Genomic DNA, 56,761 nt, shown 5'->3' with positions numbered 1-56,761 from the left:
GGCATGATCATGCTCGGACTGGGCGGCTCTTCCTTCACGAAAGACTTTGCTGTTCGCTACCTCGTCTATGCCTTCGGCGTCGGCATGAAGCTCATGGCCTTGGTGATGATCGCCAAGATCGGATCGAACGTGCTGCTCGGCCTCGCTCAAGCTCCGACTGCCTCGTCAGATCAGTTCGTCACCACCTTGGCCATCGCCGGTATTTCCGTCGTGGTCTTCATTATCGCCATGTATGTCCCGAACATCATTCAAGGCGTTGTCCAGGGCGCATCGGTTTCCGGAGGAATGGAAGCGATCCGCCACGGCGGGCAGGCGGCCTCTTTCGCCGCGGGCGCTGGCTTCCTCGCTGCCGGCGCTGCCGGCGCGGGCTTTGCGGCCGCTCAAGCCGCACGAGCTGGCGGTTCATCCGTCGCTGGTGCCGCTCTACGGGGGATAGGTGCAGGCTTCGGTTCCGGCGCGCAAGCAGCCGGATCGGCCGCGAAGGAAAAGGCGATCGGTTCGCCCGGCGCCTATGCGGGGTCCATTCTCGGACTGGCCAACGCCAAGCTCGATCAACAGCGCGGCGGTCATAGCGGACCGAAACCTCCTCCCGAACGCAACGACAAACCGTAATCGAGACAAGGGAAGAATAAATGGCAGCGAACCGCGCCCCGGAAAACCCGTATCTTGCCGCCCGCCAGGAATGGAGCGAACGTTATGGCTCCTATGTGAAGGCCGCAGCCGCATGGCGCATTGTCGGTGTCCTCGGCCTGGTCATGGCCGTCATCGGCTTCAGCTACGCGATGTATCTGAGCACGCAAGTGAGGCTCGTGCCTTACATCGTCGAGGTCGACAAGCTCGGAGCCGCAGTCACGGCAGGCTTTCCCGAGCAGATCGAGTATGCCGATGTCCGCGTGGTGCGCGCCACACTCGGCAACTTCGTCACAAGCTTTCGCTCGATCACGCCGGATGCGGTGGTGCAGAAGCAATATATCGACCGCACCTACGCCCTTCTTCGCACCTCCGACCCGTCAACCGAGAAGGTCAACGCCTGGTTTCGAGGCAATTCTCCATTCGAGAAGGCGAAGTCCTCGACCGTTGCCATCGAGGTCAACAACATCGTCGCGCTCTCGAACCAGACCTATCAGATCGACTGGACGGAATACGAGCGGGACCGCAAGGGCAAGGAAACCGGCACACGCCGTTTCCGCGGGATCGCAACGGTGACGCTCACCGCGCCACAGGATGAGGCGACGATTCGCCTCAATCCGATCGGCCTCTACGTCCGGGATTTTGACTGGACGGGACAGCTTTAAGGGCAGGGATTCTTTCAATGAAAAAAACGGGATTGATCGCAGCCGCCGGCTGCATGGCCGGACTCTTGCTTGCGGCGGGCGCGCAGGCGCAAAGCATGACGACGAATGAGGTCAGGGGAACAAATCTTTCCAGAAAGTGGCGTGGCACGCCGGGACTGGTTACGACAGGTCCGGACGGCAAGGTGATCTTTCTGTTCGGCGAGACCCAGCCGTCCGTCGTCTGCTCGCCGCTGCAGGTCTGCGACATCGAACTTCAGGGTGGCGAGATCGTCCGCGACGTCCTCGTCGGCGACACCGTGCGCTGGAAGGTAGAGCCTGCGACGTCGGGAGCGACAGGCGGGCAGGCCATCCACCTGATCGTCAAACCCTCCGAACCTGGGCTCGTTACCTCGATGGTCGTGACGACATCGCGGCGCACCTATCATATCCAGCTCAAGTCCCACCCCAGCCAGTACATGGCGCGCGTTGGGTTCGAATATCCGGAAGACGTGTCGACCAAGCTCGCCGACATCAACGCCCGTCTCGAAACCGGTGGCATTCCGGGCGCCGCGCCGGACAAGCTGAATTTTTCCTATTCGATCAGCGGCAGTGCTTCTTGGAAACCGAAACGGGTCTATTCGGACGGGGTGAAGACCTACATCCAGTTCCCGAAATCGATCTCCGGCGAGGACGCGCCGGTGCTCTTCGTCGTCTCCGGCGGTCAAAATCGCATCGTCAATTATCGGATGAAGAACGACGTGATGACCGTCGACTATGCGATCGACAAGGCGATCCTCGTTTCCGGCGTCGGTTGGCGGCAACAGAAGATCAGGATCCGGAGGGGAGGCTGACCATGCGGAGGCTTCTCGCGTTTTTCATCGCGGTCGCGCTGCTCTCCGGCTGCCAAACGGCGGGCGACGCACTGACCACCAGTTCCACGCCTGTGGCCGTCACCGGACCGGCTGCAAGCGCCATCGCCGGCGACATGGCAAGTCGCCTGGCTGAACAGATCGGCCCGGCCGGTGCTACGAACACGATCAAAATGGAAAAGGATACGTCTGAATTCGCGACCGCCCTTGAGGCGGCCCTGAAAGGGTGGGGCTATACAGTCGCCACCGACGGCAAAACGGCCAAAGACGTCAAGCCGGTCGAACTTGATTATGCAATCGAGGGCTTCGACGGGCAGGTGCTGGTGCGGCTCTCGACGCCTTCCATCGCTCTTGGCCGCGCCTATACGCCGACAGAGGCCGGCGCCACGCCGGCCAGTCCGCTTTCGATCATGCAGCGCAATTGACGGAGACAAACATGGTCCAGTCGCTCCAGCTTGGCACGCCCAGCCAAGCCGACGATCAGAATGGCATGCGCCGGCTCAACCGCCTGCCGATCATCGTCGCCATCATCGTCATCGTGCTATTCATCGGCGTCGTCGTGATTGGTCTATCGCTGCGGGGGCTCTCCTTCAATCGTGGCGACATCGAGGGTGCTTCCAACACACCGGCGACGACTTTCGGGGACCAACTCAAGCGGGGTGTCACGGATGGCATTATCGGTGAACCAGAAAAGCAGGAGGTGTTTCAGCCGACACCCGTCGTGGTGGAAAAAAAGGAGACGCAGGAACCGGTCGTCGAGCGCCGACCTGAGGAGAGACAAGACCGTCGCCAAAGGCTCGAGTCAGAGGAAGAGTGGAAGGCTCGCCTGAAACGGGAGGAGGATGAACAATATATGCGCGAGGCCCAGCGCCAACGGATGGCACGTCTCCAGGCTCGCGCGACGGCGCTCGAATCGCCGTTGCAGGTAGACATCTCCGACGTCGAGAAGGCCGCAAACTCCACCAACGACACCGGCCGTCAGCCGACAAATATCGCAGCAAACAGCGCGTCAGACCTTTATGCCGCCGCCATGAAATCCGGCCTGATGGGACAGAACGTCGATCAGAACGGGCAGACGTCGAAGGAGGACTTTTTCAATCAGGACATCAAGGATCTCGGCTACCTGCCGAACCAGGTCGTGCCGCAGATGTCGCCGTATGAGCTGAAGCGTGGCTCAGTCATTCCCGCCACCTTGATCACCGGCCTCAACTCCGACCTGCCGGGGCGCATCAGCGCGCAGGTCAGCCAGAACGTCTATGACAGCGCCACCGGCTATCGGCTCCTGATCCCGCAGGGTGCCAAGCTCTTTGGCCGTTACGATTCCAAAGTCTCGTTCGGCCAGGAGCGTGTCCTCGTGGTCTGGACCGACCTGATCTTTCCTAATGGATCGACCCTGCAGATCGGCGGCATGGCCGGCACGGACGCCGAGGGATATGGCGGCTTCAAGGACAAGGTCGATCGGCATCTCTGGCGCACCTGGAGCTCGGCAGCACTCGTCGCGTTGATCGGAACTGGGATCGACATGTCGATGCCGGAGAGTTCGACGATTGCGACGCAGGACACGGCGTCCGATGCGGCTAGGCGGAATTTCGCGGAAAGCTTCGGGCGCGTCGCGGAGCAGACGATCTCGAAGAACCTCAATGTCCAGCCGACGATCCAAATCCGCCCGGGCTACAAATTCAACGTGCTCGTCGATCAGGATATTATTTTTCCGCAAGCTTATCGACGGTAGCAACTGTGATGAATTCTCTTATCACTGCACATGCTCCAAAAATACTCGCGACGATAGCGGCTTCCACAGTATATGGGCTTTTTCCGCCCTTAGGGGTTGCATTTAGCGACTGGCTCGGCGATTCTGGGGTCACTAACCCGCAAACGATAATGACTGTTACGGAAAGAAGCATGCAGGAAAACGAGCATTCGCCAACCTATCCCAACGCTTTCAGCGCGATGAAAAATGCGGCGACAGTGGCGTCCGCTTTGGATGAATTCCAATCGCACTATCCCATTGATTTCGTCACATTCCATCTTGCGAGGACAATCGTCGATAGCGTTGACGCGCCATTTGTACGAACCACCTATCCCGATAGCTGGGTTTCGCGCTATCTGCTTAACGACTACATAAACGTCGATCCAATCATTCGAGAGGGTTTTTCTCGACAGCTGCCTTTCGATTGGCGCGAGATTGATATTGCCGAGACCGCGCAGGAGTTCATGGTCGATGCCGAGCTGCACGGAATCGGGAGCAACGGGGTCTCTATCCCGATTGTTGACAAATCGCGTCGTTCGCTCCTTTCGATCAACTCCCAGAAGAGCGATGATGAGTGGGCGTTCATCGAGCGCCAATTTTTACCGGAGTGGCTTGAGCTCGGATTCCTTCTGCACCGCAAAGCAGTGTTCGAACTCCACGGAGAGAATGATCCCGTGCCTGCGCTAGGATCACGGGAAATCGAGTGCCTTCATTGGGCCTCGCGCGGTAAAGATAGCAAGGACATTGGCAAGATTCTGGGATTATCCGAGCATACGACGCGCGGCTACCTGAAATCGGCACGCTATAAGCTGGGTTGCCCCACATTGTCGGCCGCCATAGCCCATGCAGTACACCTGAACCTCATCACTCCTCATCTGGGTACCCCAACCTAGGGGTATCAGTCCGGGGGATTTATCTCCGCGCATTCCCGCTGCATGTTCGGACAGCCCGACGAACAGAGGGAGAGTGGGATTGAACGACGCGTTGAGGAATTTGATCGATACGATAGAGGCGTCGCAAGATGAGGTAGCGATCAAAACAGCGTTGCGTAACTACGGCAATGCATTCGGGCTTGAGCGATATGCTTATGTCGACGCGTCAGGCACCGAAATTCGCACCTTCAACAACTATCCAAAAGAATGGCAAGAAACATATTTAGCCAATCATTATTCACGCATCGATCCAGTCGTAACTGAAGCCAGGCGCCGACGCGAGGCCTTTGTCTGGACCGCAGATGATTGGCCGGCTCGAGGCATGTCCCAACTTCGAAAGTTCCGAGATCAGGCGTTCGATCACGGGATCCGTCGCGGCGTCACAATCGGGCTGAACGGCAGTTTCGGTTCACACATGATGCTGACGTTTGCAACATCGGAGGCACGAACAGATTTCCATGAATTGCAGCAAACACTTCCAGCTTTGCAGGCTTTGATGGTCATTCACTACCAATTGAGGTTCATCGCTGCGAAGATGCGCCTCGCCCCAAAGCAAACGCTGTCACCGCGTGAAGTGATGTGCCTTATGTGGGCGACGAAGGGAAAGACCGCACCCGAGACGGCGGTGCTCACCGGCATCAATGCTAGAACCGTGCAACACTATCTCGACAAGGCGCGTGAAAAGTTTGACGCCCAGTCCGTGCCGCAGCTCGTCGCAATTGCCAAGGATCGCGGCTTGGTCTGACGTTTATCCGTCACTCTCAAGTGGCACGTCCGGAACGTAGCCGAGCGCGTCCAGGATTTTCGAGAGTTCCTCTTGCTGGTTCTCGGACTTCTTCTGGCGCGCGATGTGTTCGTTTTGAAGGGCTTGAAGCACCGAACCGGAGATCGACGGGTCGTCACTGGCGAGAACCCACTCGTCATATACGGCTTGATCGGCTGCGAGGAGCCGACGGTGTTCGCGGATCGCCGAAACAGCCAGCGTCTCCAAATCCGATTTTCGCGCTGAACTGTAACGAAGTTGTCTTCCATTTTTGTCGTCTGCGCCGGATGAGCTGGCGTCCTTCATCCCCGTCTCCTCAAATTGCATACTGTGACGTCAAGACCCGAGGCCGCATACGCTCGCGATTAAATACCAGATCGTCACAGGATGGGAGGGAGTTCGTATTTTGAGCGGCTCAGCACTCGCGCGAAACTAACTTTCTGACGCTGCTGCATCATCTTGATTCGTCAACGGAATGTCTTTGTAGAGAATACTCCGTGGTGAAATACTCTACAAGCCGATGCTCTCTCGATCATGGAGATTCGAGAGGTATTTGCACGAAATCTGAAAGCCGCGCGGCTGGCCAAAGGCCTATCGCAAGAAGAGCTTGCTTTTCGAGCAGATATCGATCGCACTTACATCAGCTCCCTCGAGCGCAGCGTCTACAATGCGAGCATCGATGTGGTGGACCGCTTAGCAGCGATTTTGGAAGTAGAAGCATCTGATCTGCTGAAGCGGCCGCCGGAGAAGAAGTGACCCCTCCTTACTGGTCTGACGGGTCCCTGGTATCGAGAAGCTCCGTCAATCTTTACGGGCGATGTCAGCTGCATTATATATTCTCCACAAGGAGAATGATTATGACCGACACCTCACACGCCTACACGCCCGCCGAGGCCGCGGCTGTCAGCGAGATCGCTGTGAAGTCAGTGCACAATGCGATCGACAAGCGGATCATCGCGACGCATCTCATTGGCAGCCGGGGTCGAGCGCTCACCGATGAGGATCTGCTTCGGTTGAAGCTCTGGTACGGCGTCGGATCGATCTTGTCTGCCGAGCGCCGCAAGCGCTTATTCGATACGATCGACCAGAACCCGCATGCCGAAACTGTTAGGGCAGACGACTATCTCATTATCGACGTTGCGCGGGCACGAGAACAATTGGCCGCGCGGGCCGAGGCGCTTCGAGAGGCCGAACGAATGATTGAAAGCGTGAAAGGGGTCGTGGGCGGCGAGCCGGTGTTCAAGCGAACCCGTGTTCCCGTGCGAACGATTGCCGCGATGAAGACCCAGGGCGCAAGTACCGCGGAAATCGTCGAGGGTTATCCTGCGGTCACCGAGCGTATGGTGGACCTTGCCGAGATCTGGGCTGCGGCCCATCCCGGCAGGGGCCGGCCGCGGAAGCTTTCGGAACAGGGCCTGACGGTGAAATCCGTGAAGCGTCTGCGATTTCGAAACGACAGCGCTCCCAAACCCTCCGGCTCGACCTCGTGAAGTTCCTTATCGATGAATGCCTCCACACATCGCTTGTGGCCGTAGCGCAAGCGCATGGCCACGATTGTTTTCATGTGAACTGGCTGGGACTGAGCGGCGAAACCGACTGGGATCTGATGCCTCGGATCATCGAGGAGGATTTCACGTTCGTGACGAACAACGCCCGCGACTTCCGGAAGCTGTACGCGAAAGAGGAATTGCATGCGGGCCTGGTGATCATTGTCCCGCAGGTGCTTCCCGCGCAGCAACGAGAATTGTTTGCCCCTCATACTGCAGGATTTGGCGGGAGAGCAGGCTATGGTCAACGAAGTCATCGAAGTGACCCTCGATGGCGAGGACGCTGTTCTCACGCGCTATTCGCTTCCGGAGGCTTAGCGGCCTTCATTTGGCATCATTTGCCCCCAATCCTCGACAGGTCAATCCGCATCTCCGCTGATCCGACGCTTTCGGCATCTGTATCCGCAGGCGGCAGGTCGACGGTGGCCTTGTCCTGGTGTGCAGGCAACACGTTGTCGATCGTGACGCTTTTCCCAGGATCTTCCGCCTGAAAAACGCTCACCCCCTCGAACTCTCCGGTCTTCCAGGCATAGACCGCATCGTCGAAGATCTGCGGGAAGACATCGTCGTTCTTCGGATTGCCGTACCACTTGGCGACAATCCGCAAGACCTTGGCAAACATAGCCGTTCCCTTGCGGAGGTTTTCGCAAGGATCGACGAGATCGGGCTTCAGATCAGCCGCGTCCTTCACACCGACGCCAGCCGGAAACTGCGTCAGGCCGACACGCACCACCGCCTGGCCGACATACTGCCGGACGATCGCCATCGCCTCATCCTGCGTTGTCGCCTTCGGAACGAGGATCAATCGGCCACCTGATTTGACGGTGACGGCGAGCGGACCATTTGCGCCCGCCGCGGTCACGAACTGCTCGACGATTGCGGGCTTCAAAGAGGGGTCGGCGCATTGTTGGATGAGAGCGGCGTCGAGCATCAGGTCTCCATGGCATTCAGGTGTTGAAGGAGAAAACGACGGGTTTGTCGAACAGACGCGCCCAAGCGTTTGTGCTGGCGCGCTGGATAGCCACGATGGACGTCCCCTTGGTCCACCAACCGTTGCCGACGGCAATGACGACGTCCGGATCGTGGAGCATGGATTGGAGAAGGGGCCAGACGATCAGTTGCTCGTAGCAGATCAGGGGTGCGGCCCGCCTGTAGGCAATTGTCGCGACCGGGTTCGCGAAGAAATGCGCTCGCGCTCCGCCGCTCTGACCGAGGAGGGGCCGCCAAGGCTGCCACATCGAACCTGGCACCGGCATGCGCTCGCGATAAAGGAGGCGAGCCCCGTCGCTGGAGATGGCGATCAGAACATTGTCGTATCCGCCTGCATCTACGACAGCGGCGCCGGCGATAACGGTGGCGTCAGTTGCCTGCAAAGCTCGCACCCATAGCCGCTCGACGGTCGGCGTCCAGAAGCCAAGAGCGCTTTCGGGAAGAACAATCGAGCGGGCGCCGCCCGATGCCCGATCCGTGACCGTGGCAATCAGATCACGGTAACGCTGCAAGCTAGTGTCGCGCCCCAACGACGCTCCCATTTCGAGATCGACCCCCTGCCAACCTTGGGGTAGCGTCGATTCGTCCCAGGTTGCGGCGGACCCGATCCAAAAGCCTGCCAGGACGATCGCGACAGCTCGCCACATGCGGGTTACGAGGCCCATGAGGCCGGCTGTCACGGCAACCAGCCCCCACCATCCCCATCCTGGAAACAGCACGCCCGCGGCCGTGATCGGATGAGCCCAGCCGGTGATGCCGAATGGCGGAATGGCCATCAGAGCCGCTGCCAGGAAATAGTGACACGGACGAGCACCCGTCTCCTTCGTCCAGAGGACGGTGTACACGATGACGAAGCCGGTGGACGCACAGAGCCAGAGCAATAATCCAGGCCAGAGGTCAGACGAATAGAAGGTGGCTACGCCCTGCGGCAGACCGCGTGACGCAGCGAGAAAATAGCCGGCCGAGACAAACGCGGCCGTCAGCCTCGTTCGCGCAAGCGCCCAGAGAACCGGAAACGCGAGCGCGACCGGGAGAAGGAGGACATGTCCACTCCATCCCACCGTCCCGGCGACGATTGAAACGGCCATCAATGCGGTTGGCTGGAGGTGCTCACGGCGCATAGGTGAGCACCGGTTGCGCCAGACCGAGGATTCCGGAGGCGGGCAGGGGGCCGAAATAGCGGGAGTCATAGGAGCTCCTGAACGGTGAATGGAGAAAGACGCTTTCGTCGGGCACGACGCCGCCGGGAAATGGCTTCATCGACCGGCCATTGCCGTCCCGCTCTGCCAGATCGGAAAATGGGATTGGATGCCCATCGATTGTCACTCGGGCGCCGATTTGAACATGCTGCCCGGGGACTGCGACGACGGTCTTGATGAGCGGCGCTACGCCGCCCGGGCAGGTGCCGGAGCGGAGATAACCACGCTCTCTCGCCGCCATCATCACCGCAGTTTGCGGAGGGCAAATGAAGACAAGGTCTCCGGCAGCGGCCGGGCGATCGAGCGCCACGATCCGCCAGAGGCCGAGGGGTTCGCTCGGTGTCAGGTTGATGCGGAAACCGCCGACGATTGCGGCAGCAACACCGCTGCCAACGATGGATGCCGCCAAGGCCAAGAGCACGACTGCATGCGCCCTTTGAGCGCGTCGCGTCCCAAACGCAAACACGGATGTCTTCATTTGAGCGAGAGCCCCTGGCTCTTCGTCTGACGCAGGGTCTCCGCTTGCTTCAGCGCCTCGGTCGTGCGCTCATGAGCGGCGAGTTGCTGCACCGTCCGCATCGAATTCCACGCCGATTGCACCTCCGTCTTCTGTCCGGCCGTCATTCCCGAAGTGACGGCACTGAAGGTCTGTCCATTGGGTTCCTTCGCGGCAAGCGACAGGAAGGTTCGCTCGCCGAACCGCTCCGATACCGCCTTGGCGAAACCCTCCAGTTCCGCCTTCACCATTTTGTCGGCGAGCGCGTATTCGAGACCGGCGGGCAGGTCGTTCCGGTCGATCGCATCGCGAACGCGTTCCAATGTTTGTTTTGCGTTTGGCGACAGTGCGGGAATATCGATCGAGACCTTCAGCCGGACGGCACGTTCTTCGACCTCGAACTTGCGTTCCGCCTCCGCCCGCTGGCGCAGATAGCGCTCCAAATTTCGGGCCAGCGCCGGCGCATTGGTCCCAGCCTTCTCGCGCTCCTGTCTGTCGGAGCGGCTGGCGAGGATCCCGGTCTTGCCCTTCAGCGCGCCGAAGCTTTCGGGCTCCGACCCAAGCTTGGCCAACGTGGATTTCTGGGCGGTCTCGTCCTTCAGCATTGCATCGACATTGACTGCCTTGAACGCGCTTTCCGGCTGGGCGTAAACGAGGTGGAAGCGGGTCGAGACCTCCTCCCATTGCTTCTTCAATCCTGGATCGGCGGCGATCTTGTCCTCGATCGCCTGGTCGACCGATTTGGCGAAGGTTGTGATGCCCGAGACCATCGGCTTTGCCTCCTTGGTGTTGTTTTGGGTTGGGGACTGCGCGGCGCCGCGGATGAGGCCGAGCTTGCCGGCGACGGCGGCAAGGCGAGCGCCGAGATTGGCAAGTTTTTGCTTTTGGCTGACGACCCATTCCAGCCGGTCGCGAACCAGGGTTCGGGCGACGTTGACCAGATGCAGACCGCGTGCTTCGGCAAAACGAAGCGCCTCGCGGTAGAAGTCACTTTTCTCGTAATCGAGAGTCGTTTCCTTCGCGTTCCTTCGCGACAAGATCGGGATCAACCCACCGTTCTTCGCGAAGGATCTACGGCCGTAGTAGACGGTCAGGTCCTCACGATGACGGGTCATGGCGACATAGGTGAGATGGCGATCGAGCGAAAGGGAAGCGAGCACCTTGACCTGGTCGACCGTCGCGCCCTGGCTCTTGTGGATGGTCGTGGCATAGCCGTGATCGAGGTTGTTGTAGAAGCGCTGTTCGACCAGCACCTGGCGAGCATTCTCCCTCTCGCCGATCCGCGCGGTGATGCGTCCTGGTCCCGTCTCGACGACCTTGGCCAGCATGCCGTTCTTGACGCCGAGCGATCCCTCGTTCTTCAGGAAAACGATCTGATCGCCGACGGCGAAGTTGCGTCCGCCATCGGCGGTCTTGAACATGGTTCCCTGGTCGAGAACCCCGCGTTCGATAAGCTTGATGCGCGCCATTTGGTTGAGCATGCGCACGTCGCGGCGCAGATGAGCGAGGATAAGCGACGTCTTTGCCGGATCGTAATCGCGGTCCCAGGCAGCGATCAGGTTGTCGACTGCGTCGGCTTTCAGGTCCGATCCTATTATCTTGCCATTGGCACGGTAGGCGTCGACCGCCCGGCCGACCTTACCGCGCGCGAGATCGAGCGAGGCATAGCGCATCCATTGCTGGCGCTGGCGATAGATCGTTTCGAGTTCGGCATAGCCGATGCGATCGGCGATGGCGCGGAAGGCAGCCCCAGCCTCGATCGGTTGAAGCTGTTCGGGATCGCCGACGAGAACGAGCTTGGCACCGGCTTTCGTCACCGCTTCGACGAACAGCGCCATCTGCCTAGATGACACCATGCCGGCCTCGTCGAGAACGAACACCGTCTTGCCATCGAGCTGGTCACGGCCCTGGTTCCAGCGAAGGTCCCACGATGCAAGGGTCCGAGAGATGATGCCCGCTTCCTTCTCCAGGCCCTCGGCCGCCTTGCCGGCAAGTGCTGCGCCGACGACCCGATAACCGGCCGCTTCCCATGCCTCCCGCGCCGCCTTCATCATCGTCGTCTTGCCGGCGCCGGCGCGGCCGATCACGGCGGCGATCCGCTCAGGTCCCGCCACATGTTCGATCGCGGTCCTCTGCTCGTCAGATAGACGTTCATGACGCTCGAATGTCGCTGCCAGCACTGCGTCGCGAACGCCATGCGAAGAGCGCTGAGACAGCCAGATGGCGCGATTGGCCATCTCGGCTTCGAGCCGGATCATGTCGCGCGTCGTGTACTTGGCGGGCACTCGGATACCGGTGGCAAGGTCGATCCGCTCGCGCTCGATGCGGAAGGTTTCGGGGTGCAGAATGATCCGTACCATAAGGCTTTGGAACAGATCCGCGTCGTCGACGTAGCGGTGGAGGTTCTTAGCCACGTCGCGCTCGTCGAAGACGCTCTTCTCACGCGTGATCAGGTCGAGCACGAGCTTCGGATTATGGTCGATTCGTCTCGCGTTCTCGGCCCTGCGAGCCTCCTGCAGTTCGAGGCGTTCGAGCTCGACCGGGTCGGACGCACCATCTGATTTTCGCTCGATCGCCTTCGTGCCGACGCCGAGATGGATAGTCGGCTCGAGTTCAATCCCTTGCTTCTCGAAGGAGCGGCCATCGACGTAAATGTCGAGGCCGGCGAGCGCCAGGTGCCTGTTCTGGCAGGCAAACCAGCCGTCGCGAAACGCGTTGAAATCGTCGATGCTTCCGGCCCAAAGCTCATAGACGATTTTGCCGGCGTCGTTGCGGATCGGATTGCCGTCCGGTCCTGTTACCGGGACCTTCTTGGCTCCAAAACCGTCCGCGGTCAGCGGCCGCAAGGTCGTCATGAGATGAACATGCGGATTGCCGGGCGCATCATGGTAGACCCAGTCGGCCACCATGCCCTTCGCCGTGATGTACTGCTCGACGAAATCCCGCACCAGCGCGATGTTCTGCTTGGGCGTCAGCTCGACCGGCAAGGCGATCGTCACATCCTTGGCGAGCTGCGCGTCGGAGCGCTTCTCGAAATCTTCGACCTTGTTCCAGAAAGCCTCGGAAGCGCCGGACACCGAACGATCGGCAATCATCGAGCGCAGCCATTGCGGCGCGTCGGCGGGAATGACGAACTCCTCATGGAGCAATCCCTGCTTGCGGGTGTAATCGATCGTGCGGGCCTCGCGCTCGAACTCCATCTTGGCGCAATGCCGGTAGGCCGCTGACAGCACGGCGCTGCGGCCTGAGCCGCGGGCGACGACGCTGACGGAGAAATGGGGGACGGCCACGGCGGAACTCTTTCAACAGGTTCTGTCCAAGAGCGGCAGGCCCGCTAGGGGCCTCAAGCAAGGACGTCGCACCAGCGACGTATAATTGCGCCCTTCGGATCCGCTCCTTCGGAACGGCCGGGATCATTCACGAAAGCATCGCCCTTGGCGATTGTAGGATTCACAGTAGTGCGTTCCGCACTCACCTCCGGGACATTGGGTACGAAAGACAAGCTTTCTCACCCAAGGGAGTTAGACGGAATGAAGAAGCCATCCTCGAAAATCCGCGACGAAATCGCCAAGCTCCAGGAGCAGCTCAAGGCCGCCGAGACCCGTGAGGCAGAGCGCATCGGCCGGATCGCCCTCAAGGCTGGACTTGGCGACATCGAGATCGACGAGGCGGAGCTGCAGGGCGCCTTCGAGGATCTGGCCAAACGGTTTCGCGGAGGAAAGGCCGCGACGACCGGAGGGAAGAGGGGAGCTGACGTCGGCGAAAGCAGCGCACCGTCCACGCAGAACCCGTCTGTCGCGCCTGCGGGCGGGACTGCTGAGGCTTGAGCGGATGGCGCGCACGACAATATCCGACGCCCGCAAGAAGGACACGCGGGAGAAGATCGAGCTTGGCGGTCTGATCGTCAAAGCCGGTCTTCGCTACGAGAAGCGGGCGCTTCTGCTGGGCGCGCTGATCGATTTGAGCGAGCGGCTCAAAACCAATGTACAGGAACGATCGCGGCTTCTGGCAATCGGTGCGGAGGCCTTTGGGAAAGCCGATGAGTAGGATCATGCTCTTCATCGCCCCCGTCGCGCTCATGATTCTCGTCGCCGCTGGTTTGACCGGGATCGAGCACTGGCTGTCCGGGCTCGGAAAAACGGAAGCCGCACGGCAGACGCTTGGTCGGGCCGGGATCGCGCTGCCTTATGTCAGTGCAGGGCTCGTCGGCATCGTCTTCCTGTTTGCCAGCGCCGGCGCGATCAGGATCAAGACGGCTGGATGGGGCGTCGTCGCCGGCGGTGCGGCGACGATCCTGATCGCCGCAATTCGCGAAACGATGAGGTTGTCTGCGCTCACCGATAAGGTTCCGGCCGGTATGTCCATTTTCTCCTATGTCGATCCGGCGACGCTGATCGGAGCGGCGGCGGCGGCGATTGCCGCATGCTTTGCTCTGCGTGTCGCGTTGGCCGGCAATGCGGCATTCGCCAGCGCCGAGCCGAAGCGCGTCCGCGGCAAGCGGGCGCTGCATGGCGAGGCCGAGTGGATGAAGCTGCCGGAAGCGGCAAACCTGTTTTCGGATACCGGCGGAATCGTGATCGGTGAGCGATACCGTGTCGACAAGGACAGCACCGCAGCGCGCTCGTTTCGTGCCGACGAGCCGGAAACATGGGGCGCCGGCGGCAAATCACCGCTGCTCTGCTTCGACGGCTCGTTCGGTTCGTCGCACGGTATCGTGTTCGCCGGTTCGGGCGGTTTCAAAACAACATCGGTGACGATCCCGACCGCTCTGAAATGGGGCGGCTCGCTGATCGTTCTCGATCCATCGAACGAGGTGGCGCCGATGGTCTCAGCCCACCGGACGAGCGCGAACCGGGATCTGTTTGTCCTCGACCCGAAGAACCCGGCAACAGGCTTCAATGCCCTGGACTGGATCGGCAAGTTCGGCGGGACGAAGGAAGAGGATATCGCCTCCGTCGCCTCATGGATCATGAGCGACAGTGGCGGCGCGCGCGGCGTGCGCGATGATTTCTTCCGAGCCTCGGCATTGCAATTGTTGACGGCGATGATCGCCGATGTTTGTCTCTCCGGTCACACGGAGAAGGAAAACCAAACGCTGCGCCAGGTTCGCGCCAATCTCTCTGAGCCCGAACCGAAGTTGCGGCAACGTCTGCAGGAGATCTACGACAATTCGGACTCGGATTTCGTCAAGGAGAACGTCGCGGCCTTCGTCAATATGACACCCGAAACCTTCTCTGGCGTCTATGCCAACGCGATCAAGGAAACCCACTGGCTGTCGTATTCGAACTATGCCGCGCTGGTTTCGGGTAGGACGTTTTCCACGGGCGATCTCGCCGATGGGAACACCGACGTCTTTATCAACATCGATCTGAAAACACTGGAGACGCATGCCGGCCTCGCGCGCGTCATTATCGGCTCGTTCCTCAACGGGATATATAACCGTAATGGGACTATGCCCGGCAGAGCGCTCTTCCTCCTCGATGAGGTGGCGCGGCTCGGATACATGCGGATCCTGGAAACGGCGCGCGATGCCGGCCGAAAGTACGGCATCACGCTCACCATGATCTACCAGTCGATCGGCCAGATGCGCGAAACCTATGGCGGGCGCGACGCCGCCAGCAAGTGGTTCGAGAGCGCGAGCTGGATCAGTTTTGCGGCGATCAACGATCCGGAAACGGCGGATTACATCTCGCGCCGTTGCGGCACGACGACGGTCGAGATCGACCAGGTCAGCCGCAGTTTCCAGGCGAAGGGATCCTCGCGCACGCGATCGAAGCAGCTGGCCGCGCGACCGTTGATCCAGCCGCACGAGGTGCTTCGCATGCGCGCCGATGAGCAGATCGTCTTTACCGCGGGCAATGCGCCGCTCAGATGTGGCCGCGCGATCTGGTTTCGGCGCGACGACATGAAGGCTTGCGTTGGGACGAACAGGTTTCACAGGCTCAGAGGCACGCCGGAAGCCTCTCGGATCGAGCCGGCGCGCAGTGCAACGAGCAAGGCCGATCCAGAACAATGAAGAGTATCGGAGAAATCAGCATAGCGGCCGCACGAAAGGGCGGGATTTCGGGAATTCTCGTCGTGCGAGGAGCGGGAAACAGCGCAGCCGCAGGAGCCTCAACATAGTGGCCCGGAGGGGAGGCGGGACCGACTGCGCCCCGCTCCCGCACACCATATTGCCGGCCCGACTGCAGGTCGAGGCCGTGCGTCTCCGTAAACGCAGATGAAACCGGGGTCGATATAGGATGAGGCAAACAGGAAGGGAGCGGGCAGGTGGCGAAATCGAATGTGGTTCCGTTCAGAAGGCCGCGGAAATCCGGCGGCAAGAACGATCGCCGTAGCCCGCAGAGAAAATCCCGAACGGGATGGAAGGGTCCACGCATATCGCTGATGGCAGTCATCTCAGCTATTGTCATTGCTGCGGCAGGCTGGCTTGCCTTTGGCGGCGCCGGCAGCCTCCCCGGACTGCCGGCCGTGGCCAAGACACCGGCAGCGGACTCATCGTCGGCCGCGTTTTCAATCTGCGGCGACGGCCGTCATGTGAATTGTGTCGTCGACGGCGACACGTTCTGGTTCCAGGGCCAGAAAATCCGCATTGCCGATATCGACACGCCGGAACTCAGCCCGCCGCGCTGCGAGGCGGAACGGATCAAAGGCGAGGCGGCGAAGGCACGCCTGCTGGCGCTGCTGAATGGAGGCAACTTCTCACTGACGGCCGGCTGGCGCGACGAAGACAAGTATGGCCGCAAGCTCCGGACCGTAACGCGATCGGGACACTCGATCGGCGACACACTTATCGATGAGGGTCTCGCCAGACGCTGGGACGGCGCAAGACATGGATGGTGCGGCTGAGTGCCGCGAGAGGATCGTCGCCCATGGGGCGGAGACCGTGTGCGGGCTCCGTGAGCGCCGCGACTAGAGCCGTGCGCCGCAGGCGTCTCGCCCAAACACAATGCGAGTTTTCGCCTATCATCACCGATATGAATCGATCAACGCCGACCGATTCATAACTGTCGTTGGACGCGATTCCGGGGATCGGCGATTCTGGTCTCATGATCGCACAGCCCTATCACCTCTATGTCGAACGCACCGATGTAGCGAAGAACATGGCGCGCTACTATGCCATGTCGATCGAACCGAACCTCTTCGGCGATGTTTGCCTGCTCAGGAAATGGGGGCGCATTGGCGCAAAGGGTCAGACGATGATCCATCATTTCGGACGGGAAGAAGAAGCCGTGCGGCTGTTTCTCGATCTGCTCCGACAAAAGCGAAAACGCGGTTACCGCCCGCGCGCCTCTGTGGCGAGTTGAGAAAGGCCCGTCGAAGCGGGCCATGTGGGCGCCTCATCGGCGCCGGTCCCAATCGGTCTCGAAGGACACCTCGATATCGAGGAAGAACGGGATCTTGATCGCAAGCTTCAGGCCGATTTTCCCCTTGCGGAAGAAGTGGCTGATCACTTTGCCGAGGGCGCGGAGCCGGCGGCCAGTGGCGGCGAGGAATTTGGCGAGCTGTTGCATGGTATTTCTCCTTTCGAATTGCGGTCATCGCGAGGATAAGCGGCGGACCGGAAAGGAGGGGCGCACCCAGAGGGCCGCAACGAACGGACTTGCCGGCGACTGAATTTTGATCGGCGAGGAGCCGCAGAAGGCGGCGGGGAAAATTCTGGCGGCGGCAGGTTGCGTCGCGACGCAGGGGCTGCAGCATCCCCGATGATAGATGACGGCAGGTCGAAAGGAAGAGGCTCAGCTGGCCGTTCTCGCCATCATTGCGATGGTCTCGCAGGCAGCGCAACGAAGGGCCGCTCTCGCCGCCCTCCGGATGGTCGAGCCCGCCGACGGATTGATTATGATGCTGGGCACCTGATGTAGCTGACACGGGAGGCGCTTACAGCGATACCGGTTTCGCGTGTGATATCCTTGATGATCGGCGCAAGTGAGCCGAGTTCGACGTCGGTGAGCGCAATCAGCTTCGGATAGTCGATGTCGACGCCGGTATAGTCAGCCGTCAAAGCGCTGGACCAATCGCCGCCGTTGATGCGGAATTCGTGCGTGTCGAAATCGATGTCGAGCTCATCCATCAGGTTGATGGTGAAGCGCCCGAAGATCTCAGCCTCACCCTCAAGCCGGTACTCCGCGATGAGAACGCTGCGCTCCAGCGCCATGATAATCCGCACGCGCCCAATTGCTGCCTCCAGTCCTTCGAGCAGGCGATCATGAAGCTCTCGCGAGAATTCGCTGTCGCGGCCGAACCGGTTCGCCAGGACGACAAGCCGGAAACCGGAAAGCTTGGTGTAGAGCGCAAGGTTATGGTCAGATGTCATTGTGTGATCTCCTCATCTTGATGACGGAGATCGGCCACTCCGTGGCAAAGAGGGGTCAAGGACCGCGGGACGCGGCTCGCAAGCGGGGGAACCGATTTTTCCGAGAAGCGAAGTGCAACGCAGCGGCGGAAAAATTGGGGGAACCGCGCCGTCCTTGACGCCGGATTTGCTGGAGTAAAATAGGAGGTCAGAGAGAGAAGAGACCCACGGCCCTGGAGGGGACGTGACCGTATCCGGCGCGAGCCGGTGAGAGTGTCGAGGGGAAACTCCTGACAGCCGGGAGGCCGGTCGATCCGGCGGACCGGCTCATGATCCAGCAGAATGAGAGCCGCCTCAGAAGGGCGGCTCGGCTTCGATGATGCCGTCCTGTTCGGCAAGCGCCACGGCCAGATCAGCCTGGGCGAGCTGAAGCTCCGCTTCGACCTGGCGCCGCTCGACGGCGTCGCAGGCGTTCCTCAACTCGGCCCGCAGCTCCTCGATGTGCTGTTCGATGGTCATCGTCTCATCTCCTTGAGTTCGTGAAAGACGAGACGGCGGGGCGGGAAGAGATGACGGGGTCAAGGAGCGCGGAAGCGACCGGCGGAGCCGGCGAGTGGGGGAGCCGATTTTGTCGGAGTGGAGGGCGCACCGGAGCGAAGGCAAAATTGGGGGCACCGCTCGTCCTCGAGGCAGGCATTTCTTCCCGGCACGATAGCCTCCACTGAGCAGACAAATTCCGGTTCCGTATCGCACCGAAAAAGCCGGCGGCAGGCTCGACGCCTGCCGACGGCTTATCTTTGTCGCCGGTTGACCCCGCCTCGGCGGCGGGGCCTGTCCGGATCTCAGTCCCGGTTGGGGCGGGACCAGATCAGCTGGTAGCCGTCCTCGCCCTCGACCTCGGTGAGCGTCGCGTAGATCGGAGCGGGGAAGCTCGGGTCGTCGAGCTTGACCGAGAGGTAGTCGCGATCCTGCTCGGAGCGCTTCTGCCAGGCCGCACCCAGTTCGACGTTGCCGGCGTAGATGCGGTAGTGCGGGCCCTTGTCGGAGGGGTTTTCGATGCGGGCGATGCGGGCCTTGACGTTGAGGGCGAGGGTGCGGATCGAGCCGTTGAAGCCGGTTTCGGTGGAGGTGAAGGTGCCGATGGTTGCCATTGTCGTATTCCTTTGCTGTTCGGGCCGCGCCCATCGCGGCCTCGATGGCTGTCGCAAGGATCGGGGACGATCGGACCGCACCCCCGGGGTCCCTGTTGCGCCTGCGCAATGGGGTGGCTCGTAGGGCCGGAATGAAATGGAGGGCGGCCAGGAAAAACTTTGTTGTTCCGCGAGGAATGGGCGCACCGCGCTCAGGGGAAGAAAGTTTTGGAAGGCCGTTGCGGGAGGACGATCGAGGCGAAGCCGGTTTTCGATCAGACATGCCTCATCGAGCCCGCGAAGGACGTGGCTCGGCTCAGTGGCGGAAGGTATATGACGATGGCAGCCGCGCTCCGACTGCCTGCCGGATCCTGCCGTCATCAAGGGAACATCCGTAACACGACGCTTGCCGCCCCCGTAGCGAAAATCAGGGATTTCCGCGACACGGGTCTCGTTACCACTCCCGCCATTCGGCGGTGATATCTTCATCATCCGGGAGGCTGAAGCCCGAGGCCCTTACGACCGCCTCGATCAGGACACCAAGTTCGTCGCGCTCCAGTGTTTCGATCATCCCGCTTCTGCCGTGGATCTCATTGATCGCAAGAACGATGTCCTTGACCGCTGCCTGGATTGCCTGCGCATCCCGCTGGCTGGTTGCGGCCTTCACCGTGTCGATGAACCCATTCAGCGCCGTTTCAGCCGTGGCGATATCGGCCGCGTTGAAAAGCTCGTCTCCCTCGGCCATGGACTCCCGCCAGCGCTGCGTCGGCATCTGGACCCGCAATGCTTCGACTTTATCGATATTCCCTGGCATGATCTTCTGCTTGGGCAAGGACGCCTTTCGGCGCGTGGCCTTGAGCATGGTGCGGTCAGCCTGCATCAGATAAACCGCCATCAGCCGCAAGTCGGAGTCATATTTTGCGATCGCGACTATATTGCCGACAGCATATGAGTGAACGAAGCGTTCGGCTGAATATTCCGGCAGCGTGCTGCTCTTGCCTTCTCGAAACGGGCCCGTCCCGAGCTTCTCGGCCACGATGTCGCTGCTGTCTCCGAACGTCAGACCGAATGGCAACGCCGACGAATAGGCGCGTTGCACTGCCCTGATCGCATCCGGCCCGGTAAATGACAGGCGAGAGACAATCCTCTCCTCGCCGTCCGACAGGCGTCTTGACCGCACCTCTTCGAATTCGGCAATGTATGCGGAAAGGCTTTCCACCTGCAGACCGAAACCGCTATCGAAACCGCCGAAAAATCCCATCTCCGCATTCGTACGAAAATCGATAGGGTCAAGCTTCTCGTGATGGGCAAGATAAGACTCGACAACTGGGTCGGCAATGCTGCGGCCAAGTATATCGAAATGATCCATTCTCTGCCTTCCTTTCACAGTATTTCTATCCAACATGACCTTACGTTCATTGTGACGTCGAACGAGTTACGTCCGCTTATGGCAGATACCGTTGAAAAACTCCGACGAGCGGCTGTTGAGATTAGATTGCTATCCGTTAACCTGTACGCGACCGCCTTCGATAACGACATGGCGGCCTTGAAGCTCGACAAAGCGCCAATCCTCACCAAGTGAACCATCCGGGAAAACCTGCAGGCGGTAACCACCTGACAGCAAGAAGTCGGCCCCGCCGTAGTTATCTGTGTTAACGGCTATGACGACGAGTTGCTCTGTGGCGTTCACGAAGGAGTTTGTCTCCGCGTCGTAGCCTTTCAGCAGAGATGCAATTTTGATGAGCTGTAAGTTTCCCGATTTAGGGTCGTCATCGTTTGGCTCCGTTCCTTCAGCCGGCTCGACGAAACGATCTGATGTCCCTGTGACTATTGTCTTCTCGTCAACGAAGCGCCACGGGCATTGAACATGCAGTGCATAGGCCCCGACAGTCCCTCTGCCTGAGGGATGCGGTCGAATGGTACCAAAATGGAAAACCTTCATGTCCGCAGCGTTGCGGGCAATGCTTAATGGCAGCCCTACCAGTAACTGAAGGCAGTTTTCGAGGCTGACTTGAATATCGTTTTCGGCCATCAAATTGAAACTCGGCTAAATCAGAAAAAAGACGCGCTCGTTGACGGCCCTGTTAGGGTGGCTTGCCCTGGGAGCAGCGCATTAAATCAAACGCGCCTCTTCATCTCAAGTTCTGCTTGCCCTTGCTCACATAATCAGACACTTCCGGTCACGCATGGCACCGAAAAAGCCGTCGGCAGGCTCGATGCCTGCCGACGGCTTATCTTTGTCGCCGGTTGACCCCGCCTCGGCGGCGGGGCCTGTCCGGATCTCAGTCCCGGTTGGGGCGGGACCAGATCAGCTGGTAGCCGTCCTCGCCCTCGACCTCGGTGAGCGTCGCGTAGATCGGAGCGGGGAAGCTCGGGTCGTCGAGCTTGACCGAGAGGTAGTCGCGATCCTGCTCGGAGCGCTTCTGCCAGGCCGCACCCAGTTCGACGTTGCCGGCGTAGATGCGGTAGTGCGGGCCCTTGTCGGAGGGGTTTTCGATGCGGGCGATGCGGGCCTTGACGTTGAGGGCGAGGGTGCGGATCGAGCCGTTGAAGCCGGTTTCGGTGGAGGTGAAGGTGCCGATGGTTGCCATTGTCGTATTCCTTTGCTGTTTCGGGCCGCGCCCATCGCGGCCTCGATGGCTGTCGCAAGGATCGGGGACGATCGGACCGCACCCCCGGGGTCCCTGTTGCGCCTGCGCAATGGGGTGGCTCGTAGGGCCGGAATGAAATGGAGGGCGGCCAGGAAAAACTTTGTTGTTCCGCGAGGAATGGGCGCACCGCGCTCAGGGGAAGAAAGTTTTGCAAGGCCGTTGCGGGAGGACGATCGAGGCGAAGCCGGTTTTCGATCAGACACGCCTCATCGAGCCCGCGAAGGACGTGGCCTGATCTGCGGCGGAAGGGAATATGGCGATGGCAGCTGCGCCCCGACTGCCTGCCGGATCCCTGCAACGGTGGGCTCGCCGCCCCGTCCACATGTCAAAATCAAACGTCCGGGAACAGCCAAGCAAGGGCGTTGCGTTGGCCGTTCTTCGGGCTATCGTCGTGCTCGCGAATCGTCGCCCATCGTCGAAATCAAGCCATCCCGGAAGCTCAAGCCGATCGACCGGAAAACCTCGATCTGGGGCAAATTGGATCTCACGGCTGATCCCGACACGCTCCCCACGTTGAGGCCTGAACAGTTGCCGGCCGCTGGCGAGACCAACGACCGACGCTAAAGTCCTCAGGCAGCGAGCCGGTCGTCGGCACGTTCGGGCTGTAGGCCATGCAGGAAACTTACGGCCCGTTGCGCATGCGCCGCCGCCTGGAAGATCGCCCGCCTGTCGTCGCTCAGGACCTTGAGCCAGGAGTCGAGGTACGAGGCGTGATCAGGGCGGGGCCTGAGCTCGGGAGCAATGCCGAGATCGGCGCACAGGAAGCAACTGCCGAGTTCGGCGATCAGTTCCTCTCGCGCCCGCTCGGATTTGTCCTCGTCATAGCGGCTGAGGTCGCGGCCGAGGCGATGGCCCGGCGCCGTCCAATGGGTGACCTCGTGACTCAAGGTCGCGTAGTAGCTTGCCGCATCCTTGAAGCTCTCAAATGGTGGCATCTGGACGATGTCGGCGGCCGGCGCAAAAAAGGCCTGGTTGCCGCCATGGCGAATTGAAGCACCGGTGTTGCGGAAGAACCGATCGGCATTCTCGATGCGCTCGACGGGATCGAGAACCGGAGCCGGCTGGTGATGATACTGGTCGGAAAGTCCGTCGATCTGTTCGACGTTGAAGACACTGTACGCCTTCAGGAAAGGAATCTCCCGCTCGACCTCGCCGCCGTTCCCGTCGGTTTCGGACTTGGTGAAACGGCTGGCGAAGACGACCGTGGCGCCTGTTTCGCCCTTGCGGACGGCAGCACCCAGTTCGAGGGCCTGCTTGAACGTCATCCACGTGGATGACGTATATCCCCGGGCGCTGCCCTCCGACCAAAGAAGCAGCACGTTGACGCCGGAATACGGCTGCCCGTTATGACGCAGCGGCCGGGTAATACGGCCGGTCGTGTTCTCGGCGTTCCATGGCTTCATCCACGGCCGCACGCCCTTCGCCAGATCCTCAACGATTCTGTCCGTGATCCGGGTATAAAGATCGACCCGCTGTTTCTCCGTATTGCTCATCTTCAAGCCTCCGTTTTGAGGCCGCGCCCGTCGCGGCCCGTTACGGAGGGCAGAAGGCAGGAGCCGATCAGCCGGCCGATGCACCGGAACGGCCGGAACTTCAGTGGAGGACGGCGGAGCCGTTGCATCTGCCGGTGGCTCCTGCAGACCCGACGAACGGAACGGGCCGTGAAGGGCGTGCCATCCGCCTGATTTCCGTTTCCCTATTGGCCGCGTCAGCGACACGAAAACAGGCCGGCTCCGCCATGGAACCTGCCGTTCACGCGTTTGTCGAGAGGCGGGGCCGGAGCCCCGCCGGCACGGCCTAGTCGAAGGCCGAGATCTGGGCTTCAGCGGCCTTGCGGCTGAGCGAATGACCCGGCTGCTCGACCGGCCGGTCGAAAGGCTTCCAGGTCTCGCCGATCACCTGGGCATAGGCGGCGACGGCGCCTTCGGCCGCCATTCTGAGCGAATGGGCCTGTATGCCCATGTCGGCGGCGAATTCGCGCTTGCGCTGGGCGGCGCTGTCATAGCCGACGGGGCCGTCGAGATCCTCGTCGCGGGCATCGTTGGCGGCCTTGGCGGTGGCATCGCGCGCCTCGGTGACAGCGCGGCTGTAGAACTGCCCGGCGCCGTGGGCAGAGCCGACGAAGGCGCCGACGATCCGCTGCAGGTGGATCTGCATCGCCTTGTCGCCCAGGCCCTCACCGAGCGCATCGGCGGTCTCGATGACGAGCCGTTCGTGCAGGTCGCGAATGCCGTCGCTGTCGATGACCGCCGTGCCGAAACTCTCGGCGATCTTCACCGCCTGGCTGGCGTCCGGGCATGTCAGCCGGACCATTTCTATAGTGGCGCCCTTGCGCAGTTGCACGACGCGGGCAGACTGGCGAGAGGAGGGTGCGGACTTGGCCATGATCGTTTCCTTTCGAGGTCGTCCGATCGGGCTCCGGCCCATGCCGGCTTGCCCTTCGGTGCGGTCATTCCAACCGGCGGAAGACGGGCGTTTCAGGGTCCGGTCCTGCCTGGACGAGCGGAGCCGGTTTGCGGGCGACGAGGGCAAACTGCCCGCGAACGAGCACGCGAGCCTGATCCGTGAAGGACGGCGGGGTCCGGCCGCCCCGCGGCGCGACAGCGGCCTTGAAGCGCACGGCCGCCGGTTCAGACCGCAGCAAAACCGAAGGGCGATCCGGCAAGGCGCGGGACTATGATGTCCTCGAACGAAACGACAGGCCCGCCCGCTTGCCTGAGCCTTTCCAGCTCACCGACGTCAAGCGCTCGACCTATCGCTTGGCCGGCTTCGGCAACCGGTAGGATTGTAGCCAGGTGGGACCGTGCGAGTTGCGAAGTCCACGAAGCAGACCGCCGTCATCATACGGCGGCCCGCCCATCCAGGCGTTGTTGAGGATCGATTTCCAGCGCCTTCCATTCCTGGCGGCATAGGCCTGAAGTGCTGCTTCCTGTTCCGGCGTCAAAGGCGGCAGCGTTTCGCGTGTGCGACGAACGGTGCGCGTTTTTGGTCTGGGATCCGCCGGTGCTTCCCTTAGAGCGATCAACCGCCTGAGTTCCGCGACACCGGCATTGAGGCAGGCTTCGCCTTCGAGGTGATGGAACTGCAGCCAGAAAGCGGTGCGCTCCGCCGGTGATGCGCCGATGCCTGCTCTTCGCTCCAGGTCTCCGATCGTGCTCATGGCGTCCTGCCTCCCGGACCGGTAGCAGCCACGACTGTGCCGTCGGACCCGGCTCTCGCCCGCAGCGCCGCGATTGCCGCATCCTGTCGGGCGAGTTTTCTCGAAAGCGCATCGATTTCCGGCTGACGCTCGGCGGTGATCGCTGCCAGGTTGGCCCGGTAGCGTTCGAGAAAGGCGCCTGCTTCCGGCGCCTTGCCGCGGCGATAGCCGGAGTGACGGCGACCAAGCTGGGGAATGATCGTGATCATGCGTCGCATGATCTGCCGGTCGATCAGATCGAGCTGGTGCTGGGTCTGCCGTCGCGCCGATTCCATTCTGGTAAACTGCCCGGCGCGTTGCTCGGAGTTGGACATTACGACGCCCTCCCGCGCCAGGCGGCGAAGCTGGAGGAACCCTCATAGGCGGCATGCCGTGTCTCATCGATGACGAAGCCAAAGCGGCCGGCCGCATATTCGTCGCTCTGCACCAGGAAGCGGCGCTCTTCCACTCGCTCGCCGCGCGCGCCGCCGATGGTGGCGATCACCTCGATCATACCAGTGTGATGGTCCGAACGAAGTGCCGCGGTGACGATCCAGTCGCCGGCATGCTCTCGTGCGAATGCCTGGGCGTCTCTCTGGTAAGACTCGCCGGGGGCGAGCGCCCGACCGAAGATCGTTTCCCAGGCGTCCGGCCAGCTGTCGCGGATAGTCTTATCGGCGCACTTGCGCTCATAGGTCGTGAACAGGTCCGGAAAGGTGAGTGCGACGATTGCCCAGGCAGCGTCCTCTTCATACCAGCCGCCATCTGTCCTGAGCATCGGGTGGACCTTGGCATTGCTGGCGTCAGAGAGCCTGAAGCCACCGTGACCTGCCGTCGTATGGCAGACAATTCCATCGGCGTAGACGGTGGCGCCCTGCGACGGACCCCATGGCGTGCTGCAGGTCACCCGGACGGTCTGGCGGGATAGGAGCCGCAGTTCGCGGCTATGCCCGGCCTGTTCGATCATGCGGTTTCGGAAAGCGGCTTCGCCCTCAACAGAGCCGTAGTGCGAATAGAAATCATCGCGCTTCAGTTCCGCAAGCGGCCGTGACACGCGCCAGGCGCTGGCGAGAAAATACTGGCCATCCCGGGCCGGAACCATCGCGAAGACGAGATCGCCGACATGTGCGACAGCCATGCCGTCGGCGCTTCTGCCGAACTCCGCCCCCGACGCGTCAGGGGCGGAGACTTCGTTGGAGTCAGAAGAAAGCATAGTCATGCCGCAGCCCTCCCTTCGATCTCATCTGCGGCGACCTCGTCGGCAGTCGCCTCCTCGAGAACGGCATGCGGATAGCCGTGCCGGGTGAGCCATTCCGCGGCCGCCTGCCGATTGTCGGCCAGGTGAACGAGTTCGGCATTGGCGCCGGGGCGATCGAAGACGCGAACAGATCCAAGCGCGGGGCGCTCGACGACTTTGAATGTCAGGCCGCTATCGAGCGAAAAGGTCCGGTGGATACGGACGGTGATGATGCCATTTGCGCCGAGATCGCCTTCATGCAGCGTGAAACACGGTGTCAGACTGGTGTTGCCGACGCAGCGCTCGCCTTCCTTGCGGATCAGCCGGCCCTGGCTATTGCGTGTTTGCCAAGCGGACAGTTTCTTCCTGTGGCGCTCGGGCGGTCGTGGGGTACCATCCGACCAGGCGACGATGGAGCCGATCGGGGCGAGGTCATAAATCAGAGACGCGGACATCGCATCCTCCTTCAGGTTTTTGTGGGTGGTGGAAACGAAACCGCCGCCGGGAGGACCGGCGGCGGAAGATCAGGCGGAGAAGGACGGGGGCGGCTATTCCGCCGCGATCCCGTAGGCGGTTTCCTCCTCGTCGGAGGCGGCATCACCCACGGGTTCGGCGACGGGATCGCCATGTCCCGTCGCTGTTGGATCGAACCTGTCGACACCGACGTTCTCGCCCTCAGCACCGTCGCCGTCGTCGCCGGTGAGATCATCGGCGTGCTTCATAAGATCTGCGATGTCCTTCGGGTCAGGCGCAAACAGCGCCGCCGGAAGGACGAAGGCAGCATCGGCCGCGAAGTGACCGATAAGTGCCGCGCGGGTTTCGCGGACCCGTGCCCGCGGGACGAGATTGACCGACTTGGCGGCGGCTTCGAGCGCCTGACGCGACAGGCAAAGCAGGAAATCCTCGGTGCCCATGTTTGGAAGGAAAGCGTCCGCGCCGATCGCGTCACCGGCAATGCGCGAGACGACGCCACTGTTCGACATGCCGCGCCGGCATGAGAGCACGTCGATGAGAACGGAGCGGGCGGCGACACGCACGCCGTCCATGTCGAACGACAAGCGTCCGTCTGCGGAATAGAGGCGCGCGACATGACGCTGGAAACGCTTCGATCCGAACACGGTGTCGTTGGCACCGGAATCGACCCGAACATTGGTGCCGGCAAACGCCATGACCAGGAGCGCCATCAGCATGTCGTCCTCGATCGGCGCCCGGGCGAGCGCCTCATGCAGCGCATCGGTACGGAAATCGCCAATCATGTCCTGGCCCTTCTGCGTGACCTCGGGCCTGGTCTTCCCGACGACATCGGTGTCGTCGTCGGCCTCCGTCGAAGCGTTGCCGGCCGGACCGGATCGCCCTTCGGTTTTCCTTGCCTCCGGCATCCGGTAGTGGACGCTCTGCACCTTGCCGTCGCGATCGAGATACATCGCGGTGCAATCGCCCTTGGCCGGCTTGCCGTAGACGCGTTCGGCCTTCTTGGGCAGTTCCGGCTGGCCCCAATTGTTGACCTCGACGATGGCGCCCTTCTTCGGAAGGTTGCTCGCCATCCACTCCTGCTGGGCGCCGAGAAAGGCTTCGACATTGGTGGTGTAGCGATTGTCCTCGTCGGCAGGGCCGAACAGGTCCTCGGCCCACTCGATACCGTACGCGAGGCGAAGATCGTCGCCAAAACTTGCGTCGCGGGCATGCATGCGGGTTTTCGAGAGGCCGTTGGCGATCTGCCACCAGGCCGCCGTGTCGCCCTTCTTCGGCTTATGGGCTTTCCAGACCTCTTTCTGCTCTTCGGACGATGCGGCCGCGATCGTCCTTAGCTGCTGCTCGTTGGGCATGTCCCCCTTCGCCATCTGGTCGAGCATGGAAGGCAGCACGTTGGCGAGCAGACGAAGCTTGCGGATCTGGCGGACGGGAAGCGCGAGCGCCACCGCGATCGCCTCCTCGGTCCAGCCGAGCGCGACCAGCCGCTCGATGCCCCGCCATTGGTCGACCGGATTGAGCGGCTCGCGCGCAATGTTCTCGACCATCGAGCGCATGGCGCCGTTGTCGTTGGCCGCCTCAACGACGATCACGTCGATTTCCTCGAGACCGGCGGCAATCGCCATTCGAGTGCGCCGGTGACCGGCTTCGATGATGTAACCGTTGCCGCCGACTTCCGGGAAAATGACCGGCGGCTGGATCACGCCGACGGCCTTGATCGTCGCCAAAAGCAGGGCGTCGGCCTGCGGCGTCGACTTCGATTGGCGCGTGTTGTCGGGGTTGTCCTTCAGCGCACGCGGATCGACCTTCATCAGTTGCATGGGATGCTCCTTGTCGGGGATTGGACACGGCCCTCTGCCTGCCCTTCTCGCGTCTTCATTCTTTCCGAAGACACTTTCCGGACCGCCGAGCGGGCGGCTGGGTGCAACTGCGGCCGAGCATCGCTGCCGCGAAGGACGAGCGGGGCTTACAGCCCTGCGAAGGACGAGTGGCGGGATGCGGAGGCGGCGGTTGAGCGGAAGCGGCGACCAGCCGACTGCTCTGCGACCGGTTCATCTCCCTCTTCCTCCTTTTCTCCCTTGCCTGCTTCTCATTTCGGCGGCTGACGCCGCCGGCCTGCAAAAACGCATCGGCTTGCAAGCGACTGGATGTCGATCGGGATAGATGGGAGATAAAAAAATGGGCCAGCGGAAACCGCGGCCCATGAAGTGTGAAGGTCAATAAACCTCCAGAGGGGAACAGCTGCTGCGGCGGAACTGGGAGGAAAGCCGCCATGTGCATCAGCTGTGTGCACTATGCTCGAATTTTGACCACTTGGAAAACACTTTTTGTGCACTGCAGCTATGTGAATGCTGCAGCGCTTCCAAAATCCGCGGATGGAGGTCAGGCAAATGGCGTCAGACCTCAGGCCGCTTCCGAGTGGGCCAAACCCTCCTCGCGTGCCACGGCTGCCAATGCCTGATCGACGTCCCGTAGTTGCCGGCGCTTCTCGGCGAGTTCTTCGGAAAACGCAAACAGGCCGCCCTCGCGCGAGCGGTAGGAGGCGAGACGCCGCTGGGCGTCATGAAGGCGATGGCGATAGCGTTCCTGCTCCTCGTCAAAACCGTCGAGCGCGTTTTCGAGGCGGGAGGTAGCGCCAAGCGGCGTCACGGTCACCGGCAGATCGATTTCGTAATCCGCTCCAGTGCGTTGGAGAAGGGTCGTGTAGCGATACCCATCGTCCCTGCCGAATCGCTCGCCGAAATAGACGAGATCGAAGCCTCCGATCGAGGCGATGACGCTCTCGTCTTCCTGCTGGAGCTGAACCAGGGTGAGGATTTCCTTCATCAAGGCGCGACCGGCGGCTTTCCGCTCGTTGAAAGCCTCGTCGACGACCGTCATGGCAAAGGCCTCGGCCGCGGTCGGAACAAGACGGTCAATGTCCTTGCCGATTTCCGCAACACGTCGCTCCGAAATCTCGATATCGCGTTCGGCGTCGCGGATCTGCCGGCGCACCGCATATTGATCGTCGTCATGGGCGGCGCGCAGCCGTTCGAGCCGGGCAATGTCCGCCTCGAGTCCCGCCTTCTGCATCAGGCGTTCGTCGCCACTGGCAATCGCCTTCGCCATGGCGAACTGATTGGCCGCTCCTTCCCCGAGATCTTCCAGCCGGCGGATCGAGGTATCGCCAGACAGCGCCGCCGCGATGAAGCGGGCCTTGCGTTCGTTGTTCTGCCACATCGAGGCGTCAAGCGAACCTTGGGTGGCGTAGGCGAAAATATCGACCTCGTCATGCTGGTTGCCCTGACGAACGATCCGGCCCTCGCGCTGTTCGATCTGCGAAGGCAGCCACGGGACGTCGAGGTGATGCAGCGCCTTAAGGCGCAGTTGCGCATTGACGCCGGTCCCCATCGTGTCCGACGAGCCGATCAGGAAGCGGACCTTGCCGGCGCGGACGTCGGCGAACAGACGCTGCTTCGCCTCGGTCTTCTTGTAGTCCTGCATGAAGGCGATTTCGGAGGCCGGAACGCCCAGGCGGACGAGCTCATCCCGGATCCAGCGGTAAGCGGAAAAGCCTCTGCTCTTCTCGACGTTGATGGTGCCGAGATCGGAGAAGATCATCTGCGCCGCGCCAGGCAGATCGAAGGGCTTGCCGTCGGGTCGCACGAACGTGCTTTGCGACGTCTCCTGCCAGATACGGAAAGCGTTCTGGACGAGCAAGTTGAGCTTGTTGTCCGGCTCGTTGTCATTGTCCACGTCGACCAGGCGCAAATCGATGGCGGCATGGCGACCGTCGGTGATGACGGAGAGCAGGATGTCGTCGCCGGGCTGCGCCGGCCCCTCACGCATCTCGATCGCCTTGATACGGGCGTCGAGGACCGTCTGGTAATTCTTGAATGCCTGGGTCGGCTTGGCCGTCAGGATCTGCCGGCGGCCGGTCGAGATCTCAGGCACCTTGACGTAGTCGCGGAGATCGCCGGGCAGCACCACGTCGGCGAAAGACCGGAACATGGCGATCAGTTCCGGGACGTTGACGAAGGAAGCAAACCGGCTGACCGGCTTGTATTTGCCTGATGGCTGGATCTCCAGTTCCGTCGTCGTGTCACCGAACGTCGAGGCCCAGGCGTCGAATTCATGCAGGCCGCGTTCGGCCAGCGCCGCGTGCCCAAGCTGACGTTGGACCGAAAACATCTCGCCAAGCGTATTGGTAATTGGCGTGCCGGAGGCGAGAACCAAAGCCCGGCCGGGGTCCTTCGTCTCGACGAAACGAGACTTGACGTAGAGATCCCAGGCACGCTGCGAACCGTTCGGATCGATGCCTTTCAAGGTCGACATGTTGGTGGCGAAGGAAAGCTTGCGGAATTCCTGCGCCTCATCGACGATGATCTGGTCGACGCCGATTTCGGAAATCGTCAACAGGTCGTCCTTGCGGGTGGACAGCGCCTCCAGTCGTTCCTTCAGTCCCTCCTTGAGCCGTTCGAGACGCTTGCGGGAGACACGGTCCTCGCTGTCGACCTTGGTCAGCAGCTCCTCGTAGAGCTGCAGTTCATCCTGGATCATCTGCTGTTCGAAACTCGACGGCACGGCGATGAACCGGAATGCCGAATGGGTGATGATGATCGCGTCCCAGGTCGCCGTCGCCGCCCGCGAGAGGAAGCGAGCGCGCTTGTCCTTGGTGAAGTTGGTCTCGTCGGCGACGAGGATGCGGGCGTTCGGGTAGAGCGCGAGAAACTCGCGGGCGGCCTGGACGAGGCAATGGCCCGGAACCATCAGCATCGCCTTGGCGATCAGCCCGAGCCGGCGCTGTTCCATGATCGCGGCCGCCATGGTCATCGTCTTGCCCGCACCGACAGCGTGCGCGAGATAGGCCGAGCCGGACGAAATGATCCGCCAGATGCCACGCTTCTGATGCCCATAAAGAACAAAGGCGCCAGAGGCGCCGGGAAGCATGAGATGGGAGCCGTCGAACTTTCGAGGCGCGATATCATTGAAACGATCGTTATAGACCCGCGCCAGCCGGTCGGTGCGATCAGGATCGGTCCACACCCAGTTCTGGAAGGCCGTCTTGATTTTCTGCAGCTTGTCGCGGGCGGCTTCGGTATCGACGACGTTCAGCACCCGCCGCTCGCCATCGGCATCCTTGAAGACGTCGAAGATCTGCGGCACGCGGCTGTTCAGCGCATCGGCAAGCAACTCGCCGGCGTGGCGTCGGTCGGTGCCCCATTCGGATGTGCCGGCCGCCGTCCATCCAAGTTGCCGCGCCTCGACCGTCCATGAACCGAGTTCCGGCATGTGGTGGATCCTGATCTCGGCGCCCATCGTCTCGTGCACGAAGTCGACGATATCGGCGGCCGGAATCCAGGGAGCACCCAGCCGTGCGGTGATATCAGACGGGCGAAGGTCGGCGGGCTGCACCGCCTGAAGCGCACGGACATTGCGCTCATAAGCGGGATCGAGCTCGGCCGCAGCTGCCGCGGCAGCAAGTTTGGTGCGCACGGCCCCAGAGAGATAAGCATCCGAGGTTTGCCATGAGCCGTCGGCGGGATCGCAAAAGATTGCGTCACCGAGCGCATCGAGAACCGCATCCGTGTCGCAATGCAGAAGCTCGGCGATATGATCGAGGTCGATGCGCCCGCGTTCGTTGAGGACGACCGCTAGAGCATCGGCTGCGGAGGTGATGACGGGCGGGGAAGGGGGCGCGATGACGCGTTCCGAGAAAATCGGCCCGGGCCTGGCGGTGTCGGTTTCGAGGTCATAGTCCTCGATGGAGGCAACCAGCCAGCAGTCGGGATCGTCGCGAAATGGCATAAGGTTCGGCTGGCGATGGGTTTCACGAACCTCGCCCGTCGTCTCATCCTCGATGATCGAAACCGTGGTGTGGTTGATCGGGCCAAAATCGCGCACGAAGTTCGACCAGGCGATGCGCAGCCGCACCTGTAGCTCGCGCCACGGCCGGTCCAGTTCCTGGGCTTTCAGGACGTCGCGCACGGCTTCGCGGATCGGGATCAGTTTGCGGATGATCCGGACGTGCTTTTCAGAAATTCCCTCGCCACTGCGCGCCTTGCGCACCTGCACCGCGACGGGCTCGCCATCGACGACCTGCATGAGGCCGTGCCTGACATCGACAAAATAGCTGCCTTCGCGCATCTTGGCATCGTCGGGGCGGAGATCGACGTTCTCGGCAAGCTCGTCCTCCAGATCGATGTCGATGGCCGTCGGCTCGCCGTCATAAAGGCCTTCCGGAAGAAGAGCGATGGCTGCCGTCAGCGCCGCGTCGAGCTCCTCGCCGGCGCGTGATCGGCACGTATAGGTCTCCCCGAAGGGACCGGAGCTCAGGGCATGGTCGCCGAGGACAAAATCAGGATGCCGCGCGAACCACCTGTTCACGCGGATCGCGCCCTCGTCCTTGGTAGCCGGCCGGACTTCCTCCAGGTCGAGCCACGAAAGGTCGCCTTCCGGCTCGCCTGCCTTGCGTTTGCGAAAGAAGAGGGTGTCGACCACGACATCCGTTCCGGCGTCGCGCCGAAAACTGCCTGCGGGCAGTCGGATTGCGGCGATCAGGTCGGCGGACTTGGCGATGTGTTCGCGTGCGGTGCCGTCCGCCTTGTCCATGGTGCCGGCGCTGGTGACGAAGGCAGCCAGGGCGCCCGGCTTCAGGAGATCGATCGATCGGGCAATGAAGTAATCGTGCAGCCGAAGAACGAGCGAACGATATTGCCGGTCGGAGCGAACCGTCCGATCGGAGAAGGGCGGGTTGCCGATGGCAAGATCGTAGATCGCATTGAGGTCGGCGCGCGCGAAATCGCCATTGATGATGCGCGCCTTCGGCTGCAGCAGTTTCGCGATGCGGGCCGTGACGGGATCGAGCTCGATGCCGGTGACGTAGCTCAGTTCGCGGTACTGTTTCGGCATCAGCGCCGGAAACAGGCCCGTTCCGATCCCGGGCTCCAACACACGGCCGCCGCGCCAGCCGAGACGTTGAATGCCCATCCAGATTGCCCGAATGACGAATTCGGGGGTGAAGTGGGCATATTGGGTGCAACGGGCAAGCGACGCATAGTCGCCCACGCTGACCGCGGATTGCAGCGAGTTGCCGAGATCGTCCCAGCCTGTGCGGAAGTCGGCTTCGCCCGGCCGCCGGAACATGCCATTTGCCAGCTCGCCGGCGCCGAAGCCGGTGAAGCGGATGAGCCTCGCCTGCGCGGCCGGAGTCACCGGCAGGTTCATCTTCTCGATTTCGTTGGCGGTGAGGATTGCCGCAACGTTGATGCGTGCCCGCTCCTTCCAGCTCGCGGCGAGCTCGCGGTCGCCATCGTCGAGATAGAAGTTGGCGCGCTGCCCCTGCTTCCGCGGGACCGGCCGGTTGGTCACCGGCAGAGCCGGCTCAGAAGAGGGCGGGGTCGGGTCAGGCTCGTCGTCGTTGGCGGCAAAACCGCCGAACGCAGCGACGCCAAGACCAAGTCCTGATGACAAAGCGCTGCTGCCAAACATATCAAGGGTGAAGGGATCGCTGCTCATCGAAAACTCCTTGTGAGCGAGCGTCATCGATCCGCCGCAAGCGACAGTCGAGGAACGCGAAGGGGGGAGGCCGCCTGCATGGGCTGCGCGGCTATCGTGGTCCGAGCGCGATCGCTTCGCGCACGGATGCAAACGGAAACTCTCAAGCCGCGATCGGCGAGGGGAGGTGGCGCAGTTGTACCGGCAGTTTGGCGGCGATCTCGTCCTCGCTGAGGTCTTCCAGCAGCTTCAGAACAGTGCCGCCTTTACCGCCGTAGATCATCAGGGTGCGTTTGCCGCGCGAAGCCTCTGGCCAGCGCTCGCCAGCATAGCCGCGATAGTCGTCCGCCGTACTGCTCCAGATATGCTCGAGACGCTCCTCGCGCGTCATGGACCGAACCGGGCGGCTTTCGCGCTCAATTATCGCGACGCGCATGGTCTCGACGGAGGCTTGATCGGCAAGATCACAATAGCCGTGAAAATAGCGGATCGCCTCATCGATCCGGAGTGCGAAGAACACCGATGTCACCGAGCCGGTCAGGAACTCGCGCATCGCAAACATCGAACCGCGGATCCAGAGCGGCGGCAGGATTTCGAACATGTAGTCGTGCTCGGCCTCGCCGATCTCGAACCATTCGCCGGCATAGAGCGGCGTTGCGTCGGCTTCCCAGCGGTTGGGCCGCTGGAGATGACGGTCGAACATGCGGAACATCTGCGGTCGGCTTGCGACACCCTGGAAGACTTTTCGGATTGCGGGAGAGGGGTTCATCTACAGCTCCTTCGGAGGTTTCGGACCGAAGCGCGGCACTGTCCTCTCGACCGTGCCTTCCTATTCAGTCCTTCATGACCCCTTGGCTGCCGCCGGCATCGCGACCGTCAGGGTCAAGGGCCGGCTACGCCGGGCGAAGCCTCCCTTGACGCGGGCGGCGCGGATGCGGCACGCCTCCTCCTTCCATCCTTTCCCTCTTTTCCTTTTCCCTGATCTTCAGGGTTTCGTTCCAGTCCTCTTCCGGCGGCCGAAGCCGTGTCCAGTCGCAGCCGGCATCGTCGGCAAGCGTCCGCAGCCGTTCGGCAAACATGTCGCCCTGGGGATTGGCGTCCGTCGCCGCGATGATCTGGACGCCAGTTTTCGCGGCCAGCTCCCGCAACGCTGCCTCCGTGGCCGGCGACCATCCGCCGCCGGTGCTGAGATAAAGCGTGCCCTCCCGCAAACCCTCGATCGCCGCGAGGCTCATGGCATCGATCGCGGCTTCTGTGACGGCCAAGCGCGATGCGCTGTCCGAACCGAAACGGAAAAGAACCTTGGTTCCTCCGGATGCAAAACCCCGGTATTGCGGACCCCGCGCTTCCCAGCCGGTCAAGGCCCCCGCCTGGTCTCGGTGCGCCGCCCACATGCTGCCTTGCGGACCTTCTCGCAGTAGGTCGCCTTTGATAGTCGCTCGCAGCACGTAAGTTGGCACGTGGCGCTCGCCACTGAGGTATCGACATGTCGAGGAACCGGGCCAGGGTCGCCGGCGGGACTGCCAACGATCGGGAAGAGAGAGGTCGCATCTCTCGCCATGTTTCGCCGGCTGCCACTCCGGCTCCGTGATCTGAAACCCGATGAGAGCCGCGATCCGTTCTGCGCCTTCGAGAAAGCCGACCCGTTCGAGATGCTCGACGAGCCGGAACACATCGCCTTTCGCGTCGGACAGTGGATCGAACCATCCGCGTCCTTCATAGGTGACGATGACGATCTCGCCGCCGCGGCGGAATTTGACTGCCCGCCGTGTGCTTTCCTTCGCGTCTATTGCAAACCCGGCATGCTCAAGCACCGCCGCACATCTGACCTGCTCGCGCAACGCTTCTATTTCTCTTCTCTTCATTTTTCCTTCCGATCGCCCGGCGATCGGCCTCCATAGCCCTTCCTTGCCCGTCGGTTCACCCGACCCCTTTCGGCAGGCCCCAAAGAGCAAAGGCCGCAAGGGCGCGGCGCGCAATTGTCGGATCATGCAAGCTGAAATTGGCCGCGGCGAAGCTTCCCTTGCGGCCCGCCGCTCGCAAGGGGCACGCCCCGGCGGTGCCGGCTCAATGAGCCGGCCAAGGCATGTACTCATGCACGATCGCCAGATCGTCGTCGGCGTCGATCTCATCGGAAGGAATGACGCCATATTCGCCGTCAACTTCGAAAAGGGTGACCGGTACCATCAGGTCACGGGAGAGCTGGAAGGCGTGGGACTGGGCGAGAGAGAGATCGTGCGACATTTGAGAGGCTCCTTCGGGAGCGGGCCAATTCCCGCTCGATGGCTCCTCCAAAGGCACGGGTCCGGGCGCGATCACCGCGACGCAAAGCGGAAGCGGCCGCAGCTTGCTAGCGGACCCCTCGCGGGTTGATCGTGGAAGATCCGGAACCGGCCAGGACGCCATCGGTAAAGAGCGGGATTGGCTTGCTTCCGTTTGGGCCACCGTTTGACGCACGATTTTCGAGCTTCGTGCCAGGTCGTCGCTCCCCCAGGCCGATTACTCGTGTCTTCGATTTAGCGGGTCAGGTGTTAGCTGAGCGAAGGACTCTGCGTCGCCGCGTGACCGAATGTCGCGTCAGCTTCAGTCGTGGCACCGCCTAAGTTGCGATGAGTCGTGCCTTTCGCGGTTTGCGGAACCCGACCCTGCAAGCGAGAGCGATGGTGCCCGGAGACCGAATGCATAGTTCGCCGCCGACCCAATCTGTCCGCTAAGTTTGATTCCCGGATGGCCGCGAAAGCGGGTGTCCACCCTCGGGCGGCACACGGAGGAGTGTTGCCGGATTTCTATCGCGGCGCGTTTCACATCAATAACCGAGCGGCACTCTGGATTGGCTTCCCCTTAAGCTCGGCATCACTTCGGTTCTCAGTATGATCACGCTCAAGAAGCGATGACACTATTGAAGCCTATCACGGGTTCCCTCAGACAACTCCTTGAGGATCAGCGCGCAAGACGTCGCACCAGCATCCAGCACGCCGAGCGATCGTTCGCCCAGCCTGCTGGCTCGGCCGATCCGTGCGATCAAGTTCACCGTCGAATCGCGGCCACTTTCGGCTGCCGCAACGAGGAGTTCCAATGCCTCGTCGAAGGATTTTCCTTCTGATGTCGCTTTGTCAAAAGCTTCAACAGCAGGCACCAACGTGTCAAGCAATGTCTTGTCGCCGACTTTAGCCGAACCAATTTCTTGAATACCCGTCAAGCCAGCATGCAGCATTCGGCTGAACGTCTTGCTGTCGATCTGGTCGACCTGATCGATCTGCTGGGCAAACTCGGTGAACATCACACCGTAAAGCGGACCCATAGATCCGCCGATCTCGGTCATCAGGACTGTTCCCAGGGTCTCAAGCGCTTTTGCGAGCGATAGCTCCTTGCCGCGTATCCGGTCGGCCACTAAACCGAAACCTTTCGCCATATTTATTCCGTGATCGCCGTCGCCAATCTTGCCGTCGATCTCGCTGAGGTAGTCGCGGTTGTCGATGATCGCTCTTGCCATGGAGACTACGATTTCTCCGGCTGCCGCGTTATTCATTTTTTGCATTGTTCCCTCCTTAAAGTGTCGCCGCGCAGCGAACCTCGACCTCCAGTAGCGACTTTAGCTCTTCATCGAGCGCCATAACCGTCAAAGTCGCTCCAACCATCTCAAGAGACGTGAAGTAGTTACCAACATACGCTTTGTGGATCCTGAGGCCGCGGCCGGAGATTTCCTCCTCGACTGTGTCGAAGAGAATGTAAAGTTCGTTCAGCGGTGTCGCGCCAAGGCCAGATACCAGTACGGCCACTTCTGTCCCCGAGCCGAGATCATGGTCATCCAGCACGATCTGGCACATATCCTTGGCGACCTCTGATGCGCTCTTGAGCGCTTCTACTCGCACGCCCGGCTCGCCGTGATGGCCGATACCGACTTCAATGGTGCCAGGCTCGATCTGGAAGTTCGGATGTCCGACCGCTGGAAGAGTGCACGGCCCCAATCCGACACCGACCGAGCGGCAATTGTCGATGGCCTTCTGCGCTGCGTCACGAACCTCGGATAGGCTGGCGCCCATCGACGCTTTCGCTCCCCCCACCTTCCACATGAAGATCTCTCCGGCAACGCCTCGGCGCTTCGCCTGCTCCTCCGCGGGGGCGGAGCATACGTCGTCGGTTGCAACGACCGTGGCAACCTCGATGCCGTCCTTTGCGGCGAGCTTCATCGCCATCTTCACGTTCATGTTGTCTCCGGCATAATTTCCGTAGAGGACAACGACCCCTTTCCCACCATTCGCTTCGCGTATGGCATCCTGAAAGCTCTTGGCCGTTGGCGACGAAAACAGCTCGCCGACCGCGACCGCGTCAAGCATGTTGCGGCCTATATAGCCAATGAAGGCAGGCTCGTGTCCGGAGCCACCTCCAGTTACGACACCCACTTTTCCTTGCGCGGGCCGGTCAATCGCCGTCACCACGCGTTGGTTTTCGGCGAGGCGCACGATGTCTCGGTGTGCCTTCACAAAGCCCTTGATGGTATCTTCCACGACCTCATCGCGGTTGTTTACAAAACGTTGCACTGCGTCCTCCTCCAGACACGGTCATTGATTGTCGTTGAGCGCTCGCCGGACGACCTTGAGCGACCGAGCCAGCGAGTCCTCGATCGATGACAGCGGCACGGGATCTCGGCGGCGAACGGGCTGCGCCTGCCGATTGCGATGCAGTCTCAAGGGAAGTTCAATACTGACCGGGAGGCTGTCGAGCTTTGCGATTGCAGCCAGGAGGCGCTCGCACCCGACCTTGCCGTCGCCGATATCGCAGAAAAACCAACCTTCGTCGGTTTCACGAACATCCTTGATATGGGCGTGCGCCGATTCCGGCAGCGCCAGGATTCCATCACCTGCGAGATCGTCCATGTCCGGTCGATGTGACGCTGTGTTTGCGGCGTCGTAATTTAGCTTTAGAAAGGGCGATCCGAATTCCTCAACAAGAGAAATACCGTCTCGCGCGGTGTTGATCAGGCTATCGCTGCCGTCTCCTGGGTTTTCCAGGCCAACGATGATATCGAAGGCTTCCGCTCTTCTCAGTATGGTTTCGACGTTGCGACGGAATGTTGCCTCTCTTTGTCGGGCGGCCGTGTTGGTCGCAATAACCTTGGCTCCAATCGCCGCGGCGAATGCCATGCGGCCCGTGAACACTTCGACCGAATCTTCGAAACCGAGGTCGATGTGCGACGACATTGCATGACACAAGAGCCCCGAAAACCTAAGCGCGCTGCGCCAACTGGTCATCTCGGAAGGTTTGAAGGCGGTCTCGTCAAAGGGTTCTGTATATCCAACGATAAAGGCCGGCTCGAAATGCGTGAACCCGAGGGTTGCCGCGCTCTCCAGTGCGGCCTCTCTGCTATGCCCGTCGTACGGCGCGCCGGACACGGAGATCACCCGTTCAGCCATGCATTCCTCCCTTAGAAGAACGGCGCAAAGTCCGTTCCGAAGGGCAAAGTGTTAAAAACGCTTCATCCGGACAAGCGAATTCCGTCGGTCAATGCATGAATACATCTCAACAGCTGCATCATTTGCGTTAAATTTCCTCATGGAATATAGATGAAGGGCGTCCTCCAGCGTACTGAATCTCTCCAGTGGGAAAGGTGGCGAGGCACGCATAAACGGGAGGAGGGGTGATGAGCGCGTTGGAGTTTCCTTCGCTGCGATCGCTACAGGTGTTGGAAGCTGTCGCACGTCTTGGATCTTTTGGAAAAGCCGCCGAGGAACTGAGCATCAGCCCCTCGGCCGTGAGCCATCAAATGGCCGCGCTGGATTCGGAGCTCGGAATTGCTTTATTTCATCGCTCCGGGCGTTCAATCATACTGACTGACGCGGGGAGGGCTTACGCCGAAGAGATCAGCGCCTCGTTTCGAAGGATCGAGAGCGCCACGCGCAATTTCACGAAGAAGGGCAAAAGTGACATTCTGAATATCCATTCGGTCGTCAGTCTAGCTTCGCAGTGGCTCATGCCTCGCCTGGCCCGGTTTAGCGCCCGCTATCCGGAGATCGATCTTCGACTGCACGCTTCTGGTGACCCGGCCGAGCTCAGGACCGGCAACGTCGATATAGACATCCGCTACGGAACGCAGCCCGTGGAGGTTGGCATCGCCGTCGAGCCCTTCCCACCCGAGCCAATAATGGTCCTGTGCGCCCCATCGTTGGTCGAGGGCGCAAACGGAATACGCTCACCGCAGGATCTCGCCAGATTTCCGCTCATCCACTCCGAAGTGAACCTCTATCGCTGGCAGGATTGGGCCGACGACCACGGTGTGAGGCTCAACATGGATCGGGGACTGCGTTTCGATAGATCTTTCATGTCCATCAATGCGGCCGCGGATGGACTTGGCGTTTGCCTGGAAAGCCTCATACTCGTCCGGCAAGATCTGAAAAGCGGGAGGCTCGTTGCGCCGTTTGGCCCGGAAGGCCCCAGCATCAATTGCCATAGTCTCGTGTACTTGAGGTCCAGGGCAAGAACACCAAAGATCGCTCTGTTCAAGCGTTGGATCGAAGAGACCCTGGCTGGCGACACGGTTTCTGCGAGTGAGATCGACGTCGGCGGGAGGTGAGTTATGCACACTCAGGGTCGGTGATGCGCGACTGGTGGATCAGACGCGCATCCCCGACGTCAGGCAGTGGTTTAGCCAAAGAATTTCCGGAGTTCGTTCGCTATGAATTCGGGAGCTTCTTCCGCAACCCAGTGACCCGAGCCCGGGATCAATCCGCCTCGAACGTCACTCGCCACCCGCTGCATTGATTCCATCGTCTCCATGCCGCGGCCAAAACCACTGTCTCCGCCCAGGGCGAGGACCGGCATTTCGAGCTTGCCATCCCTCTCGAGGAATAACTCGTTGTCTTTGACGTCGGTTGGAAAGCCCCGATAATAGGCGAGAAGTGTGCGTAGGCCACCCGGTTTTAGGTAGGTACGGAAATACTCATTCTTGTCTTCCTGAGATAGCACGTTTGCCCGGCTGCCATAATTGTCAAACAACCATTCCAGATAGATATGCTCGCGACCGCCGAACATCGCTTCCGGCAAATCCGGCGTCCTGAAGAAGGGGTGGTGCCAACGCCGGCCGCCTTGCGACATGTCCGCTCCATCGCCAGGAATGGTAACGTCCAGGATCGCGAGCTTGCTAACAGCCTCCCGGTGCTGCGCGGCCAGGGCAAACGCCACCGGGCCGCCCCAGTCGTGTCCCACAAGATTGAAGCGATCGATCTTCAGATGTTCAGAAAGAAGCTCCCACACGTCTTCGGCAATCGTCTTCTTGTCGTACCCATCGGCGGGCCGGGAAGTGTCGCCGAGGCCCCGCAGGTCCGGCGCGATGATCGCGTACTTGTCGGCGAGGAAGGGGATCACGTGCCGCCATTCGTGCGAACTCTGCGGCACCCCGTGAAGGAGAACCAGCGGCTTACCGGATCCTGCGGTCAGGTAGTGCATGGTGATGCCGGACAGTCGCGCGTAATTGCTTTTGATCTCGGCACTCATTTCTTTGCCTCCTTCTGGCCCGCGGTCATCCCCCGATACGCACGAATGACCTGACTGTCATCTGCCGAGCCCGACCCCTGGCCAGACGCGGCAAGGAAGAACTGATGCGCAACGGAGGCGAGCGGCAGGGCGGCCCTGGCAGAGGAGCCAGCGGCAAGCACGATACCGAGATCTTTCACAAAGATGTCTACCGCGCTCGTTACCTCTGGGTCTTCCAGAAGCATACGCTGGCCACGATCGTTGAGCATCCAGCTGGCAGCCGCCGAGCCGGACACGATCTCGAGTACCGTTGAGGTGTCGAGCCCAGCCCTTTCGGCGAGCGACAGCGCCTCAGCCGCTGCCGCCAAGTGTACACCGCACAGCAACTGGTTGACCGCTTTGGCAACCGATGCCTGGCCAGGCCGCTCCCCGAGATAATAGATCTTGGAGCCGAGCACGTCGAGAAGATCGCGGCTCATTTCATAGGTTTGCCTGTCGCCAGCCACCATAATGGAAAGCGACGCGTCACGCGCTCCGGCGACGCCGCCGGAAACAGGTGCATCCAGAAACCGGTGACCGCGAGCAGTCACGGCCTCGGCGAGCTGTTCAACCTCGCCGGGAGGGCATGTTGACATCAGGACGACGATGCTGGTCCTGGTTGAATTTGCCAGGGCGCCCCGTTCGAAGAGGGCTTGGTGCGCCTGGTCGATGTTGACCACCATCAACATCAAGACGTCGGTCTCGCTGGCGGCTTCTGTGGCGTCTGGATAGGCAGTCCCGCCACTGTCAGCGAAGCTTTTTAGAGCATTCTCCGAGATGTCAAACCCCTTGACGTTGAAGCCGCTTTTTAGGAGATGCGACGCCATGGGCAATCCCATGGAGCCGAGACCAAAAAAACCGATTGTCGGTTTTCCCGGTCCTCGTGCCGGGCTCGGCTTTGTTTCTAAAGCTTGGTGCAATTCCGGTCTCCTCCGAGATACTGGCACGTCATAGGTCGGCACATCCCACCGGAGTGCCATGGTCGCATGCAAAGCGGTTAGCATAGCGGCTTCCTCCACATCAAAAGAGTTTGCCCAAAAAACATGTGATCTGGATTCATGTTGCCTGGCGCGTTCTCCTAGAAAAACTTTGTCTCCATCGCGGGTCACGCCGAACTCGCCTGAGTTCAACTCACCATTGGCCTGAGGCAATTCATTTGCGGACGTTTGGCGCAAGCGCCTATTTTACGTCCAGCCGCACAGTGGGAGGCTTCCGGCTTCAGCGACGTCACACCAAGGTCTAAGCAACCTGCGAGAAACTGAGGACCGCTTACGAGGAGAGCGCCTGCGCTGGAGGCTCCTAAAAACATCGACATAGATCAACACGGTTAGAGGAGGAACCAATGATCACAATGAACCGCCGTACCCTTATTATGAGTTCCGTGGCGATGACCGCCACGCTTGCGGCACCTCGCACAATGCGCGCGAGCTCGCCAGAGTTTTCGTTTAAATTTGCCAACATCATGCCCGTTGATCATCCGCTCAACACCCGCATGACCGAGGCTTCCAACAAGATCAGCGAGCAAACAGACGGCCGCGTGAGTATTCAGGTGTTTCCCGCGAGCCAGCTCGGCACCGATGCTGATATGCTCAGCCAGCTTCGATCGGGTGGCCTGGACCTTCTTGCGCAGACAGGCCTCATCGCAGCGACACTCGTTCCGCCCGCGGCCATCACCGGCGTAGGATTTGCCTACCCCAACTATGCTCAGGTCTGGAAGTCGGTGGATGGCGAGCTCGGCCGGAGCATCCGGACGGCTTTTGAGAAGGTCAACCTGATCGCCTTCGAGAAGATGTGGGACAACGGCTTCCGGCAGACCACCTCGATCGGCAAACCGATCAAGTCGCCCGAGGACCTCAAGGGCTTCAAGATCCGCGTCCCTCCTGCGCCGCTCTGGACATCGCTCTTCAAGTCCCTCGGCGCCGCGCCGACATCAATTCCATGGGGCGAAACCTATTCCGCGCTTCAGACTCACGTGGCTGACGGTCTCGAAAACCCGCTCGCTGGCATTTACTTTGCCAAAATGTACGAGGTTCAAAAGTATCTTTCCCGGACCAACCATATGTGGGACGGCTTCTGGATCCTCGCCAATCGGGACAACTTCGAGATGTTGCCTGAGGACTTGCGTGACATTGTCGTCACCGAAATCAATCGCTCGGCTCTCGTGCAACGCGCTGATGTCGAAAAGCTGAATTCCGAACTCCAGGCAGAGCTGACGAGCAAGGGTCTTGAATTTATCGACGTCGATACTGCCCAGTTCCGCGCGACGCTGCAGGCTTCGTCGTTCTACTCCGATTGGAAGGGGCGTTTCGGCGAGGAAGCATGGGCGTTGCTGGAGTCTACCTCGGGCAAATTGATCTGAGGCGTTGACATGGCTACTTCTGAAAATGTCAGCCCCCCGGTGATTGGCGCGTGGCCAGTCCTGGCCAAAGCTGAAGCGGGCGTGGTGCGCCTGATTGAATTGATCGCCGCAGCACTTGTTGTCGTCGAGGTACTCGTGCTGTCGGCGGGCGTCTTCGCCCGCTATGCATGGGGCGAGCCGCTCATCTGGTCGGACGAGCTCGCCTCCATGTTGTTCCTCTGGCTTTCGATCGTGGGCGCGGTCCTCGCTTTTCACCGCGGACAGCACATGAGGATGGGCGTTATCGCGGACGCGATGCCGCCCGTCGTAAAGGCAAGACTGGAGGTGGCTGCACTTGTCTTTTGCCTTTCGGTCTGCGTGCTTCTTCTACCCAAGGCCACGGTCTACGCTCTTCATGAAGTTCCGGTCGTCACTCCCGCGATGGAGGTTTCGGTCGCATGGCGTTCGTTTGGTCTTCCGATCGGACTTGGCCTGATGCTTATCCTTGGCGTGACCAATGCCCTTCAGCGCATCAGGCTGAGCGATTTCCTGATCGGAGTCCTTGTAGCCGCATGCTTGATAGGGTTGGCGATTGCGGCGAAACCGTTGATCATGGCGATGGGCAACTGGAACCTCGTGCTTTTCTTCGTAGTCTTCATCGCACTAGGTGTGCTGAGCGGCGTACCAATCGCGTTCGTGTTCGCTCTCGCTGCCATCAGTTATGTGGCTCTGGGTACGAGCCGTCCGATAAGCGTGATCGCGGGTCGGCTTGACGAGGGAATGTCGCATCTTCTCCTGCTGGCGGTCCCGCTGTTCGTGCTGCTGGGTATGCTGATGGAGGTTACGGGCATGGCAAAAGCGATGCTGAACTTCCTGGCGTCCTTGCTCGGACATGTCAGAGGCGGCCTGTGTTACGTCCTCGTCGCGGCAATGTATCTGGTGTCTGGGATATCGGGTTCGAAGACCGCCGACATGGCTGCTGTCGCCCCGGCACTGTTCCCGGAGATGAAAGCGAGAGGATCAAAGCCCGGTGATCTCGTGGCCCTGCTTGCGGCTACGGGTGCGCAGACGGAGACGATCCCGCCGAGCCTCGTATTGATCACCATCGGATCGGTTACGAGCGTATCGATTTCGGCCCTGTTCATAGGCGGTCTTTTGCCGGCGTTCGTCTGCGGATTGATGCTTTGCGTTGTCGTCTGGTGGCGCTATCGCAACGAGGACATGTCGGGTTTTCGCAAGCCGCCGGCCAGGGAGATCTTCCGCACATTCCTGATTGCGCTTCCGGCTTTGGCCCTGCCTTTTATCATCCGTACAGCGGTTGTCGAAGGCGTTGCTACCGCCACGGAAGTCTCGACAATCGGCATTGCCTACTCGCTGCTGGCAGGCCTCCTCATTTACCGCCGGTTCGACTGGAAGCGGGTGGGTCCGATGCTGGTGGAAACGGCGGTCTTGTCCGGAGCCATCCTTTTCATCATCGCGGCGGCAACGGCTGTGGCCTGGTGCCTAACTCAATCGGGTTTTTCGCGTGGGCTGGTTCAGACGATGGCGGGTCTACCCGGAGGAGCGCCGATCTTTATGATCGTGTCGATCGTCGCGTTCATTGTGCTCGGTAGCGTGCTGGAAGGCATTCCCGCGGTGGTTCTGTTCGCACCTCTGGTATTTCCGATCGCCAAGGGATTAGGGATCCACGACGTGCACTATTCGATCGTGGTCATTCTCGCCATGGGAGTGGGCTTGTTCCTCCCGCCGTTCGGCGTCGGTTATTATGCCGCCTGTGCAATCGGCCGTGTGAACCCGGTGGAAGGGATAAAGCCGCTGTGGGGGTACATGATCGCCCTGCTTCTCGGGCTTGCGATCGTCGCAGCGGTGCCCTGGATCTCGATCGGCTTCCTATGACGTGCGACCGTAGGCGGCCGGTAGAGAAGTCGGCCATTCTACGATCGTAACCATGTCGGATAAGGCGGAATGCCGGGCTGGCAACGTGCTTCAGAAGCATGCTGCTGGCTCCGCAATATGCCCGGGAAGGAATGTAGCGCCCACCGGAAGATCGTTACGTCCTCGCGGTTTTCCGTGGCTTCTTCCTCAAGGAGCGGTGCGCTCTTCGAGGGAAGAGGTAACATCTATCCTCCTACCGCTTAATGAACACAGTTGGCGACCTGACGCAGAGCCACTCACATGACAAAGAGGCAGCCAAGGCGATCCACGATAATCTTGCCGATACTCGGATGCGAGCCGCGTCCCGCAGTCAGGGAGCCAAGAGTTCTTTCGAACTCACCGTAAGCCAACGAGATCTGATGGCCGGAGCAACGCGGTACCCCGAAACCGCTTGTTTCGATTGATTAATCGCAGGTCCGAGCGAGATCATTTGTTGAGCGATGCTCATTGAAATGGACTTGCAATTCAATTGTCGTAGACCTGCCACTTGATACCTTTCCAATGCAGACAAAGCCGAAATCCGTCGCAAGACAAGCGCGGTCTGCAGACGCTTTTTTACAAATGGGGAGGAGTGAAATGGGAAATGAACGTTTCGAGATCGACCGCCGCAACTTACTATTGGCAGGGGGAGCTGCTTTGAGTGGAGCCGTTTTGGGTGCGAACAGTATAGCGGCTCACGCTAGGGCGAGCCCCGTTTCCGGGGCACAAGCTCCGGACTTTTATCGATTTGCCATTGGGGACGCCCAGGTAACCATCGTATCAGACGGCCCACTTCCGCTCGGCGACCCGACACAAAGCTTTCTCGGCGTCCCGGCCGACGAGATAAGATCCATGCTAAACCACAGCTTCCTGCCCACGGATGAGATCGTTCTCGCTCAGAACGCACCTGTCGTAAACATCGGTGGCAAGCTGATTTTGTTCGACACGGGGATGGGATCGCTTAAGCAATTTGGCCCGACGACTGGCCGTCTCAAGTCTTGCTTGGCCGCCGCGAATATTGCGCTGGAAGATATTGACGCTGTCGTCTGTTCGCATGCTCATTGGGACCACGTCGGCGGAATCTGGGGCGACGACGGGAAACCAACGTTTCCAAACGCCCAGGTGTACATCAGCCAAACCGACTACGATTTCTGGACCGACGAGAAAAAACTTGGAGGCGATCTCAACGGTCTTGTTAAAGCCGCGATCCACAACCTCAAACCCGTGCGGGACCGCATGGTTTTTTTCCAGGACGAACAAGAGTTTCTTCCTGGTATTCATGCCATTAGCGCTCCTGGACACACACTCGGCCATAGCTGCTTTATGATTGAATCAGCAGGAAAGACAATGTGCTATGGCGGCGACCTCACTCATCATCCTGTGCTTCTGTTCGAAAAGCCTTTGATGGAATTTGCGTTCGATACCGATCCCAAACTGTCGGCTCAATCGCGTGTGCGCATTCTGAAAATGCTGGCCTCCAATAGAATACCCTTCATGTCCTACCACTTCCCATGGCCGGGCTACGGGCACGTTGGCATAGCGGGAGAGGGCTTCGAGTATTTTCCTGAGCCACTACATCTTAGCCTGTTGGACTGAGTGGTAGAGAAGGGCGCGAGGGCAATACCTTCGCGTCAATCCTATCCGGAGGGCAGTCGAACGAAATCATCACATGGCGGAAGTTACGCAACAAGCAGTGTGCGCCTTCATCGCGTTGCTAGACATCAAGTCTCGCGGGAACGCCAACTGAAATCAAGAGCGATCGGCGGACCGCACCTAAAGGCCATTCCTGATCGGAAACATATCCTCGCCGTAGTGGTGAAGCCTCGTGTGATGCCGTCGGCATAACCAGCGCACCTTTAAAGGGTCGTCGTATTGATCATGATGGGCGTCGACCATTTCAATCCCGCAGACCTCACATGTTTGCTTTTCCAGCTCGCCTGCCTTTACAGCTCGCTGTACAGCAAGATGAGCATCATATTTCGCTGGATTAGCACGGCGCCAATTTGCTTGGCGGGTGTCGGTTTTCAGCATCGCCGCATCCTGTGCCTGTAATTTTGCGCTCTCGACCGATAGATACCTGGAAAGGGCTGCAGGCTCAAGTTTCGGCACAGATCGACGGCGTCTGTCCGTGGCTCCGCGTCCGAAAACAAGATTTCTCATTGCCAGAAATGATCAGGGTTGGGCGATCGAGATCCACCTTTGCTGCCCGCAATCTTCGCACCGGCGGATACGATATCGCTCGGGTGGATCGGTGCTCCCGATCTTAGCGCGCTGGATGACTAAGCTTGAAATTTCTGCTCGATACATATGTCCTGAAGGAGATCGGTCGAGCCGAACTGCACGAGAATGTGGCAGCCCTCGATATGATTGAGGATTCCGATCTCGCGGCTAGCGTGAGCTCAGTTCGAGAGACTGCGAAAGGCATCAAAAAAAAGCGTAGGACCGACGCTGTCGCGAACGTGTCCGCCAACGCTTCCGACGCCATCTTCGCCGCCTATGAAGGTCGGTATCCTTCCTGTCGATGACAATATCGCCCGTCTTGAGCCATTCATTCACTCATTCACCGAGCTTCACCGCCACTGCGCTCTTTTTTTGGGACTCAACCACCGCCAAACGTAGTCTTTGATTCTCTGCACGATTAGAGCGCTAAGACAGCGCCCTTTTGCGTGACAGTTCCACTCAAACGGATGTCGGTGGCCGAGAACCCAACCATAACTGCAAATTCCCCCGTCTCTATCCGCCAGCACCGCTCGGTCGTGTCGAAGAAGGCAAATGTTCGGGCGTCAAGAATGAAACTGAGCCTTCGTTTCTCACCGGGTTCCAGGCCGATTTTCGAGAAGGCCTTCAATTCTTTAACCGGTCTGGGTACAGATGCTTCAACATCGCCCACATAGATTTGCACCACTGCCGAACCTGGCCGCTCGCTGACGTTGGTCAATCCCAGTGTCACTGTCACCGCGCCGGCAGGATCCGGCAGCCCCACCGTCAGGTCTGACATCGCAAAGCTTGAATAACCGAGACCATGACCGAAGGGGAACAGTGGCTTAATGTCCTGGCGATCGTAGTGCCGATATCCAACGAACACACCTTCGTCATATCGCACATGGCCATTCTTGCCTGGATAGACCGCGTCATCCTCGGTATGTGTGGGATTGTCAGCCCAGCGCACGGGGAAAGTCTGTGCCAGTCGGCCCGAGGGCTCGGCCTTGCCAAGGAGCACATCGGCGATCGCGTTGCCAGCTTCCTGACCGGGATACCAGCATTGCAGTACTGCACGAGCACCGGAAAGCCAGGGCATTTCCACCGGTCCACCGGTTTGTAGGACGACAATCGTGTTCGGATTGGCCGCAATTACCGCCTCAACAAGCTGGTCCTGCAGACCAGGAAGTGCAATGCCGCGGAGATCGGAGCCCTCGGTATCCCAGTCGCCCGTTCTGCCCACGAAGACTACCGCATGATCAGCCTTCGCGGCGACGGCTGCTGCCTCGGCAATCTCCGCTTCGGCCGAAAACCTGCCTATTCCTACCCGAATTGCGGCGATATAGAGGTTGACGTGATCGTGCCGGGCGTACTCGGCGACGACCTCGTATGTACGGCCGGCTTCGAGCGTGATTTCGCCCACGACCTCCTCGCAGCCTTCTTCAAAGAATGTGGTACCACGTGTCCAGGAAGCCCAGGCGTCCACCACAAGCCTGCCGTCCACATAGACCCGACCAAGCCCGGCCGAGGTCAGGCCGACGCGATAGACGCCGGCTTCTAAGGCTGTGAATACGGTGCGCATTCGGGCGGAAAAGCGATACGGATCGACTAGGCCCCCGGCCACGGGGGGCAACCATACACCGAGGCTCGACGGTTCCTCGATAACCTTCACGGGCTCGCCAGCAAGCTCCCTTTCTTGGAAAAATTCGAAGGTTGTCGGGTTTTCGATCAGCGGCTGAAACCGATAATTGCTGCAACCCTGAGCGTAGCACACGTTCTCCTCACCCAGGGCGTCCGCCAGCCCCTGCCACGGACTGACGACATAGTGGGGGTTCAACTGCGCCGAGCCGCCTCCCATAACCTGCGCGATCTTGGCATTGGGTCCAATGATGGCGACCGTACCTTGCTGAGCCAATGGCAGGATGCCGTCATTCTGTAGCAGAACTGCGCTTTCCGCTCCCGCGCGCCTGATGAGTGCCCTATGTTCCGGCCGATTAATGGCGTACTCCTTAAACTCGCGATGATCGTTGATTGCGCCGGTGCGTTCCATCAGGGTCAGGATATTGTGCACACAGGCGCGGACGGTCTCGACACTTACCTCGCCCGCGTCGATCGCCGCCAGAAGCTTGGAGCCGCGGTCGCGGGTCGGGCCCGGCATCTCCAGATCCAGCCCAGCATTCACGGTGGGTGCGGTCGAACGCGAGCCGAACCAGTCCGACATCACCACGCCGTTAAAACCCCAGTCACCGCGTAGTACCTCGTTCAACAACCAATGGCTTTCCGCCGTGTAAGTACCGTTTAGTTTGTTATATGAAGACATCACGGCCCAGACCTTTGCCCGCTTCACCGCCGCCTCAAAGGGTATTAGGTAGACTTCGCGCAGAGTGCGTTCATCGATATCTGAAGAGATGGTTGTACGTTCGATCTCGGACTCGTTGCCGGCGAAATGTTTTATCGTGGCACCCACTTTCTTGGACTGCAGACCTTCGATATAGCCGACGGCAAGTTCCGCCGTCAGTATCGGATCCTCAGAGAAACACTCAAAGTTGCGGCCGTTTGTGACGCTGCGCTGGATGTTAACGGTCGGCGCCAACGAGACATGAGCCCCTTTGGAAAGAACCTCGTCACCTAGCGCACTGCCGATTTCCCTGGCTAGGTCCGGGTTCCAACTCGCTCCGATGGCAATGCCTACCGGGAAAGCCGCTGCAGTCACACCCCCGACAAAAGACCCCGCCCCGCGGGCGCCGTTGGGGCCGTCCGTCAAGCGCAATCTCCCTATCCCTAGGCGGTCGATGGGCGGTAAAGACCAGAACGTATCGCCGGAAAGTAGCGAGACCTGCTCGGCCAAGGTCATATTATCGAGCAATGCTCTCGTATCAGTCATCTTCTCTGCTTCCTCAATCTCAACACTTACCGTTCCCAGATCGGGCATCTCTATATGCATATTGGGAAAGCTGGTGAGGTCGGCGTCATCCGTGGAGCCGTCCATCCATGAGAAGGAAGGCCCGTTTGTTCACCAAGGCGCCGTCACCACGACGACGACATGTTCGCAGCCTTCACGTGGCCGAGATGACGTCACCGCTTTCCACTGAAAACAAGGACATCGCGGTTTGATCGATGTCAGCGGTGAAAGTTGTGCCGGCTGCGGCAGCGCCGGTTCTGGAGTTATTCCTCCGCAAGTTCGCGAGACAATTTGAAAACCTGAACATGCTATCAGACAATCTGTTGACAGACAATCCTCAGTCGCGCAGCCTCGTGTCGTCATTGATGATTCGATGTCTCCATCGGAGGCGGATCCCGATTGATGAAGCTTCTTCACCGCCTATGGACAAGGATGGACCACGATGGACAGGCTGTTGTCCCGTTTCCGGCTACAGACAAAAGTAATCATTTTCGTACTGCCTTTCATAATCAGCATTTGCGCGGTGGGATTTTTGGGGCACTACGCCGCGGGTCTCCTACAAAGCCGCCTGGAAACCTCGAGCCAGGTGATGCAGGTGCTCTCGGGTTTCCGTGACGTCTCCGCCTCGATGAGAGAGTTTCTCGATGAGGCGTCGGAAGAAAGGCGCGATCGCGTGAAGGCTGACCTGCTCGCCCAGCAATCGCATCTGCAAGCTTTAGTGACGAATGCCGGAGCTACGGGGGAAAGCGAAGGCCTCCTGTCGGCAAACGCGATTATGCGGGACGTGGTGGACAATTTTGGCTCTCTCTGGAGCATCCATGAAAGCGAAGAGCAACTGATAACCTCGATCGCCAATCATTCTGAATCGCTGGTTTGGTCGCAGGATGAAATGCTCAGGCTAGCTGACGAGTTGAGGAAGTCCGGCGAGCAGTCCGAGGGCGCCGCCAAATCGATGTTGCGCGATGCCGACAGGGTGACAGGCTATGCAACCTTCTTCCTTGATTTTGCCGCGGGCTACCAATCCGCCGGAACGACCGAGCTGAAACTCGAATATTTGCGCGGCAAAGTGGGCGAGTTGCGTCGAAGCGCCCGAAATCTGCGGGCTTCCTTGCCGTCGGACGCTACAAAACTGTCGAGCTCGGTCGACGGCGCGGTGAAAAGCGTAACAGAAATTCTGTCGCAGGGCGCCGCATCGGACAACGCCGTAGGCCTCGACACCGCAATGTCCGCGTTCAAGGAAATCTCCGTCGGGATTAACGCGGTGGCGAACCAGCAAACAAAGAAAGCAATCGTCGAGTTCGCAGGTCTCGACCAACGTTTGGCCAAGATCAGCAGCGCCTTGGACGGCAGCCGAAGACTTTCGGACTCCAGCTATCTCATCAGGATACACCTTGCGCGCTTCATAGCCGACCCTACCGAACAAAACCGCGCGCAACTCATCCAGAACTTCGACAGAACGAAGAAGGAGATATTGGACATCTGGAGTGCCGCTTCCGATCTCGACCTTTTCAAGGCAGTCCAGAATACGGTCCCTCCGGCGGTAGAGGGTATGACGCAGGACAGTGCGAAGCTCGTCGAGATCTCGGAAGTCAGGCGTGCGCAATATAGGCAAACGACAGACCAGTTGAACACCATATGGGGCCACCTCACGACGTTTGCCGACGCCCAGCGTGCCAGGGCCATCGAAGAGACGGCCCGTGCGAACGGCATTGCCCTCATCACGATATTTGCAGGCGTCCTCGTCGCGCTTCTCGCTGGCTTCGGGATGATTGCGACTTTCAAGAAACCTGTCGTCCGGTTGACCGACGACATGCGGCGTTTGTCCGAAGGGGACCTTGACATAGAGATCGGCGGTTCTGAGCGCGCTGATGAGCTCGGAGAAATGGCCCGGGCACTCTGTGTCTTCAGGGAGAATGCCGTAAGGAAAATCGAGATCGAGAACGACGCGGATCGTCAACGATCAGCTTCCGAAGCTGAACGTCGGCACAACGAGGCGGAGAAAGCCCAGATCGACAAACAGATCGGCGACGCCGTCGACAGTCTTGCCGCTGGGCTGGAGAGGTTATCCAACGGTGATGTTTCGAGCACGATCGATCAACCGTTCTCCGGGCGGCTGGAACAGTTGCGAAAAGACTTCAACAATTCGTTGCTGCGCTTGCAGGCGACGATGTCGGAACTTCGCGGCAACATCGTGCTCATTCGGCAAAATGCAGACAATCTCAGCAGTGGCGCCGATGATCTCTCCCGCCGCAGCGAGCGCCAAGCCGCGTCGTTGGAGGAGACAGCGGCTGCGGTTCATCAACTCACCGCGACGGTGCATTCGTCGACAGAGCAGGCGCAGGCCGCAGCCCGGCTTGTAAAGGAAACCAAGCAGGCCGCGGATGCGTCTGCTTCAGTGGTCACGAACGCGGTCGACGCTATGGGCCGAATAGAAGCGGCTTCCGGGCGCATTTCGCAAATCATCGGCGTAATCGACGAGATCGCTTTCCAGACCAATCTCCTGGCACTCAATGCCGGCGTCGAGGCCGCGAGAGCAGGAGAAGCCGGGCAGGGTTTCGCGGTCGTCGCCCAAGAAGTCCGGGAACTTGCCCAGCGGTCGGCTCTAGCCGCCCAGGAAATCAAGGGACTCATCGCAAGATCGACCGAGGAAGTCGCCTCGGGATCGCGATTGGTGAACGAGGCGGGCAGGGTGCTCATTGCAATATCGTCGAATGTTGCCGGAATTTCCGAAAGGGTTGAGCTTATCGCTGCGGCAAGCAGGGACCAGGCGGCTTCGCTTATCGAAGTGAACCAGGCCGTCGGCGAGATCGATGACAGCACCCAGCGAAACGCTGCCATCGCCGAGCAAGCCCACGCCGCCACTCAGGAACTCACAAAGGAGACCCAGCGACTGATGCAGCAGATAGAACAGTTCAACATCGGCAGGCCGAGGGGTCACATGCTTTCGATCGTTTCCTGACGACAGACTATCATCAATATTCTGTTGACAGATTTTCATACAATCTGTCAAATGGTACAGCCAATCTGGGAGGATATCCGGCGTGCTCAATGACCAAGCGCATCAGACTAAGTTGCCCTATTTCTATCCGTTCAAGTTCGGAACCGGCGAAATAACGGTGCTTTCGGACGGACCGTTGGAATTGGGCGACCCGCGGGAGAATTTTCTCGGAGTCGACGCGGCCACAGTGACGGAAATGCTCGACAGGAACTTCCTGTCCAGTTCGTCGGTAACCCTCGAGCAGAACATCCCGCTGGTCAAAATTAACGGAAAGACCATCCTGTTCGACACCGGGATGGGGACGTCGAAGATTTTCGGGCCGACGACCGGCCGCTTGCTGAAAAGCATGCAGGAGGCAGGCATCGACCCCTTGGAAGTCGATGCCGTGGTGTTGTCCCACGCACACATCGACCACACCGGCGGACTTTGCGATCAGGACGGCAAGCTTAATTTTCCGAACGCGAAGATCTTCATAAGCGAAAGCGACTTCGATGACTGGACCGACGGAGGCAAGCTTGATGCCGGTTTCAAGGCTCAGGTGGAAAATGCCCGGAGAAACCTTCTTCCACACCGTGATCGGATAGCGCATTTCGTGGACGGTCAGGAGTTCCTGCCGGGCGTGCAAGCGGTGCACGCTCCAGGCCACACCTTGGGCCACTTTTGCTTCCTCATGCAGTCTGACAACGATCGGCTCTGCTTCCTCGGCGATCTCACCCATCATCATATCCTGCTGATGGAACGCCCGTGGATGGAGTTCAAGTACGACACCGATCCCAAGCTCTCGGCGCGCTCGCGCACCCGGGTGCTGGATATGCTCGCGACAGACCGCATACCAGTGATGTCCTATCACTTTGCGTGGCCCGGGCTCGGCAACGTCGCCCGGGAGCGGGAAGGCTTCCGCTACGTACCCGCCGCCATGCAGATGCTCTCGAGATAGGAATACACGACAATGCAGATGAAATCCGTCATTCTCCGAGAGTCAGGGCTTCCCAAGCCGTATGCAAGTTCGCGACCTCTCAGTGTCGAGACCGTCGATCTGACGCCTCCGGGCAATCTTGAGGTCCTGGTCAAAATCAAGGCCGCTGGTGTGTGCCACTCCGACCTGTCGGCGATAAACGGCGACCGGCCCCGCCCGCTGCCTGTCGCGTTGGGGCATGAAGCATCCGGCATCGTCGAAGAAATCGGACCCGGTGTCGATACAGTGAAGGTTGGCGATCACGTCGTGATGTCGTTCCTGCCGATCTGCGGACACTGCGATTACTGCGCGGGAGGACGCGCTAGCCTCTGTGAGCCTGGCTATCGCGCAAACGCCGCCGGGACATTGTTGAACGGTAGCAAGCATATCCGTCTTCGCGGCTACGATATCAACCATCACAGCGGCGTATCGGCGTTTTCGGAATACGCGATCGTGTCGGCGCACTCGGTCGTCAAGATCACCAAAGATGTGGACGTCACGATGGCGGCCCTGTTCGGATGCGCCGTCATGACAGGCGTCGGTGCGGTCGTAAACACGTGTGGCGTGAAGCCGGGACAGTCGGTCGCCGTCATCGGCCTTGGGGGCGTGGGCTTGTCGGCGGTCCTCGGAGCGGTGGCCAGCGGAGCAAGCGAGATCGTCGCCATCGATTTGATGCCGGAAAAGCTTGAGCTGGCTAGGTCGCTGGGCGCGACGCGTACCTTCCTGGCAACCTCGCCGGATGTGGTCGGCGAGGTCAAGGAAGCGACACGCGGGGGAGTGGACTACGCCATCGAGATGGCAGGGTCGAGCAAAGCGTTCGAAACCGCTTATGGCATTACGCGGCGCGGCGGCACGACAGCCACAGCGGGTCTGGCGAACGTGAACACCAAATTCGAGATCTCGCCGCTTCCTCTTGTCGGGGAAGAACGCATCATCAAAGGCAGCTACATGGGGTCCTGCGTGCCTTCGCGCGATATTCCCCGTTATATCGACCTGTTCCTCAAAGGCAGGTTGCCCGTGGAGAGACTGCTGTCCAGCACTGGCCCGCTTGAGGAAATCAACGAGGCCTTCGACCGGTTAGACCGTGGCGAGGTGATCCGGCATCTGCTGGTTCCCTGAGCCTGCGGAAGGAGCGAGAATTTGAACGACTGGAAAGTCCTGGCGATACATTACGGCACTGCGGTTCGGCCCGTTAGCGAACTCGGCCTGGAAGCAGGAGATCCCCACGACGCCCCGGGCAGGATCGAGTATTTCGTCTGGTTGATCCGCCATGGTGAACGTCTGATCCTGGTTGACACCGGGTTTAGCCCGCAGGAGGCTGAAAGGCGCGGGAGGACCATGTTGATCCATCCGGTCGAGGCGCTTCGCCAGCTCGGGATTTCCGCATCGTCCATTACCGACGTCGTTATCACGCATCTCCACTATGATCACGCGGGAAACCTTGTGGACTTCCCCAAAGCCCTGTTCCACTTGCAGGATCGGGAGATGGCCTACGGTACAGGACGATGCATGTGCCATGATCGTCTTCGGCGTCCCTTCGCAGTGGACGCCGTCGTTGATGCGGTCCGCCTGACGTTTTCCGGCAGAATGCGCTTCCACGACGGGAACGGCGAGATTATGGAGGGACTCACCATCCATCTCGTCGGCGGTCATTCCAAAGGCCTTCAGGTCGTGAGGCTGGACGATG

The 56,761-nt window shown here is 60.3% G+C and carries 54 protein-coding genes and 1 pseudogene (2 of these 55 cut by a window edge); 25 read left to right on the top strand and 30 right to left on the bottom strand.

The genetic code is table 11. From position 1 onward, the window contains the following. The 7 genes from trbL to ACD590_RS38315 all read left to right on the top strand — a co-directional run. Nucleotides 1–612, top strand: the 3' portion of a protein-coding gene (gene trbL, locus ACD590_RS38345) for a P-type conjugative transfer protein TrbL (RefSeq protein WP_088395896.1). It extends 570 nt beyond the left edge of the window; only the last 612 of its 1,182 coding nucleotides appear in the window; the start codon falls outside the window, past its left edge; it ends in the stop codon at nucleotides 610–612. Between the two features lie 20 nt (nucleotides 613–632). Further along, on the top strand, nucleotides 633–1,295 hold the full coding sequence (locus tag ACD590_RS38340; RefSeq protein WP_088395895.1) for a conjugal transfer protein TrbF: 663 nt from the start codon (nucleotides 633–635) through the stop codon (nucleotides 1,293–1,295). 17 nt (nucleotides 1,296–1,312) lie between these two features. Beyond that, nucleotides 1,313–2,125, top strand: a complete 813-nt coding sequence (gene trbG / locus ACD590_RS38335; RefSeq protein WP_088395894.1) for a P-type conjugative transfer protein TrbG — start codon at nucleotides 1,313–1,315, stop codon at nucleotides 2,123–2,125. Between the two features lie 2 nt (nucleotides 2,126–2,127). After that, a complete protein-coding gene (gene trbH, locus ACD590_RS38330; RefSeq protein ID WP_088395893.1) occupies nucleotides 2,128–2,568 on the top strand; it encodes a conjugal transfer protein TrbH in 441 nt (146 codons plus the stop codon). Nucleotides 2,569–2,579: 11 nt separating this feature from the next. Next, nucleotides 2,580–3,875, top strand: coding sequence for an IncP-type conjugal transfer protein TrbI (gene trbI / locus ACD590_RS38325; RefSeq protein ID WP_096771500.1), 1,296 nt, complete (start codon nucleotides 2,580–2,582; stop codon nucleotides 3,873–3,875). 170 nt (nucleotides 3,876–4,045) lie between these two features. Next, complete coding sequence (locus tag ACD590_RS38320; protein ID WP_096764645.1) at nucleotides 4,046–4,786, top strand: LuxR family transcriptional regulator; 741 nt, start codon at nucleotides 4,046–4,048, stop codon at nucleotides 4,784–4,786. A 79-nt stretch (nucleotides 4,787–4,865) separates the two neighbouring features. After that, complete coding sequence (locus tag ACD590_RS38315) at nucleotides 4,866–5,570, top strand: autoinducer binding domain-containing protein (protein ID WP_088395890.1); 705 nt, start codon at nucleotides 4,866–4,868, stop codon at nucleotides 5,568–5,570. 3 nt (nucleotides 5,571–5,573) lie between these two features. On the opposite strand, the gene ACD590_RS38310 is transcribed toward ACD590_RS38315, so the two are convergent. Next, on the bottom strand, nucleotides 5,574–5,894 hold the full coding sequence (locus tag ACD590_RS38310; RefSeq protein WP_088395889.1) for a transcriptional repressor TraM: 321 nt from the start codon (nucleotides 5,892–5,894) through the stop codon (nucleotides 5,574–5,576). 228 nt (nucleotides 5,895–6,122) lie between these two features. Between ACD590_RS38310 and ACD590_RS38305 the strand changes: the two genes are divergently transcribed. The 3 genes and pseudogenes from ACD590_RS38305 to ACD590_RS38295 all read left to right on the top strand — a co-directional run. Then, complete coding sequence (locus ACD590_RS38305; RefSeq protein ID WP_088395888.1) at nucleotides 6,123–6,344, top strand: helix-turn-helix domain-containing protein; 222 nt, start codon at nucleotides 6,123–6,125, stop codon at nucleotides 6,342–6,344. A 101-nt stretch (nucleotides 6,345–6,445) separates the two neighbouring features. After that, the gene (locus ACD590_RS38300; protein WP_088395887.1) at nucleotides 6,446–7,078 is read left to right on the top strand and encodes a DUF433 domain-containing protein; all 633 of its coding nucleotides are present in this window, start codon (nucleotides 6,446–6,448) and stop codon (nucleotides 7,076–7,078) included. Beyond that, nucleotides 7,075–7,287, top strand: a pseudogene (locus ACD590_RS38295) (DUF5615 family PIN-like protein); the annotation flags it as partial. The gene ACD590_RS38300 and the pseudogene ACD590_RS38295, both read left to right, overlap by 4 nt. A gap of 182 nt (nucleotides 7,288–7,469) precedes the next feature. Here the strand turns inward: ACD590_RS38295 and ACD590_RS38290 are convergent. Genes ACD590_RS38290 through traA form a run of 4 tightly spaced genes read right to left on the bottom strand, consistent with a single transcriptional unit; the run spans nucleotide 7,470 to nucleotide 13,110 of the window. Continuing rightward, nucleotides 7,470–8,066, bottom strand: coding sequence for a TraH family protein (locus ACD590_RS38290; protein WP_096771501.1), 597 nt, complete (start codon nucleotides 8,064–8,066; stop codon nucleotides 7,470–7,472). A gap of 16 nt (nucleotides 8,067–8,082) precedes the next feature. Further along, on the bottom strand, nucleotides 8,083–9,246 hold the full coding sequence (locus tag ACD590_RS38285) for a conjugal transfer protein TraB (protein ID WP_088395885.1): 1,164 nt from the start codon (nucleotides 9,244–9,246) through the stop codon (nucleotides 8,083–8,085). Then, nucleotides 9,236–9,802 carry a conjugative transfer signal peptidase TraF gene (gene traF, locus ACD590_RS38280; RefSeq protein ID WP_088395884.1) on the bottom strand — a complete coding sequence of 189 codons (567 nt, stop codon included), beginning with the start codon at nucleotides 9,800–9,802 and terminating at the stop codon, nucleotides 9,236–9,238. Before traF ends, ACD590_RS38285 begins: the two co-directional genes overlap by 11 nt. Beyond that, a complete protein-coding gene (gene traA / locus ACD590_RS38275; RefSeq protein ID WP_096771502.1) occupies nucleotides 9,799–13,110 on the bottom strand; it encodes a Ti-type conjugative transfer relaxase TraA in 3,312 nt (1,103 codons plus the stop codon). The genes traF and traA overlap by 4 nt, the downstream gene beginning before the upstream one ends. A gap of 240 nt (nucleotides 13,111–13,350) precedes the next feature. Between traA and traC the strand changes: the two genes are divergently transcribed. The 5 genes from traC to ACD590_RS38250 all read left to right on the top strand — a co-directional run bounded on the left by traC (nucleotide 13,351) and on the right by ACD590_RS38250 (nucleotide 17,127). Beyond that, complete coding sequence (traC, locus tag ACD590_RS38270; RefSeq protein WP_088395915.1) at nucleotides 13,351–13,647, top strand: conjugal transfer protein TraC; 297 nt, start codon at nucleotides 13,351–13,353, stop codon at nucleotides 13,645–13,647. Nucleotides 13,648–13,651: 4 nt separating this feature from the next. Next, on the top strand, nucleotides 13,652–13,867 hold the full coding sequence (gene traD / locus ACD590_RS38265) for a type IV conjugative transfer system coupling protein TraD (RefSeq protein ID WP_040140151.1): 216 nt from the start codon (nucleotides 13,652–13,654) through the stop codon (nucleotides 13,865–13,867). After that, on the top strand, nucleotides 13,860–15,836 hold the full coding sequence (traG, locus tag ACD590_RS38260; protein WP_096771503.1) for a Ti-type conjugative transfer system protein TraG: 1,977 nt from the start codon (nucleotides 13,860–13,862) through the stop codon (nucleotides 15,834–15,836). The genes traD and traG overlap by 8 nt, the downstream gene beginning before the upstream one ends. Before the next feature lie 371 nt (nucleotides 15,837–16,207). Then, entirely contained in the window at nucleotides 16,208–16,669 is a 462-nt protein-coding gene (locus ACD590_RS38255) for a thermonuclease family protein (RefSeq protein ID WP_210259757.1), read from the top strand. A 200-nt stretch (nucleotides 16,670–16,869) separates the two neighbouring features. After that, nucleotides 16,870–17,127: a WGR domain-containing protein gene (locus tag ACD590_RS38250; protein WP_096771504.1), complete on the top strand. Its 258-nt coding sequence runs from the start codon at nucleotides 16,870–16,872 to the stop codon at nucleotides 17,125–17,127. 33 nt (nucleotides 17,128–17,160) lie between these two features. Here ACD590_RS38250 and ACD590_RS38245 read toward each other — a convergent pair whose 3' ends face one another. From ACD590_RS38245 to ACD590_RS38205, 9 genes are all read right to left on the bottom strand, one after another. Next, on the bottom strand, nucleotides 17,161–17,334 hold the full coding sequence (locus ACD590_RS38245; RefSeq protein ID WP_170961491.1) for a hypothetical protein: 174 nt from the start codon (nucleotides 17,332–17,334) through the stop codon (nucleotides 17,161–17,163). Between the two features lie 326 nt (nucleotides 17,335–17,660). Next, nucleotides 17,661–18,137, bottom strand: a complete 477-nt coding sequence (locus tag ACD590_RS38240) for a hypothetical protein (protein ID WP_096771505.1) — start codon at nucleotides 18,135–18,137, stop codon at nucleotides 17,661–17,663. Nucleotides 18,138–18,470: 333 nt separating this feature from the next. Then, nucleotides 18,471–18,635 carry a hypothetical protein gene (locus ACD590_RS38235; RefSeq protein WP_167669584.1) on the bottom strand — a complete coding sequence of 55 codons (165 nt, stop codon included), beginning with the start codon at nucleotides 18,633–18,635 and terminating at the stop codon, nucleotides 18,471–18,473. Between the two features lie 323 nt (nucleotides 18,636–18,958). Next, entirely contained in the window at nucleotides 18,959–19,267 is a 309-nt protein-coding gene (locus ACD590_RS38230; RefSeq protein ID WP_011427435.1) for a DUF736 domain-containing protein, read from the bottom strand. Between the two features lie 433 nt (nucleotides 19,268–19,700). Continuing rightward, nucleotides 19,701–20,345 carry a hypothetical protein gene (locus ACD590_RS38225; RefSeq protein ID WP_171378200.1) on the bottom strand — a complete coding sequence of 215 codons (645 nt, stop codon included), beginning with the start codon at nucleotides 20,343–20,345 and terminating at the stop codon, nucleotides 19,701–19,703. A 399-nt stretch (nucleotides 20,346–20,744) separates the two neighbouring features. Then, a complete protein-coding gene (locus ACD590_RS38220) occupies nucleotides 20,745–21,278 on the bottom strand; it encodes a hypothetical protein (RefSeq protein ID WP_088678666.1) in 534 nt (177 codons plus the stop codon). A gap of 250 nt (nucleotides 21,279–21,528) precedes the next feature. Next, nucleotides 21,529–21,837, bottom strand: coding sequence for a DUF736 domain-containing protein (locus ACD590_RS38215; RefSeq protein ID WP_011427435.1), 309 nt, complete (start codon nucleotides 21,835–21,837; stop codon nucleotides 21,529–21,531). Between the two features lie 629 nt (nucleotides 21,838–22,466). Further along, complete coding sequence (locus ACD590_RS38210) at nucleotides 22,467–23,390, bottom strand: ArdC family protein (RefSeq protein WP_096772369.1); 924 nt, start codon at nucleotides 23,388–23,390, stop codon at nucleotides 22,467–22,469. A gap of 304 nt (nucleotides 23,391–23,694) precedes the next feature. Further along, a complete protein-coding gene (locus tag ACD590_RS38205) occupies nucleotides 23,695–24,282 on the bottom strand; it encodes a hypothetical protein (protein ID WP_096772370.1) in 588 nt (195 codons plus the stop codon). A gap of 179 nt (nucleotides 24,283–24,461) precedes the next feature. Between ACD590_RS38205 and ACD590_RS38200 the strand changes: the two genes are divergently transcribed. Then, nucleotides 24,462–24,680, top strand: a complete 219-nt coding sequence (locus ACD590_RS38200; RefSeq protein ID WP_096771808.1) for a hypothetical protein — start codon at nucleotides 24,462–24,464, stop codon at nucleotides 24,678–24,680. Here the strand turns inward: ACD590_RS38200 and ACD590_RS38195 are convergent. From ACD590_RS38195 to ACD590_RS38140, 12 genes are all read right to left on the bottom strand, one after another. Further along, the gene (locus tag ACD590_RS38195; protein WP_096771807.1) at nucleotides 24,650–25,057 is read right to left on the bottom strand and encodes a hypothetical protein; all 408 of its coding nucleotides are present in this window, start codon (nucleotides 25,055–25,057) and stop codon (nucleotides 24,650–24,652) included. The two genes, ACD590_RS38200 and ACD590_RS38195, sit on opposite strands and share 31 nt — an antisense overlap. After that, nucleotides 25,054–25,410: a hypothetical protein gene (locus ACD590_RS38190; RefSeq protein ID WP_096771806.1), complete on the bottom strand. Its 357-nt coding sequence runs from the start codon at nucleotides 25,408–25,410 to the stop codon at nucleotides 25,054–25,056. The genes ACD590_RS38195 and ACD590_RS38190 overlap by 4 nt, the downstream gene beginning before the upstream one ends. After that, complete coding sequence (locus ACD590_RS38185) at nucleotides 25,410–26,294, bottom strand: DUF7007 domain-containing protein (protein WP_096771805.1); 885 nt, start codon at nucleotides 26,292–26,294, stop codon at nucleotides 25,410–25,412. The genes ACD590_RS38190 and ACD590_RS38185 overlap by 1 nt, the downstream gene beginning before the upstream one ends. Beyond that, entirely contained in the window at nucleotides 26,291–26,767 is a 477-nt protein-coding gene (locus tag ACD590_RS38180) for a hypothetical protein (protein WP_096771804.1), read from the bottom strand. Before ACD590_RS38180 ends, ACD590_RS38185 begins: the two co-directional genes overlap by 4 nt. A gap of 93 nt (nucleotides 26,768–26,860) precedes the next feature. Beyond that, nucleotides 26,861–28,603, bottom strand: coding sequence for a ParB/RepB/Spo0J family partition protein (locus ACD590_RS38175; RefSeq protein ID WP_096771803.1), 1,743 nt, complete (start codon nucleotides 28,601–28,603; stop codon nucleotides 26,861–26,863). Nucleotides 28,604–29,186: 583 nt separating this feature from the next. After that, nucleotides 29,187–34,280, bottom strand: coding sequence for a helicase-related protein (locus ACD590_RS38170; RefSeq protein ID WP_096771809.1), 5,094 nt, complete (start codon nucleotides 34,278–34,280; stop codon nucleotides 29,187–29,189). Nucleotides 34,281–34,422: 142 nt separating this feature from the next. Next, nucleotides 34,423–35,028 carry a DUF1419 domain-containing protein gene (locus ACD590_RS38165; protein WP_064843796.1) on the bottom strand — a complete coding sequence of 202 codons (606 nt, stop codon included), beginning with the start codon at nucleotides 35,026–35,028 and terminating at the stop codon, nucleotides 34,423–34,425. 124 nt (nucleotides 35,029–35,152) lie between these two features. Then, nucleotides 35,153–36,124, bottom strand: a complete 972-nt coding sequence (locus tag ACD590_RS38160; RefSeq protein WP_096771802.1) for a DUF3991 and toprim domain-containing protein — start codon at nucleotides 36,122–36,124, stop codon at nucleotides 35,153–35,155. Nucleotides 36,125–36,326: 202 nt separating this feature from the next. Further along, a complete protein-coding gene (locus tag ACD590_RS38155; protein WP_170961508.1) occupies nucleotides 36,327–36,503 on the bottom strand; it encodes a hypothetical protein in 177 nt (58 codons plus the stop codon). A gap of 652 nt (nucleotides 36,504–37,155) precedes the next feature. Beyond that, nucleotides 37,156–37,797: a dihydroxyacetone kinase subunit DhaL gene (gene dhaL / locus ACD590_RS38150; RefSeq protein WP_064843792.1), complete on the bottom strand. Its 642-nt coding sequence runs from the start codon at nucleotides 37,795–37,797 to the stop codon at nucleotides 37,156–37,158. A gap of 10 nt (nucleotides 37,798–37,807) precedes the next feature. Beyond that, entirely contained in the window at nucleotides 37,808–38,800 is a 993-nt protein-coding gene (locus ACD590_RS38145) for a dihydroxyacetone kinase subunit DhaK (RefSeq protein ID WP_040114043.1), read from the bottom strand. A 21-nt stretch (nucleotides 38,801–38,821) separates the two neighbouring features. Then, a complete protein-coding gene (locus tag ACD590_RS38140) occupies nucleotides 38,822–39,673 on the bottom strand; it encodes a sugar phosphate isomerase/epimerase family protein (RefSeq protein WP_064843790.1) in 852 nt (283 codons plus the stop codon). A gap of 227 nt (nucleotides 39,674–39,900) precedes the next feature. On the opposite strand from ACD590_RS38140, the gene ACD590_RS38135 reads away from it, so the two are divergent. Further along, nucleotides 39,901–40,830 (top strand): LysR substrate-binding domain-containing protein, encoded by a 930-nt coding sequence (locus ACD590_RS38135; RefSeq protein ID WP_064843788.1) that lies wholly within the window; start codon nucleotides 39,901–39,903, stop codon nucleotides 40,828–40,830. A 71-nt stretch (nucleotides 40,831–40,901) separates the two neighbouring features. Here the strand turns inward: ACD590_RS38135 and ACD590_RS38130 are convergent, their stop codons facing one another. Continuing rightward, the gene (locus tag ACD590_RS38130; RefSeq protein WP_064843786.1) at nucleotides 40,902–41,750 is read right to left on the bottom strand and encodes an alpha/beta fold hydrolase; all 849 of its coding nucleotides are present in this window, start codon (nucleotides 41,748–41,750) and stop codon (nucleotides 40,902–40,904) included. After that, entirely contained in the window at nucleotides 41,747–42,715 is a 969-nt protein-coding gene (locus ACD590_RS38125) for an NAD(P)-dependent oxidoreductase (protein ID WP_081284278.1), read from the bottom strand. The genes ACD590_RS38130 and ACD590_RS38125 overlap by 4 nt, the downstream gene beginning before the upstream one ends. Nucleotides 42,716–43,110: 395 nt before the next feature. On the opposite strand from ACD590_RS38125, the gene ACD590_RS38120 reads away from it, so the two are divergent. The 3 genes from ACD590_RS38120 (at nucleotide 43,111) to ACD590_RS38110 (ending at nucleotide 47,616) form a co-directional block, all read left to right on the top strand. Continuing rightward, complete coding sequence (locus tag ACD590_RS38120; RefSeq protein ID WP_081284275.1) at nucleotides 43,111–44,127, top strand: TRAP transporter substrate-binding protein; 1,017 nt, start codon at nucleotides 43,111–43,113, stop codon at nucleotides 44,125–44,127. Between the two features lie 9 nt (nucleotides 44,128–44,136). After that, nucleotides 44,137–46,002 (top strand): TRAP transporter large permease, encoded by a 1,866-nt coding sequence (locus ACD590_RS38115; RefSeq protein WP_064843783.1) that lies wholly within the window; start codon nucleotides 44,137–44,139, stop codon nucleotides 46,000–46,002. Between the two features lie 615 nt (nucleotides 46,003–46,617). Then, nucleotides 46,618–47,616, top strand: coding sequence for an MBL fold metallo-hydrolase (locus ACD590_RS38110; protein WP_088395910.1), 999 nt, complete (start codon nucleotides 46,618–46,620; stop codon nucleotides 47,614–47,616). Between the two features lie 177 nt (nucleotides 47,617–47,793). Here ACD590_RS38110 and ACD590_RS38105 read toward each other — a convergent pair whose 3' ends face one another. After that, nucleotides 47,794–48,051, bottom strand: a complete 258-nt coding sequence (locus tag ACD590_RS38105; protein ID WP_081284274.1) for a hypothetical protein — start codon at nucleotides 48,049–48,051, stop codon at nucleotides 47,794–47,796. A gap of 254 nt (nucleotides 48,052–48,305) precedes the next feature. Here ACD590_RS38105 and ACD590_RS38100 point away from each other — a divergent pair, with 254 nt between their 5' ends. After that, complete coding sequence (locus tag ACD590_RS38100; RefSeq protein ID WP_064843777.1) at nucleotides 48,306–48,545, top strand: hypothetical protein; 240 nt, start codon at nucleotides 48,306–48,308, stop codon at nucleotides 48,543–48,545. Nucleotides 48,546–48,658: 113 nt separating this feature from the next. Here the strand turns inward: ACD590_RS38100 and ACD590_RS38095 are convergent, their stop codons facing one another. After that, complete coding sequence (locus tag ACD590_RS38095) at nucleotides 48,659–51,103, bottom strand: beta-glucosidase (RefSeq protein WP_064843817.1); 2,445 nt, start codon at nucleotides 51,101–51,103, stop codon at nucleotides 48,659–48,661. Nucleotides 51,104–51,563: 460 nt separating this feature from the next. On the opposite strand from ACD590_RS38095, the gene ACD590_RS38090 reads away from it, so the two are divergent. From ACD590_RS38090 to ACD590_RS38075, 4 genes are all read left to right on the top strand, one after another. Then, nucleotides 51,564–54,080, top strand: a complete 2,517-nt coding sequence (locus ACD590_RS38090; protein ID WP_064843775.1) for a methyl-accepting chemotaxis protein — start codon at nucleotides 51,564–51,566, stop codon at nucleotides 54,078–54,080. Nucleotides 54,081–54,162: 82 nt separating this feature from the next. Then, nucleotides 54,163–55,056 (top strand): MBL fold metallo-hydrolase, encoded by an 894-nt coding sequence (locus ACD590_RS38085; protein WP_096771800.1) that lies wholly within the window; start codon nucleotides 54,163–54,165, stop codon nucleotides 55,054–55,056. 12 nt (nucleotides 55,057–55,068) lie between these two features. Beyond that, a complete protein-coding gene (locus tag ACD590_RS38080; RefSeq protein ID WP_064843773.1) occupies nucleotides 55,069–56,193 on the top strand; it encodes a zinc-dependent alcohol dehydrogenase family protein in 1,125 nt (374 codons plus the stop codon). Nucleotides 56,194–56,214: 21 nt separating this feature from the next. Further along, a protein-coding gene (locus tag ACD590_RS38075; protein WP_064843771.1) for an N-acyl homoserine lactonase family protein crosses the window boundary here: on the top strand, nucleotides 56,215–56,761 show its 5' portion. The gene runs 230 nt beyond the window's last position; only the first 547 of its 777 coding nucleotides appear in the window; it begins with the start codon at nucleotides 56,215–56,217; the stop codon falls past the right edge of the window.

The sequence above is a fragment of the Rhizobium sp. 862_C5_N1_2 genome, from assembly GCF_051811205.1.
Lineage (GTDB): Bacteria > Pseudomonadota > Alphaproteobacteria > Rhizobiales > Rhizobiaceae > Rhizobium > Rhizobium leguminosarum.
The sequence above is the reverse complement of the archived record's forward strand: the minus strand, read 5'-3'. Positions and strand labels throughout refer to the sequence as shown.

Bases quoted from the DNA above. Each gene is read 5' to 3' on its own strand.
- ACD590_RS38310 (WP_088395889.1), bottom strand. From the start codon at position 5,894: ATGAAGGACGCCAGCTCATCCGGCGCAGACGACAAAAATGGAAGACAA.
- ACD590_RS38165 (WP_064843796.1), bottom strand. From the start codon at position 35,028: ATGAACCCCTCTCCCGCAATCCGAAAAGTCTTCCAGGGTGTCGCAAGC.
- ACD590_RS38190 (WP_096771806.1), bottom strand. From the start codon at position 25,410: ATGTCCAACTCCGAGCAACGCGCCGGGCAGTTTACCAGAATGGAATCG.
- ACD590_RS38110 (WP_088395910.1), top strand. From the start codon at position 46,618: ATGGGAAATGAACGTTTCGAGATCGACCGCCGCAACTTACTATTGGCA.
- ACD590_RS38120 (WP_081284275.1), top strand. From the start codon at position 43,111: ATGATCACAATGAACCGCCGTACCCTTATTATGAGTTCCGTGGCGATG.
- ACD590_RS38285 (WP_088395885.1), bottom strand. From the start codon at position 9,246: ATGCGCCGTGAGCACCTCCAGCCAACCGCATTGATGGCCGTTTCAATC.
- ACD590_RS38320 (WP_096764645.1), top strand. From the start codon at position 4,046: ATGCAGGAAAACGAGCATTCGCCAACCTATCCCAACGCTTTCAGCGCG.
- ACD590_RS38180 (WP_096771804.1), bottom strand. From the start codon at position 26,767: ATGTCCGCGTCTCTGATTTATGACCTCGCCCCGATCGGCTCCATCGTC.
- ACD590_RS38105 (WP_081284274.1), bottom strand. From the start codon at position 48,051: ATGCTGAAAACCGACACCCGCCAAGCAAATTGGCGCCGTGCTAATCCA.
- ACD590_RS38115 (WP_064843783.1), top strand. From the start codon at position 44,137: ATGGCTACTTCTGAAAATGTCAGCCCCCCGGTGATTGGCGCGTGGCCA.
- traC (WP_088395915.1), top strand. From the start codon at position 13,351: ATGAAGAAGCCATCCTCGAAAATCCGCGACGAAATCGCCAAGCTCCAG.
- ACD590_RS38170 (WP_096771809.1), bottom strand. From the start codon at position 34,280: ATGAGCAGCGATCCCTTCACCCTTGATATGTTTGGCAGCAGCGCTTTG.
- trbI (WP_096771500.1), top strand. From the start codon at position 2,580: ATGGTCCAGTCGCTCCAGCTTGGCACGCCCAGCCAAGCCGACGATCAG.
- ACD590_RS38095 (WP_064843817.1), bottom strand. From the start codon at position 51,103: ATGACTGATACGAGAGCATTGCTCGATAATATGACCTTGGCCGAGCAG.
- ACD590_RS38135 (WP_064843788.1), top strand. From the start codon at position 39,901: ATGAGCGCGTTGGAGTTTCCTTCGCTGCGATCGCTACAGGTGTTGGAA.
- ACD590_RS38235 (WP_167669584.1), bottom strand. From the start codon at position 18,635: ATGACCATCGAACAGCACATCGAGGAGCTGCGGGCCGAGTTGAGGAAC.
- dhaL (WP_064843792.1), bottom strand. From the start codon at position 37,797: ATGCAAAAAATGAATAACGCGGCAGCCGGAGAAATCGTAGTCTCCATG.
- ACD590_RS38175 (WP_096771803.1), bottom strand. From the start codon at position 28,603: ATGCAACTGATGAAGGTCGATCCGCGTGCGCTGAAGGACAACCCCGAC.
- ACD590_RS38240 (WP_096771505.1), bottom strand. From the start codon at position 18,137: ATGACATCTGACCATAACCTTGCGCTCTACACCAAGCTTTCCGGTTTC.
- traF (WP_088395884.1), bottom strand. From the start codon at position 9,802: ATGAAGACATCCGTGTTTGCGTTTGGGACGCGACGCGCTCAAAGGGCG.
- ACD590_RS38130 (WP_064843786.1), bottom strand. From the start codon at position 41,750: ATGAGTGCCGAGATCAAAAGCAATTACGCGCGACTGTCCGGCATCACC.
- traG (WP_096771503.1), top strand. From the start codon at position 13,860: ATGAGTAGGATCATGCTCTTCATCGCCCCCGTCGCGCTCATGATTCTC.
- ACD590_RS38140 (WP_064843790.1), bottom strand. From the start codon at position 39,673: ATGGCTGAACGGGTGATCTCCGTGTCCGGCGCGCCGTACGACGGGCAT.
- ACD590_RS38090 (WP_064843775.1), top strand. From the start codon at position 51,564: ATGGACAGGCTGTTGTCCCGTTTCCGGCTACAGACAAAAGTAATCATT.
- trbH (WP_088395893.1), top strand. From the start codon at position 2,128: ATGCGGAGGCTTCTCGCGTTTTTCATCGCGGTCGCGCTGCTCTCCGGC.
- ACD590_RS38155 (WP_170961508.1), bottom strand. From the start codon at position 36,503: ATGTCGCACGATCTCTCTCTCGCCCAGTCCCACGCCTTCCAGCTCTCC.
- ACD590_RS38340 (WP_088395895.1), top strand. From the start codon at position 633: ATGGCAGCGAACCGCGCCCCGGAAAACCCGTATCTTGCCGCCCGCCAG.
- ACD590_RS38255 (WP_210259757.1), top strand. From the start codon at position 16,208: ATGGCAGTCATCTCAGCTATTGTCATTGCTGCGGCAGGCTGGCTTGCC.
- ACD590_RS38230 (WP_011427435.1), bottom strand. From the start codon at position 19,267: ATGGCAACCATCGGCACCTTCACCTCCACCGAAACCGGCTTCAACGGC.
- ACD590_RS38205 (WP_096772370.1), bottom strand. From the start codon at position 24,282: ATGGCCAAGTCCGCACCCTCCTCTCGCCAGTCTGCCCGCGTCGTGCAA.
- ACD590_RS38305 (WP_088395888.1), top strand. From the start codon at position 6,123: ATGGAGATTCGAGAGGTATTTGCACGAAATCTGAAAGCCGCGCGGCTG.
- ACD590_RS38245 (WP_170961491.1), bottom strand. From the start codon at position 17,334: ATGCAACAGCTCGCCAAATTCCTCGCCGCCACTGGCCGCCGGCTCCGC.
- ACD590_RS38290 (WP_096771501.1), bottom strand. From the start codon at position 8,066: ATGCTCGACGCCGCTCTCATCCAACAATGCGCCGACCCCTCTTTGAAG.
- ACD590_RS38080 (WP_064843773.1), top strand. From the start codon at position 55,069: ATGCAGATGAAATCCGTCATTCTCCGAGAGTCAGGGCTTCCCAAGCCG.
- ACD590_RS38215 (WP_011427435.1), bottom strand. From the start codon at position 21,837: ATGGCAACCATCGGCACCTTCACCTCCACCGAAACCGGCTTCAACGGC.
- ACD590_RS38195 (WP_096771807.1), bottom strand. From the start codon at position 25,057: ATGAGCACGATCGGAGACCTGGAGCGAAGAGCAGGCATCGGCGCATCA.
- ACD590_RS38185 (WP_096771805.1), bottom strand. From the start codon at position 26,294: ATGACTATGCTTTCTTCTGACTCCAACGAAGTCTCCGCCCCTGACGCG.
- ACD590_RS38210 (WP_096772369.1), bottom strand. From the start codon at position 23,390: ATGAGCAATACGGAGAAACAGCGGGTCGATCTTTATACCCGGATCACG.
- ACD590_RS38300 (WP_088395887.1), top strand. From the start codon at position 6,446: ATGACCGACACCTCACACGCCTACACGCCCGCCGAGGCCGCGGCTGTC.
- ACD590_RS38160 (WP_096771802.1), bottom strand. From the start codon at position 36,124: ATGAAGAGAAGAGAAATAGAAGCGTTGCGCGAGCAGGTCAGATGTGCG.
- traD (WP_040140151.1), top strand. From the start codon at position 13,652: ATGGCGCGCACGACAATATCCGACGCCCGCAAGAAGGACACGCGGGAG.
- trbG (WP_088395894.1), top strand. From the start codon at position 1,313: ATGAAAAAAACGGGATTGATCGCAGCCGCCGGCTGCATGGCCGGACTC.
- ACD590_RS38250 (WP_096771504.1), top strand. From the start codon at position 16,870: ATGATCGCACAGCCCTATCACCTCTATGTCGAACGCACCGATGTAGCG.
- ACD590_RS38220 (WP_088678666.1), bottom strand. From the start codon at position 21,278: ATGGCCGAAAACGATATTCAAGTCAGCCTCGAAAACTGCCTTCAGTTA.